The organism is Variovorax sp. P1_H2, from assembly GCF_056405295.1.
Map to the genome: position 1 here is coordinate 1 of NZ_JBFUCJ010000058.1, position 40,486 is coordinate 40,486.

Annotated in this window: 35 protein-coding genes; 17 read left to right on the forward strand and 18 right to left on the reverse strand. The window is 70.0% G+C overall.

All coding sequences use genetic code 11. The features are described from left to right. The first annotated feature begins 140 nt into the window (after positions 1–140). Positions 141–602 carry a tRNA (cytidine(34)-2'-O)-methyltransferase gene (locus AC1D2E_RS19660; RefSeq protein ID WP_478172269.1) on the forward strand — a complete coding sequence of 154 codons (462 nt, stop codon included), beginning with the start codon at positions 141–143 and terminating at the stop codon, positions 600–602. Between the two features lie 123 nt (positions 603–725). Here AC1D2E_RS19660 and AC1D2E_RS19665 read toward each other — a convergent pair whose 3' ends face one another. Further along, entirely contained in the window at positions 726–1,184 is a 459-nt protein-coding gene (locus AC1D2E_RS19665; protein ID WP_478198949.1) for a MaoC family dehydratase, read from the reverse strand. A gap of 163 nt (positions 1,185–1,347) precedes the next feature. Continuing rightward, the gene (locus AC1D2E_RS19670) at positions 1,348–1,968 is read right to left on the reverse strand and encodes a ParA family protein (RefSeq protein WP_478198950.1); all 621 of its coding nucleotides are present in this window, start codon (positions 1,966–1,968) and stop codon (positions 1,348–1,350) included. A 68-nt stretch (positions 1,969–2,036) separates the two neighbouring features. Here AC1D2E_RS19670 and kefF point away from each other — a divergent pair, with 68 nt between their 5' ends. Together kefF and kefC are read left to right on the forward strand one after the other, a co-directional pair. After that, positions 2,037–2,675: a glutathione-regulated potassium-efflux system oxidoreductase KefF gene (gene kefF / locus AC1D2E_RS19675; RefSeq protein ID WP_478198951.1), complete on the forward strand. Its 639-nt coding sequence runs from the start codon at positions 2,037–2,039 to the stop codon at positions 2,673–2,675. Positions 2,676–2,677: 2 nt separating this feature from the next. Further along, a complete protein-coding gene (gene kefC / locus AC1D2E_RS19680; protein ID WP_478198952.1) occupies positions 2,678–4,510 on the forward strand; it encodes a glutathione-regulated potassium-efflux system protein KefC in 1,833 nt (610 codons plus the stop codon). Between the two features lie 302 nt (positions 4,511–4,812). On the opposite strand, the gene AC1D2E_RS19685 is transcribed toward kefC, so the two are convergent. Continuing rightward, positions 4,813–5,679, reverse strand: coding sequence for an amidohydrolase family protein (locus AC1D2E_RS19685; protein WP_478198953.1), 867 nt, complete (start codon positions 5,677–5,679; stop codon positions 4,813–4,815). A gap of 106 nt (positions 5,680–5,785) precedes the next feature. Here AC1D2E_RS19685 and AC1D2E_RS19690 point away from each other — a divergent pair, with 106 nt between their 5' ends. Genes AC1D2E_RS19690 through AC1D2E_RS19735 form a run of 10 tightly spaced genes read left to right on the forward strand, consistent with a single transcriptional unit; the run spans position 5,786 to position 18,078 of the window. Continuing rightward, complete coding sequence (locus tag AC1D2E_RS19690; RefSeq protein ID WP_478198954.1) at positions 5,786–6,559, forward strand: crotonase/enoyl-CoA hydratase family protein; 774 nt, start codon at positions 5,786–5,788, stop codon at positions 6,557–6,559. A 19-nt stretch (positions 6,560–6,578) separates the two neighbouring features. After that, positions 6,579–8,489, forward strand: coding sequence for a feruloyl-CoA synthase (locus tag AC1D2E_RS19695; RefSeq protein WP_478198955.1), 1,911 nt, complete (start codon positions 6,579–6,581; stop codon positions 8,487–8,489). Between the two features lie 27 nt (positions 8,490–8,516). Continuing rightward, the gene (locus AC1D2E_RS19700; RefSeq protein WP_478198956.1) at positions 8,517–9,281 is read left to right on the forward strand and encodes an SDR family NAD(P)-dependent oxidoreductase; all 765 of its coding nucleotides are present in this window, start codon (positions 8,517–8,519) and stop codon (positions 9,279–9,281) included. A 45-nt stretch (positions 9,282–9,326) separates the two neighbouring features. Further along, on the forward strand, positions 9,327–10,466 hold the full coding sequence (locus tag AC1D2E_RS19705; protein WP_478198957.1) for an ABC transporter substrate-binding protein: 1,140 nt from the start codon (positions 9,327–9,329) through the stop codon (positions 10,464–10,466). A gap of 39 nt (positions 10,467–10,505) precedes the next feature. After that, complete coding sequence (locus AC1D2E_RS19710) at positions 10,506–11,546, forward strand: branched-chain amino acid ABC transporter permease (protein ID WP_478198958.1); 1,041 nt, start codon at positions 10,506–10,508, stop codon at positions 11,544–11,546. 1 nt (position 11,547) lies between these two features. Beyond that, positions 11,548–13,359 (forward strand): branched-chain amino acid ABC transporter ATP-binding protein/permease, encoded by a 1,812-nt coding sequence (locus tag AC1D2E_RS19715; RefSeq protein ID WP_478198959.1) that lies wholly within the window; start codon positions 11,548–11,550, stop codon positions 13,357–13,359. Between the two features lies 1 nt (position 13,360). Continuing rightward, positions 13,361–14,089: an ABC transporter ATP-binding protein gene (locus tag AC1D2E_RS19720; protein ID WP_478198960.1), complete on the forward strand. Its 729-nt coding sequence runs from the start codon at positions 13,361–13,363 to the stop codon at positions 14,087–14,089. A gap of 12 nt (positions 14,090–14,101) precedes the next feature. Continuing rightward, positions 14,102–15,829, forward strand: a complete 1,728-nt coding sequence (locus AC1D2E_RS19725) for a tannase/feruloyl esterase family alpha/beta hydrolase (protein ID WP_478198961.1) — start codon at positions 14,102–14,104, stop codon at positions 15,827–15,829. A 10-nt stretch (positions 15,830–15,839) separates the two neighbouring features. Further along, positions 15,840–17,567, forward strand: coding sequence for an acyl-CoA dehydrogenase family protein (locus AC1D2E_RS19730; protein WP_478198962.1), 1,728 nt, complete (start codon positions 15,840–15,842; stop codon positions 17,565–17,567). A 28-nt stretch (positions 17,568–17,595) separates the two neighbouring features. Continuing rightward, positions 17,596–18,078, forward strand: coding sequence for a MarR family winged helix-turn-helix transcriptional regulator (locus AC1D2E_RS19735; protein ID WP_478198963.1), 483 nt, complete (start codon positions 17,596–17,598; stop codon positions 18,076–18,078). Positions 18,079–18,163: 85 nt separating this feature from the next. Here the strand turns inward: AC1D2E_RS19735 and AC1D2E_RS19740 are convergent, their stop codons facing one another. Both AC1D2E_RS19740 and AC1D2E_RS19745 read right to left on the reverse strand, forming a co-directional pair. Beyond that, entirely contained in the window at positions 18,164–18,436 is a 273-nt protein-coding gene (locus tag AC1D2E_RS19740; protein WP_478198964.1) for a hypothetical protein, read from the reverse strand. Between the two features lie 115 nt (positions 18,437–18,551). Continuing rightward, positions 18,552–19,310 carry a sulfite exporter TauE/SafE family protein gene (locus AC1D2E_RS19745; RefSeq protein WP_478198965.1) on the reverse strand — a complete coding sequence of 253 codons (759 nt, stop codon included), beginning with the start codon at positions 19,308–19,310 and terminating at the stop codon, positions 18,552–18,554. Between the two features lie 63 nt (positions 19,311–19,373). Here AC1D2E_RS19745 and lhpI point away from each other — a divergent pair, with 63 nt between their 5' ends. Next, on the forward strand, positions 19,374–20,315 hold the full coding sequence (gene lhpI, locus AC1D2E_RS19750; RefSeq protein WP_478198966.1) for a bifunctional Delta(1)-pyrroline-2-carboxylate/Delta(1)-piperideine-2-carboxylate reductase: 942 nt from the start codon (positions 19,374–19,376) through the stop codon (positions 20,313–20,315). Between the two features lie 3 nt (positions 20,316–20,318). Here lhpI and pcaF read toward each other — a convergent pair whose 3' ends face one another. The 3 genes from pcaF to AC1D2E_RS19765 are packed head-to-tail and all read right to left on the reverse strand — an operon-like array spanning position 20,319 to position 22,890. After that, complete coding sequence (pcaF, locus tag AC1D2E_RS19755) at positions 20,319–21,524, reverse strand: 3-oxoadipyl-CoA thiolase (protein ID WP_478198967.1); 1,206 nt, start codon at positions 21,522–21,524, stop codon at positions 20,319–20,321. 20 nt (positions 21,525–21,544) lie between these two features. Next, entirely contained in the window at positions 21,545–22,186 is a 642-nt protein-coding gene (locus AC1D2E_RS19760; RefSeq protein WP_478198968.1) for a 3-oxoacid CoA-transferase subunit B, read from the reverse strand. Between the two features lie 2 nt (positions 22,187–22,188). Further along, positions 22,189–22,890, reverse strand: coding sequence for a 3-oxoacid CoA-transferase subunit A (locus AC1D2E_RS19765; RefSeq protein WP_478198969.1), 702 nt, complete (start codon positions 22,888–22,890; stop codon positions 22,189–22,191). A gap of 125 nt (positions 22,891–23,015) precedes the next feature. On the opposite strand from AC1D2E_RS19765, the gene AC1D2E_RS19770 reads away from it, so the two are divergent. Continuing rightward, the gene (locus AC1D2E_RS19770; RefSeq protein WP_478198970.1) at positions 23,016–23,801 is read left to right on the forward strand and encodes an IclR family transcriptional regulator; all 786 of its coding nucleotides are present in this window, start codon (positions 23,016–23,018) and stop codon (positions 23,799–23,801) included. A 63-nt stretch (positions 23,802–23,864) separates the two neighbouring features. Here AC1D2E_RS19770 and AC1D2E_RS19775 read toward each other — a convergent pair whose 3' ends face one another. Next, entirely contained in the window at positions 23,865–25,211 is a 1,347-nt protein-coding gene (locus AC1D2E_RS19775; protein ID WP_478198971.1) for a TAXI family TRAP transporter solute-binding subunit, read from the reverse strand. A 197-nt stretch (positions 25,212–25,408) separates the two neighbouring features. Further along, positions 25,409–26,077, reverse strand: coding sequence for a GNAT family N-acetyltransferase (locus AC1D2E_RS19780; protein ID WP_478198972.1), 669 nt, complete (start codon positions 26,075–26,077; stop codon positions 25,409–25,411). Positions 26,078–26,440: 363 nt separating this feature from the next. Here AC1D2E_RS19780 and AC1D2E_RS19785 point away from each other — a divergent pair, with 363 nt between their 5' ends. Together AC1D2E_RS19785 and AC1D2E_RS19790 are read left to right on the forward strand one after the other, a co-directional pair. Further along, positions 26,441–27,925 (forward strand): metallophosphoesterase, encoded by a 1,485-nt coding sequence (locus AC1D2E_RS19785; RefSeq protein ID WP_478198973.1) that lies wholly within the window; start codon positions 26,441–26,443, stop codon positions 27,923–27,925. Continuing rightward, complete coding sequence (locus AC1D2E_RS19790; RefSeq protein ID WP_478198974.1) at positions 27,922–31,602, forward strand: alpha/beta fold hydrolase; 3,681 nt, start codon at positions 27,922–27,924, stop codon at positions 31,600–31,602. Before AC1D2E_RS19785 ends, AC1D2E_RS19790 begins: the two co-directional genes overlap by 4 nt. Here AC1D2E_RS19790 and AC1D2E_RS19795 read toward each other — a convergent pair. The 8 genes from AC1D2E_RS19795 to AC1D2E_RS19830 form a co-directional block, all read right to left on the reverse strand. Then, positions 31,583–34,162: an ATP-binding protein gene (locus AC1D2E_RS19795; RefSeq protein ID WP_478198975.1), complete on the reverse strand. Its 2,580-nt coding sequence runs from the start codon at positions 34,160–34,162 to the stop codon at positions 31,583–31,585. The genes AC1D2E_RS19790 and AC1D2E_RS19795 overlap by 20 nt on opposite strands. 175 nt (positions 34,163–34,337) lie before the next feature. Continuing rightward, a complete protein-coding gene (locus AC1D2E_RS19800) occupies positions 34,338–35,105 on the reverse strand; it encodes a class I SAM-dependent methyltransferase (RefSeq protein ID WP_478198976.1) in 768 nt (255 codons plus the stop codon). Positions 35,106–35,123: 18 nt separating this feature from the next. Further along, on the reverse strand, positions 35,124–35,996 hold the full coding sequence (locus AC1D2E_RS19805; RefSeq protein WP_478172297.1) for an intradiol ring-cleavage dioxygenase: 873 nt from the start codon (positions 35,994–35,996) through the stop codon (positions 35,124–35,126). Next, on the reverse strand, positions 35,980–37,053 hold the full coding sequence (locus AC1D2E_RS19810; RefSeq protein WP_478198977.1) for a branched-chain amino acid ABC transporter permease: 1,074 nt from the start codon (positions 37,051–37,053) through the stop codon (positions 35,980–35,982). Before AC1D2E_RS19810 ends, AC1D2E_RS19805 begins: the two co-directional genes overlap by 17 nt. A gap of 22 nt (positions 37,054–37,075) precedes the next feature. Next, on the reverse strand, positions 37,076–37,936 hold the full coding sequence (locus tag AC1D2E_RS19815; RefSeq protein WP_478198978.1) for a branched-chain amino acid ABC transporter permease: 861 nt from the start codon (positions 37,934–37,936) through the stop codon (positions 37,076–37,078). Beyond that, the gene (locus tag AC1D2E_RS19820; RefSeq protein WP_478198979.1) at positions 37,933–38,658 is read right to left on the reverse strand and encodes an ABC transporter ATP-binding protein; all 726 of its coding nucleotides are present in this window, start codon (positions 38,656–38,658) and stop codon (positions 37,933–37,935) included. The genes AC1D2E_RS19815 and AC1D2E_RS19820 overlap by 4 nt, the downstream gene beginning before the upstream one ends. Beyond that, a complete protein-coding gene (locus AC1D2E_RS19825) occupies positions 38,655–39,374 on the reverse strand; it encodes an ABC transporter ATP-binding protein (protein WP_478198980.1) in 720 nt (239 codons plus the stop codon). The genes AC1D2E_RS19820 and AC1D2E_RS19825 overlap by 4 nt, the downstream gene beginning before the upstream one ends. Before the next feature lie 5 nt (positions 39,375–39,379). Continuing rightward, on the reverse strand, positions 39,380–40,486 hold a 1,107-nt coding region (locus AC1D2E_RS19830; RefSeq protein WP_478198981.1), incomplete at its 5' end, for an ABC transporter substrate-binding protein.

The following is a 40,486-nucleotide window of genomic DNA, read 5'->3' on the forward strand; positions in this document are numbered from 1 at the left end:
GCCTTGGGGCGGCCCGGCGCCGGCCTGGCCCCCACGCTCCCCCACTGCGTGTGGGTCGCTGCCCCCCGAGGGGGCCGCAGGCCGCCTTGGGGCGGCCCGGCGCCGGCCTGAGGGCCGGACGCGCGACCGACAATCGCGGCATGTTCCATATCGTCCTGGTCGAGCCCGAGATCCCGCCCAACACCGGCAACGTGATCCGGCTGGCCGCCAACACGGGTTGCACCCTGCACCTGGTCGAACCGCTGGGATTCTCGATGGATGACCGCCTGCTGCGCCGCGCCGGGCTGGACTACCACGAGTACGCCACGCTCTTGCGCCACGCCAATTGGCAGGCACTGCTCGATAGCCAAAAGCCGCCGGCCGACCGGATGTTCGCCCTGACCACGCGCGGCACCCGGCGGGTGCACGACGTGGCCTTCCGCCCCGGCGACTGGCTGGTGTTCGGTTCGGAGACGCGCGGACTGGCGCCCGAACTGCGCGAGCGCTTCGCCGCGCCGCAGCGGCTGCGGCTGCCGATGCGCGAGGGCCAGCGCAGCCTGAACCTGTCGAACGCGGTGGCGGTGACGGTGTTCGAGGCCTGGCGCCAAAACAGCTTCGGCTAGCGAGACCGGCGCAGCCCGGTCCCCCTTCGTGAAACACCGCGGAACTGGCTTTGCCAGGCCGCTGGTGTTGCCCCCGGTAGGGGGTGGGCGGGCTACACGAAGTGAGCCCAACCTGGGGGCGAGCTACTTATACCGGCGGACGACGGATTCGGCAACGCAGGCGGGCTTGGGGGATCCTTCGAGCTCGATGGTCGTTTCCCAGGTCATCTGCAGCCCGTCGTTGGCGATCGGCTCCGAGCTCAGCAGCTTCATGCGGCCACGGACCCGGCCGCCGACCGGCACCGGCGCCATGAAACGCACGCGGTTCAGGCCGTAGTTGACGCCCATGCGCGATTCGGCGACCTCGAAGGCCGCTTCATACAAGCGCGGCAGCAGCGACAGGGTCAGGAAGCCATGGGCGATCGGGCCGCCGAAGGGCCCGGCCTTGGCGCGCTCGACGTCCACATGGATCCATTGATGATCGCCGGTCGCCTCGGCGAACTGGTCGACCTGCGCCTGGGTGATGGTGATCCAGTCGCTCACAGCGACTTCCTGGCCGACGCACGCGGCAAGATCCTGAAGGGTCTGGAAGGTCTTTTTCATCGCCTCACTTTAGCGGCGCCCCGGCACCGCTCCTGTCCACGCCGGGACATCGCGGCTCGGGGTAAACACGGGCTCAGGCTCAGACCGGCGCCGGGCCGCCCCAAGGCGGTCTGCGCCCCCTCGGGGGGCAGCGAGTACACGAAGTGACGAGCGTGGGGGCCTCTCAGGCTTCCAGCCAATGGATGATCGGCTGCCATTGGTCGAGGTCGCGCTGTACGCGCCCGGGCGCAATGTCGAACAGCGTCAGCCCGCGGGCCGCCAACTGGACGTAGATCTGCGTGTCGCGCAATTCGCCGAGCACCGGCACTTCGAGGCCGGAGACGAACTCGTGCAGTCGGTCCGCGGCCAGCGTGCGGGCGTCCACGCGCATGCCCACCAGCCCGATCCGGGTCTTGCCGGCATGGCGGTTGGCGAGCAGCTTGTCGAGGAAATCGCGGGTCGCGTAGATATCGAAGATGCTCGGCTGCAGGGGCACCAGCACCATGTCGGCCAATGCCAGCGCCTCCTTGAGCCGCGATCCGTGCAGCCCGGCCGGGGTGTCGATGACCGCATGGGTGGTGCCGCGTGGCGGCTTCACCACGCTGCCGTCCTCGGTCGCCTCCCAGCTGAGGATGGTTCGCGCCTGCGGCGGCCGCAGCCCGAGCCAGAGCCGCGACGACTGCTGGCGATCGATGTCGCCCAGCAGCACCGGATAGCCGCGGCTGGCGTAATAACCCGCGATGTGGGTGGCGAGCGTGGATTTTCCGACGCCGCCCTTGGGATTGGCGACCACGACTACCGGCATTCAAGACTCCGACAGGCTGAACAAGAGCGTCATGGTAGCCGCCTGCGGAGTGCGCTAATGTTCGCGCCATGTCGAGCCCACCCAACAACAACAGTTCGTCGCGCATCTACGTGATTGCCGCTCATCCGCATTGGCGCGAATCGCGCGTCAACCTCCGGCTGCTGAAAGCCGCGCAGGCCACGCCGGGCGTCGACGTCAACGACCTCTACGACACCTACCCCGACTACGCGATCGACGTCCGGGCCGAGCAGGCCCGCCTGGCCCGCGCCGACCTGCTGGTGCTGCTGCATCCGATCCAGTGGTATTCGATGCCGGCACTGCAGAAGCTCTGGATCGACGAAGTGCTCGACTACGGCTGGGCCTACGGCACCGGCGGCCGGGCGCTGGAAGGCAAGGACTGCTGGCTGGTGGCGACCACCGGCGGACCCGAGGGCAGCTACCACCCGCAAAGCTACAACCGCTATTTCTTCGACGCCTTCCTGCCGCCCTACGAGCAGACGGCGGCGCTGTGCGGCATGCGCTTCCTGCCGCCACTCCTGTTCCACGGCGCTCGCAGCGCCACGACGGCCGAGCTGAGCGCCCACGTCGAGGTCTTCACGGAGCGGCTCCAGAGCTACCCCGACTGGCCCGAGCTCGAGGAACTGAACGCCTGCATCAGCTGCCCGGTGCCCGAGACCGACCGGCCGACCAGCCACGAGGAAGCCTGAGCATGGAACACGCACCAGTCTGGCTGGTCAATTCGCTGATCTATCTGGGCGCCGCTGTGCTCGTGGTGCCGCTGTCGAAGGCGCTCGGGCTGGGCGCGATCATCGGCTATCTGGTGGCCGGCATCGCCATCGGGCCCTGGGGCCTGGGCCTGGTCACCAACGTCGAGGACATCCTGCATTTCGCCGAGTTCGGCGTCGTGCTGATGCTATTCCTGGTCGGCCTCGAGCTCGAGCCCAAGCGGCTCTGGAGCCTGCGGCGGCCGATCTTCGGCTGGGGCTCGGCCCAGGTGCTGGGCTGCGCCGCGGTGCTATTCGCGGTCGGCTGCGCGGCGGGCGCCGACTGGCGCGTGTCGCTGGTGGCGGCGCTCGGGCTGGCGCTGTCGTCGACCGCGATCGCGCTGCAGGTGTTCGCCGAGCGCAACCTGCTGCTGACGCCGAGCGGCCAGGCCGGCTTCTCGATCCTGCTGTTCCAGGACGTCGCGGCGATTCCGATCCTGGCGCTGCTGCCGCTGCTGGCGGTCGGCCCCGACTCCGGGCCGGACTTGAGCGGATGGGACCGCACGCTCGAGGGCCTGAAGATCGTCGGCGTGGTGGCCGCCATCGTGGTCGGCGGCCGGCTGGCCCTGCGGCCGCTGCTGCGCTGGATCGCGCGCAGCAACACGCCCGAGATCTTCACCGCCACCTCGCTGCTGCTGGTGGTCGCGATCGCCGCGCTGATGCAGTTCATCGGCCTCTCGATGGCGCTCGGTGCCTTCCTCGCCGGCGTGCTGCTGGCGGAGAGCGAATACCGGCGCGAGCTCGAGACCGACATCGAGCCCTTCAAGGGCTTGCTGCTGGGCCTGTTCTTCATCGCGGTCGGCATGAGCATCGATTTCGGCGTGCTGATCGAGCACCCCGCGCTCATGGCGCTGGTGGTGATGTCCTTCCTGGCGGTCAAGTTCGTCGTCATCTACGCGCTGGCCAAGGCCATGCAGGTGCCCTATCAGCAGCGGCCGGTGTTCACGCTGCTGCTGGCGCAGGGCGGCGAATTCGCCTTCGTGGTCTTCCAGGCCGCCGGGCCCGACGTGCTGCCGCACGCCGTGGCCTCCTTCCTGATCGCCGCGGTGGCGCTGTCGATGCTGGTCTCGCCGCTGCTGCTGGTGGCGATCGACAGGTGGGTGCTGCCACGCTACAGCGCCCACAAGCCGACCACGATGGAAGAGATCTCCGAGCAGCAGGACGCCAAGGTGGTGATCTGCGGCTTCGGGCGCTACGGCCAGATCATCGGCCGGATGCTGAGCGCTCAGGGCGTGAAGATCACGGTGCTGGACCACGACCCGGACACCATCGAGGCGCTGCGCGAATTCGGCATCCCGGTCTTCTACGGCGACGCGACGCGGCTGGACCTGCTGCGCACCGCAGGCGCCGGCAGCGCCGAGGTGCTGGTGATCGCGGTCGACGACATGGAGCAATCGCTGCAGATCGTCGACCTGGCGCAGAAGCACTTCACGCAGGCCAAGCTGGTCGTGCGGGCGCGCAACGTCAACCACCTCTACCAGCTGCTCGACCGCAAGGTGGAATTCGTCGAGCGGGAGATGTTCGAATCCTCGCTGCGCAGCGCCCGCTCGGTGCTCGAGGCGATCGGCTGGCCGGCGCACGAGGCGCGCGAGGATGCGATGCGCTTCCGGCGCCGCAACATCGAGCTGATGTACGAGACCTACCCGCACTACAAGGGCGACCGCGCCAAGCTGATCGCGGTGGCGAAGAAAGGCCGCCAGCAGTTCCAGGAGCAGATGGCGCGCGAGCGCGAGGAACGGCGCCAGCGCAACGGCGGCGCCTGGGACCGGGAGGATTGAGCCCCCACGCTCCCCCACTGCGTGTGGGTCGCTGCCCCCCGAGGGGGCCGCAGGCCGCCTTGGGGCGGCCCGGCGCCGGCCTGACTGAGCCCCCACGCTCCCCCACTGCGTGTGGGTCGCTGCCCCCCGAGGGGGCCGCAGGCCGCCTTGGGGCGGCCCGGCGCCGGCCTGACTGAGCCCCCACGCTCCGTCACTTCGTGTACTCGCTGCCCCCCGAGGGGGAGTCAGCAGGCCGCCCGTCAGCGCGAAGCGCTGACTTCGCCGCGCGGGCGGCCCGGCGCCGGCCTGAGTCCGCCCGCGCCTTACTGATCGAGTTTGAGCAGCCGCACCGCATTGCCCTTGAGGATCCCCGGCATCACCTCGGGCTTGAAGCCGGCGTCCTCGAAGTCCTTGAGCCAGCGGTCGGGCGTGATCAGCGGGTAGTCGCTGGCGAACAGCACGCGGTCTTTCAGCAGGGTGTTGGCGTACTGCACCAGTTGCTTCGGGAAATACTTCGGGCTCCAGCCGGAGAGGTCGATCCAGACATTGGGCTTGTGGGTCGCGACGCTGAGCGCCTCGTCCTGCCAGGGGAAGCTCGGGTGCGCCATGACGATCTGCATGTCGGGGAAGTCGATCGCGACGTCGTCCAAATGCATCGGGTTGCTGTACTCGAGCCGCAGGCCGCCGCCGCAGCGCATGCCCGAGCCGATGCCGCTGTGGCCGGTATGGAACACGGCCGGCAGGCCATGCTCGGCGATCACCTCGTAGATCGGCCAGGCCATCTTGTCGTAGGGGTGGTAGCCCTGCACCGTGGGATGGAACTTGAAACCCTTGACGCCGTGTTCTTCGATCAGCCGGCGGGCCTCCCGCGCGCCCATCTTGCCCTTGTGCGGATCGATGCTGGCGAAGGCGATCATGATGTCGGAGTTCTTCTGCGCAGCCTCGGCGATTTCCTCGTTGGGAATCCGGCGCCGGCCCATGTTCGACTCGGCATCGACCATGAACATCACCAGGCCGATCTTGCGCTCGCGGTAGTAGTCGATGCTTTCCTGGATGGTCGGGCGACGGCCCGACTTGAAGTACTTGTCGGCGGCGCGGTCGTACGCCTCGCCGTAGTTGTCGAAGGGGTTCCAGCAGCTCACCTCGGCGTGCGTGTGGGTGTCGATCGCGATGAGGTTCCGATGATCCATGGCCTGTCTCCAAACGGTTAGGGTAAGTCCTAGGGCCGCACACCATCATGCGGCTTGAATTGGTTATCTTTCATAACCATAATCGATCGTACTCCGGAATGCAATCATGACCCACCCCGACCTCCACCTCGAACTCCAGGACGACATCGCCGTCATTCGCCTCACCCGGGGCGCCAAGCGCAATGCGCTGTCCGACGCGCTGATCCTGGCGCTGCGCGACGCCTTCGAAAAACTGCCCTCCTCGGTGCGTGCCGCGGTGATCGACGGCGAGGGCCCGCACTTCTGCGCCGGCCTCGACCTGTCGGAGCTCCAGGAGCGCGACGCCGGACAGGGGCTGCAGCATTCGCGCATGTGGCACGCGGCGCTCGACCTCGTGCAATACGGCCCGGTGCCGGTGATCGCGGCGCTGCACGGCGCGGTGGTCGGCGGCGGGCTCGAGCTGGCCAGCGCCTGCCATATCCGGGTGGCCGACAGCACGACCTTCTATGCGCTGCCCGAGGGCTCGCGCGGCATCTTCGTCGGCGGCGGCGGCTCGGTGCGCATCCCGAAGCTGATCGGCGCCGCCCGCATGACCGACATGATGATGACCGGCCGGGTCTACAACGCCGAGGACGGCGAACGCGCCGGCTTCGCGCAGTACCTGGTGGCCGAGGGCAGCGCCTTCGACAAGGCCCTCGAACTGGCCAGGCGGGTCGCGACCAATGCCCCGCTGACCAACTACGCGCTGATGCACGCGCTGCCGCGCATCGCCGAGCAGCCGGCCGACCATGGCTTCTTCACCGAGGCGCTGATGGCCGGCATCGCGCAGAGCGCGCCCGAGGCCAAGGAACGCGTGCGCGCCTTCCTCGAGGGCAAGGCCGCCAAGGTGCAGAAGAACTGAGACAGAACCCAAGGATCCCATGCAAGCCCATCGCCCCACGGCCCTCACGCCGCGCTACCGTCCCGTGACCTTCGGCGTGCGCCGCGTCGTCGTGCGCGAAGGCGCGGCGGGCGTGCGCTACATCGAAGCCGCCGAGCCCCTCAAGGACTATGCCGAGCGCATCACCGACCGCCTGATGCACTGGGCCGAGGCGGCGCCCGACCGCAGCTTCATGGCGCGGCGCGAGCAACTGGCCGACGGCAGCACCGGCGAATGGAAGCACCTGAGCTATGCCCAGGCGCTGCAGGACGCGCGTCGCATCGGGCAAGCCCTGCTGAATCGCGGCCTCGACGCCGAACGGCCGGTCATGATCCTGAGCGAGAACAGCCTGGAGCACGCGAAGCTGGCACTCGCCTGCATCTACGCCGGTATTCCTTACTGCCCGGCGTCGCCGGCCTACTCGATCGTCAGCCAGGACTACGAGAAGCTGCGCCACATCGTCGAAACGCTCACGCCCGGCCTGGTGTTCGCGAGCGACGCCGCGCGCTTCGGCCGCGCCATCGCCGCGGTCGTGCCGGCCGACGTGGAGGTCGTGCTCCATCGCGGCCACGGCGGCACGGAGGACAAGGGAACACCCTCGCCCGATCTCGCGGGCCGCGCGATCACCGCCTTCGACAGCCTGCTCGCCACGCCCGCCACGCATGCGGTCGACGCCGCCATGCGGGCCACGGGGCCGGACACGATCACCAAGTTCCTGTTCACCTCGGGCTCGACCAAGATGCCCAAGGCGGTCATCAACACGCAGCGGATGTGGTGCGCCAACCAGGTGCAGATCGCGCAGTCGATGCCCTCGCTGGCCGAGGAGCCCCCGGTGCTGGTCGACTGGCTGCCGTGGAACCACACCTTCGGCAGCAACCACAACGTCGGCATCACGATCTACCACGGCGGCACGCTCTACATCGACGACGGCAAGCCGACGCCGGCCGGCATGGCGGAAACCCTGCGCAACCTGCGCGAGATCGCGCCCACCGTCTACTTCAACGTGCCGACCGGCTTCGAGGCGATCGCGCACGCCATGCAGACCGACGCCCAGCTGCGCAAGACCCTGCTGTCGCGGGTGCGCATGTTCTTCTATTCCGGCGCGGCGCTCGCGCAGCCGGTGTGGGACCTGCTGCACCAGATCCAGGAAGCGGAGATCGGCGAGCGCATCGTGATGGCGACCGGCCTCGGCATGACCGAGTCGGGCCCGTCGGCGATGTTCATCAACAGCCCCGACGTGCGCGCCGGCGACGTCGGCGTGCCGACGCCGGGCATGACGCTCAAGCTGATCGAGGTCGACGGCAAGGTCGAAGTGCGCTATCGCGGCCCGAACATCACGCCGGGCTACTGGCGCGCCCCCGAAGCGACGCGCGAGGCCTTCGACGAAGAGGGCTTCCTGTGCACCGGCGACGCCGTCAAATGGATCGACGAGGAGGACATCCACCGCGGCCTGCGCTTCGACGGCCGCATCGCCGAAGACTTCAAGCTCGCCACCGGCACTTTCGTGAGCGTCGGCCCGCTGCGCGCGAAGATCATCACCGCCGGCGCGCCGCACGTGCAGGACGCGGTGCTGACCGGCATCAACCTGAAGGAAGTCGGCGCGCTGATCTTCCCGACCCCGGCAATCCGCACGCTGGCCGGCCTGGCCGCCGATGCGCCGCTGCAGCAGGTGGTCGAAAGCGCCCCGGTGCAGGCCTGGCTCCAGCAGTTGCTCGACACCCTCTCGGCCGCCAGCACCGGCAGCGCCAACCGCATCGCGCGGGCCCACCTGGTGTCCGAGGCGCCGTCGATCGACAAGGGCGAAGTGACCGACAAGGGCTCGATCAACCAGCGCGCCGTGCTCAAGCACCGCGCCGCGCTGGTCGAAGCCCTGCATGCCGGGACGCTGCCCTTCACCCTCAAGCCCCGATAGACCCGACAGACCACAAGGAGACATGCCATGAACATCCAGGGACAAGCCGCACTCGTGACCGGCGGCGCATCCGGCCTCGGCGAAGCCACCGCGCGCGAACTCGCGCGCCTCGGCGCCAAGGTCGCGGTGCTCGACGTCAATTCGCAGCTGGCCGAGAAGGTGGCGGCCGAGATCGGCGGCGTCGCCTGCATCTGCGACATCACCAACACCGACAGCGTCGCCGCCGCGCTCGACAAGGCCGAAGCCGCGCACGGCCCGGCCCGCATCCTGATGAACGTTGCCGGCATCGGCAGCGCCAAGCGGATCGTCGGCAAGGACGGCAGCGCAGCGCCGCTCGAGGACTTCGTGCGCGTGGTCAACGTCAACCTGGTCGGCGCCTACAACATCAGCCGCCTCTATGCCGCGCGCTGCGCCGCACTGGCACCACTGGACGGCGGCGAGCGCGGCGTGATGATGTTCACCGCCTCGGTCGCGGCCTTCGACGGCCAGGTCGGCCAGCAGGCCTACAGCGCCTCGAAGGGCGGCCTGGTGGGCATGACGCTGCCGATGGCGCGCGACCTCGCGCAGCACGGCATCCGCGTCTGCACCATCGCGCCGGGCCTGTTCGCGACGCCGCTGCTGAAGACGCTGCCCGAGCCGATCCAGCAATCGCTGGCGGCCTCGATCCCGTTCCCGCCGCGCCTCGGCGATCCCTCGGAGTTCGCCGCGCTGGCCTGCCACATCGTCACCAACGGCCACCTCAACGGCGAGGTGATCCGCCTCGACGGCGCCTTGCGAATGGCCCCGCGCTGAGCCCACCGCCCCTGTTCCCGTTCGCCCCACCTGGAGACAAATCCCATGAAGACCAAATCAACCCTGCTCGCCGCCGCTCTGGCGCTCGGCCTCTTCGGCACCGCCCATGCCGACCTCACCGTCGGCGTGGTGCTGCCGCTCACCGGGCCGGCTTCCGGCCTCGGCATCCCGGTCAAGAACCAGATCGCGCTGTGGCCGAAGAGCATCGCGGGCGAAAACCTCAAGGTCGTGGTGCTGGACGACGCCACCGACCCGACCACCGGCGTCAAGGACACCCAGCGCCTGGTGACCGAGGACAAGGTCGACGTCATCATCGGCTCGGCGGCGACCCCGGTCGCGATCCCGATGGCCGACGTGGCGGCGGAATCGGGCACGGTGCAGCTCGCCGCCTCGCCGGCCGGCCTGCCGCCCGGCAAGGACAAATGGACCTTCCGGCTGCCGCAATCGAACGACGTCATGGCCTATGCCGTGGTCCAGCACATGAAGGCGCAGAAGGTCAAGACCATCGGCTTCCTGGGCTACACCGACGCCTACGGCGAACTGTGGCTCAAGGCGCTCACCGCCGAGGCCGAGAAGAACGGCATGAAGATCGTCGCCACCGAGCGCTTCGGCCGGGCCGACACCAGCGTCACCGCCCAGGTGCTCAAGCTGACCTCGGCCAACCCCGACGCCCTCCTGATCGTCGCCTCCGGCAGCGGCGCGGGCATGCCGCAGAAGGCCGTGATGGAGCGCGGCTTCAAGGGCAAGGTCTACCAGACGCACGCCGCCGCCACGCAAGACCTGATGCGCACCGCCGGCAAGGACGCCGAAGGCACCTTCGTCGTCTCGGGCCCGGCCACGGTCGCCGAGCAACTTCCCGAGACCCACCCGTCGAAGAAGGCCGCGGTGGCGTTCGTGCAGCAGTACGAGAAGACCTACGGCCCCGGCTCGCGCAACCAGTTCGCCGGCCACGGCGCCGATGCGCTCACCGTGCTCGAGAAGGCGGTGCCGATCGCGCTCAAGAAGGGCAAGCCCGGCACCCCCGAGTTCCGGGCGGCGCTGCGCGACGCGATGGAGACCATGGGCCGCACGGTGCTCGCGCACGGCGTGCTCGAGTGGACGCCGCAGAACCACTGGGGCTACACCAACGAGACCGGCGTGATGCTGAAGGTCGTCAACGGCCAGTTCAAGGTCGAAGAGCAGTAACTCGCCCCGAAAACGGAGAACGCGCGCCGCGAAGCCCTCATGGAACTCTCTATCGCCAGCATCCTGACGCTGGACGGACTCACGAACGGGGCGATCTATGCACTGCTGGGCATGGGCATCGTGCTCGTGTTCACGGTCACCCGCGTCATCTTCATTCCCCAGGGCGAGTTCGTCGCCTATGGGGCCCTCACGCTGGCGATCTTCCAGACCGGCCAGGTCCCCGGCACGGTCTGGCTGCTGCTGATCCTCGCGGGCGTCGCGGCCCTGATGGAGCTGGCGACCACCTGGCGCCATCGCGGCCGCGCGGCACCCGCGCTGATGGCCGCGGCACGCACCTTCGTCGTGCCGGCCGTGGTCTGCGCCATCTCCGCCTGGGCCGCGCCGCGCCACCTGCCGCTGATGGTGCAGGCGCTGCTGACCCTGTGCATCGTCACGGCCTACGGCCCGCTGGTCTATCGCGTGGCCTACCAGTCGCTCGCCGGTGCCAGCTCGCTGGTGCTGCTGATCGTCTCGGTCGGCGTGCACTTCGCGATGACCGGGCTGGGCCTGCTGTTCTTCGGCGCCGAGGGCTTTCGCAACCCGTCGTTCTGGGACGACCGCTTCGCGCTCGGACCGCTCAACATCAACGGCCAGACGCTGATCATCTTCGTCGCCTCGGCGGCGCTGATCGTCGCGTTGTGGCTCTATTTCGAGCGCACGCTGTACGGCAAGGCGCTGCGCGCCACGGCGGTCAACCGCCTCGGCGCGCGGCTGATGGGCATCTCGACCCAGGCGGCCGGGCAGCGCACCTTCGCGATGGCGGCGCTGATCGGCGCGCTGTCGGGCCTGCTGATCGGCCCGACCACCACGATCTTCTACGACTCCGGCTTCCTGATCGGCCTCAAGGGCTTCGTCGCCGGCGTCATCGGCGGCCTGGCGAGCTATCCCGCAGCGCTGTTCGGCGCCCTCGCGGTCGGACTGATCGAGTCCTTCGGTTCGTTCTGGGCCAGCTCGTTCAAGGAGGTGATCGTGTTCACGATCATCCTGCCGGTGCTGCTGTGGCGCTCGCTCGCCAGCGGCCATTCGGACGAGGAGCATTGACATGGACGCCACCTTGAACACTCCGATGGCCGCGCGGCCCGCGAAGAGCCGGCTGCGCAGCTGGAGCCCGCTCGCGCTGGTCGCCGTGCTCGCCGCCCTGCCGCTGCTGCCGCTGCCCGACTTCTGGATCATCCAGCTCAACTACATCGGCATCTACACGCTGCCGGTGCTGGGCCTCGTGCTGCTCACCGGCGTCGGCGGGCTGACCTCCTTCGGCCAGGCCGCGTTCGTCGGCATCGGCGCCTACACCACGGCCTACCTGAGCGTGAACTTCGGCCTTTCGCCCTGGCTCACCCTGTTCATCGGGCTGGCGCTGACCGGCCTCAGCGCCGCCATCATCGGCGGCATCACGCTGCGCATGTCGGGCCACTACCTGCCGCTGGCCACCATCGCCTGGGCACTGTCGCTCTACTACCTGATGGGCAACCTCGAGGCGCTGGGCAAGTACGACGGCATCCTGGGCGTCAAGGGACTGAACCTGTTCGGCCTCGAAGTCGGCCAGCAGCGGGTCTTCTATGCGGTGGTCTGGACCTTCGCGCTGCTCGCCTGCTTCGCGGTGATCCGGCTGCTCGATTCGCGCAGCGGCCGCGCCATCCGTTCGCTCGCGGGCGGTTCGCAGATGGCCGAGGCGATGGGCGTGAACACGCTGCGCTTCAAGGTCGGCATCTTCGTGCTGGCCGCGCTGCTCGCCTCGCTGTCGGGCTGGCTCTTCGCGCACTTCCAGCGCACCGTGAACCCCTCGCCCTTCGGCCTCAAGATGGGCATCGAGTACCTGTTCATGGCGGTGCTCGGCGGCGTGGCCCACGTCTGGGGCGCGATCGCCGGTGCCGGCATCGTCAAGCTCCTCGAGGACCAGCTGCAGGTGCTGCTGCCCAAGCTGATCGGCACCAGCGGCAGCTACGAGCTGATCGTCTTCGGCATCCTGATCGTGCTGGTGCTCAAGTACCTGCCCGACGGCCTGTGGGATTTCATCGACCGGCGGCTGCCGCGGCCGCAACGCGCCGTCGACTGGCGCGATGCGCCGGACCTGCCGGCGCGCGCCAAGCCGGCCGCCGGCGAGGTGGTGCTCGACGTGCAGGCGATCCGCAAGACCTTCGGCGGCCTGGTGGCGGTGAACGACATCAGTTTCCAGACCCGCGCCGGCCAGGTGGTCGGCCTGATCGGCCCCAACGGCGCGGGCAAGTCGACCACCTTCAATCTCGTGACCGGGGTGCTGGGCCTGACCAGCGGCCAGGTGCGCTTCCGCGGCGAGGCGATCGGCGGGCTGTCCTCGCGCGCCATCGCCCAGCGCGGCGTCTCGCGGACCTTCCAGCACGTCAAGATGGTGCCCGACATGACGGTGCTCGAGAACGTCGCCCTGGGCGCCCACCTGCGCGGGCGCAAGGGTGCGCTGGCCGCGATGCTGCACATCGACCGCGTCGAGGAGCGAGAGCTGCTGCGGGAGGCCGAGCGCCAGCTGCAGCGTGTCGGCATGGGCGAGTGGATGCACGAGCTCGCCGGCAACCTGGCGATGGGCCAGCAGCGCCTGCTGGAGATCGCGCGCGCCCTGTGCGCCGACCCGGCCCTGCTGCTGCTCGACGAGCCGGCCGCCGGCCTGCGCCACAAGGAGAAGCAGGCCCTCGCCGACGTGCTGCGCAGCCTGCGCGCCTCGGGCATGAGCATCTTGCTGGTCGAGCACGACATGGGGCTGGTGATGGACATCTGCGACCACATCGTGGTGATGGAATTCGGCACCCACCTGATGGAAGGCACGCCGGCCGAAGTGCAGCAGAGCCCGAAGGTGCGCGCCGCCTATCTGGGAACGGAACATTGACATGAGCACACCGCTTTTGCGTATCCACGACCTGCGTGCCGGCTACGGCCGCGCCGAGGTGCTGCACGGCATCGACCTGCAAGCGGGCGAGGGCAGCGTCGTGACCGTGATCGGCCCGAACGGGGCCGGCAAGTCGACCCTGCTCAACGCGCTGATGGGCGTGCTGCCCGCCAAGGGAACGATCGAATTCCGCGGCCGGCCGATCGGCGACCTGTCGCTCGAGGAGCGCGTGATGCTCGGCATCGCCCTGGTGCCCGAGAAGCGCGAGCTGTTCGCCACCATGCCGGTGGAAGACAACCTGGTGCTCGGCGCGTTCCGGCAGGTGCGGCTGCGCAATCGCGATTGGCGCGACCAGATCGAGCAGGTCTATGCCCTCTTCCCCCGCCTCAAGGAGCGCCGGCTGCAACTGGCCGGCACGCTGTCGGGCGGCGAGCGCCAGATGCTGGCCGTCGGCCGGGCGCTGATGTCGCGGCCGACGCTGCTGATGCTCGACGAGCCGAGCCTGGGGCTCGCACCGCTGGTGGTGCAGGAGATCTTCCGCACCGTGAGCGCGCTGCGCGCCACCGGCGTGACCATCCTGCTGGTCGAGCAGAACGCACGCGCGGCGCTCGAAGTCGCCGACCACGGCTACGTGCTCGAGATGGGCAGCGTCAGCGCCGAGGGCGAGGCAAAGCAGCTTGCGGGCGATTCGCGGGTGATCGATACCTACCTGGGCGCGGCCCGGGCCTGAGCGGAAGACGACATGAAGATGAACGCAAGGGATTTCTCGCTCGGCGCCGTGGCGCTGGCTGCCGCCGCCCTGCTCGCGGCCTGTGCCGGCGCGGGCCGCACGGGTGGGTCGACGCCGCAACTCGCTCCAGCCCGACCCGGCGCGCTGCTGTCGTGCAACGACCTGGCCGCGAAGGCGGCGCAGTCGGGCACGGTGTATGCCAATGTTGTGTCGGTGCCCGCGGGCCCGGTCACGATCGGCAATGCCAGCATGCCGGCACCGGCCCACTGCCTGGTCCAGGGTCGCATGAACGAGCGCGTCAGCCCGGTCGACGGCAAGGCCTATGCGATCGGCTTCGAGATGCGGCTTCCCGTGGAATGGAACGGCCGCTTCTTCTACCAGGCCAATGGCGGCCTCGACGGCGTGGTCGTACCGGCCGTCGGCGGCATCGGCGGCGGTGCACCGGTGACCAGCGCCTTGCAGATGGGCTTCGCTGTCATCAGTTCGGATGCCGGCCATGCCGGCTCGCTCGGTCCCACTTTCGGCATCGATCCGCAGGCCCGTCTCGACTACGGCTACAACGCGGTCGCGCAGCTCACGCCGATGGCCAAGAACCTGATCGCCAAAGCCTACGGCCGCGGCCCCGACAGGTCGTACTTCGGCGGCTGCTCGAACGGCGGCCGGCATGCGATGGTGGCCGCGGCGCGCTCGCCCGGCCAGTACGACGGCATCCTGGCGGGCAACCCCGGCTACAACCTGCCGCGCGCCGCCGTGGCGCAGCTCTACGGCGCACAGCAGTACGCGAAGGTCGCAAGTGCAACCACGCCTGCAGGCCTGCCCGAGCTCCAGAGCGCCTTCACGCCGGCCGAGCTCAAGCGGGTGTCCGATCGCGTGCTCGCTCGCTGCGATGCGCTCGACGGCCTCACCGACGGCATCGTGTCCGACGTCAAAGCCTGCAAGGCCCGCTTCGACCTGCAGCGCGACGTGCCGACGTGCACCGGCGCCCGCGACGGCCAATGCCTGACGGCGCCGCAGAAGACCGCGCTCGCCAACGTCTTCGCCGGCGCACGCAACAGCGCGGGCAAGCCGATCTACAGCAGCTTCCCGTATGACGCCGGGATCGGCGGCAGCAACTGGCGCGAATGGAAGTTCGGCAGCTCGCAGACCCGCGACCCCGGCGCCGTGGGCTTCATCTTCACATCGCCTCCGCTGGCCGGCCGGCCCGGCGGCCTCGCTTTCGCGCTCGGCTTCGACATCGACCGGGACGCGCCGCTGATCGACGCCACCGATGGCGTCTACCGCGATTCGGCGATGGCCTTCATGGCGCCGCCCGACGCGACGAAACTGGCCGCGCTGCGCGATCGCGGCGCCAAGCTGATCGTCTACCACGGCACCAGCGATCCGGTGTTCTCGTCCGACGACACGGCCGCCTGGTACGAGCGCCTGCAAGATGCGAACGGCGGCGACGCCTCGCGCTTCGCGCGCTACTTCCCGGTGCCGGGCATGAACCATTGCGCGGGAGGCCCTGCCACCGACCAATTCGACATGCTGAGCGCGCTGGTGGCTTGGGTCGAGCAGGGCCAGGCGCCGGAGTCCGTGGTCGCCAGCGCGCGCGGCCCGGGCGCAGCGAGCGTCAACGCCGAAGTGCCGGCCAACTGGTCGGCACGGCGCACGCGCCCGCTGTGCCCCTCTCCGAAAGTCGCGGTCTACACCGGTGGCGATACCGAAAGCGCCGCCAGCTTCGCCTGCCGCGCACCTTGAATTTCCTTCGATGAACTACCAGCCCCGCCCCGACGACGTCCGCTTCGTGTTGAACACGGTGCTCGGCGCCACGCCGCGCCTGCGCGCCCTGCCCCCCTTCGCCGAGGTCGACGAGGCACTGCAGTCCCAGGTGCTCGACGAGGCCGGCAAGTTCGTCGCCGAAGTGATCGCTCCGTTGAATCGGGCAGGCGACGAGATCGGCTGCCGCTTCGCCGACGGCGAAGTCGTCACGCCGCCGGGCTTCCGCGAGGCCTACCGGGCCCTCGTCGACGGCGGCTGGCCGTCGCTCTCGGCGGCGCCCGAGGACGGCGGCCAGGGCCTGCCCGCCGTGCTCGAGGCGGTGCTCTTCGAATGGCTCAGCGCCGCCAACCACGGGCTCACGATGGCGCCGGGCCTGCTGCACGGCGCCTACGAGTGCCTCAAGCACCACGGCAGCGAGGATCTCAAACAACGCTACCTGTCGAAGATCGCCACCGGCGAATGGCTGGCCACGATGTGCCTGACCGAAGCCCAGGCCGGCAGCGACCTGGGCCAGGTGCGCACCCGCGCCGTGGCGCAGGCCGACGGCAGCTTCCGCGTCGCCGGCGGCAAGATCTTCATCTCGGGCGGCGAGCACGACCTGAGCGACAACATCGTGCACCTGGTGCTGTGCCGGATGCCCGACGCGCCGGCCGGCCCCAAGGGCCTGTCGCTGGTGCTGGTGCCGAAAGTGCTGCCCGACGGCGCGCGCAACGCGGTGCACTGCGAGCGCATCGAGGAGAAGATGGGCCTGCACGGCAGCTCGACCTGCGTGATGCGCTTCGACGACGCCACCGGCTGGCTGATCGGCGAGCCGAACCGCGGGCTGGCGGCGATGTTCGTGATGATGAACGCGGCCCGCCTGCATGTGGCGCTGCAGGGCATCGGCCTGCTCGATGCCGCCTGGCAGAAGGCCGACGCCTATGCGCACGAGCGCCGCCAGATGCGTGCCCCGGGCCCGGCGCCGGCCAGCCGCGGGGCCGAGGCTGCCGACCTGGTGGCCGAGCATCCGGCGATCCGCCGCATCCTCGACACCCAGCGGGCCTGGATCGACGGCGCGCGGCTGATCGCCTACCGCACGGCGATCCAGCTCGACGTGGCACGCCACGACGACGATGCGAAATCGCGCGAGCGCGCGCAGCGCTGGTGCGCACTGGTCACGCCGGTGCTCAAGGCCGCCTGCACGCAGCAGGCCTTCCACGGCGCCAGCGACTGCCTGCAGGTCTTCGGCGGCCACGGCTACGTGCGCGAGTGGGGCATCGAACAGGTGGTGCGCGATTCGCGCGTCACGATGATCTACGAGGGCACCAACGAGATCCAGGCGATCGATCTGCTGGTGCGCAAGGTGCTGGCCGACGGCGGCACCGGCATGTCGGCACTCCTGATCGAACTGCGCGACGAACTCGACGCAGGGCGCGAGATCGATGCCGACGTGCAGCGCCGGCTGGCGCAGCTGCGCTACCTCACGACCACGCTCGCGATGGCTGCGACGGCCGATCCGGCGCTGCCTTACGAGGTGGCCGACGACTACCTGCGGGTGGTGATGATCGCGCTGCTGGCCTGGGCCTGGGCGCGGATCGGACGCGCAGCCGGGCCGGAGGCACGCTGGAGCGCGCCCGAGGCGGCCTTCCGCCGTTGGGTGCTGCCCGAGTTCGAGCTGCGGCTCGGCATCGTCAAGCGGGCCTGCGAAGCCGTCGGCACGCGTCAACCCATGGCCTGAGCAACGCCGGGCGGTTACGCTTGCGCCCATGGCCCTTCCTCGAAAGAAAACCACCTCGACTGCCAGCGCAGCAGCGGCGCGCAGCGATCATCTCGACACCCGGGTGCTTGAAACCTTCGTCGGCTACAACGCGCGCCGCGCCTGGCTGATCGTCAGCCAGGTGTTCGCCGAGCGGATGGCGGCCTACGGGCTCAAGCAGGTCGATTTCTCGGTGCTGTCGCTGCTGGCGCACAACCCCGGAGCGACCTCGCGCCAGCTTTGCTCCACGCTCGACATCCTGCCGCCGAACCTGGTGAGCCTGATCGCCGCGATGGACGGCCGCGGCCTGATCGAGCGGCGCCCGCATCCCCACGACGGCCGCGCCATCGGCCTCTACCTGACGCCCGCCGGCGAACAGCTGGTGCGAGAGGCCGAGCAAACCGTCATGGAGCTGGAGATGGACTGCAGCGCCCGACTCACGCCGCGCGAGCGCGAGACGCTGATCCGCCTGCTGCAGAAGGTCTACCAGTAGCAGCTGCGCCGGCCCTGGCGGGCACCCCGAGGCGCGCCAGCGAGCGGAAATCGGGAGCCGGTACCGATGCCGCCGAAGCGGCGCATCACCAGAACTTCCACCAGGGCGCCGGCGCGCGCGAAGCGGCGGGCGCCAGGATCTGCAGGCCCGAATCGCGGATGCGGCGGCGCTGCTCGGCCTCGAGTGCCTGCGCCATGCGGTGGGCAAGCTGGTCGCCCCGCATCGCGCGCACGCGCCATTCGGTCGCCAGGCTCTGGAGCTCCTGGTCCTGCAGGGTGGCGGGCGAGGTCGACGGCTCGGTGGTCATGCCGAAATTCTGCCCATCGCGCGCGGCCGCGGCAATCGTAGAGCTTTGCATTACATGCTCTCGGCCGCAGCGACTTCGGCTCTCAGGCCGGCGCCGGGCCGCTCCCAAGGCGGCCTGCGCCCCCTCGGGGGGCAGCGACACACGCAGTGAGGAGCGTGGGGGCCTCTCAGGCCATGAAACCGTCCCAGCTGAGCTTCAGCCCGGTCAGCAGCATGCCGAGGTAGACGAAGCGATAGAACCAGACCGGATCGATGCGGCGCGCGATGCGAATGCCCACCCAGACGCCCACGGGCGCGATCGGCAGCAGCAGCAGAGAGGTCGCCATGTTGCGCCAGTCCAGCAGCCCCAGCCAGGCATAGGGCACCCATTTGCTCAGATTCACGACGAAGAAGAAATAGGCCATCGTCGCCGTGTAGGCCACCGGCGTGAGCCGCAGCGGAATCACGTAGGCATTAACCGGCGGCCCTCCGGCATGCGCGATGAAGCTGGTGAAGCCGCTGAGGGTGGTCAGCACCGCGCCGCCCAGCTTCGATGGCATCGGATCGTCCGGGCGCGGCGGGAACAGCAGTCGCTGGGCCAGGAACAGCAGCGTGAAGACGCCGACGATGCCCGCCACCGTGTGCGCCGGCAGCGCCTTGAAGAGGACGGCCCCGATCAGCGTGCCCAGCAGGCCGCACGGAATCAGGAAGCGCAGGAGCCGAGGGTCGAAGTCGCGGCGGAAGGCCGCCAGGCCCAGCAGGTCCATCAGCAGCAGCACCGGCATCAGGAGGGCGGCCGCCTGCGGCACCGTGACCACCAGCGCCATGAAAGGGACCGCGAGGGAGCCGAAGCTGGCGCCGAAGCCGCTCTTGCTGACCCCGAGCAACAGCACGGCCGGAACGGCGACCGCATAGAAATGCGGATCGGTGACGAGGGGAAGATTCAAGACGAGAGCAGAAATGCGGGTGCGCGAGCGCTACATTGTCCTCGCAACACCGGAACGACCACCATGAAGATCCTCGACGCCGACCAGACCCGCAGCCAGCTCGGCTTCGACACCCTCGTCCCGGCCCTTCGCGAGGCTTTCGCGAGCGCGGCGACGGTGCCGCCGCGCCACGTCCATGCAGTCTCGGCCGGCGCCGACCAGGGCACCGTGCTGATCATGCCGGCCTGGAGCGAGGCCGGCTTCCTCGGCATCAAGACGATCAATATCTTTCCGGGCAACAGCGCGCGCGGGCTGCCCGGACTGCATGCGACCTATGTGCTCTACGACGCCCACACCGGCGTGCCGCTGGCGCTGCTCGACGGCAACGAGATCACGGCCCACCGGACCGCCGCCGCTTCCGCGCTGGGCGCTGCCTTTCTCGCCCGCGAGGACGCCACCAGGCTGCTGGTGCTGGGCACCGGGCGGGTGGCGCGCCTGCTGCCCGCAGCCCATGCGAGCGTGCGGCCGATCGGCGAAGTCAGGGTCTGGAACCATCGGCCCGAGGGCGCCCGCGCGCTGGCCGAGGCATGGCGCCGGGCCGGCTGGAACGCCGAGCCGGTCGAGGCGCTCGACGCCGCGGTGCGCGAGGCCGACATCGTCTGCTGCGCAACGCTCGCGACTGCGCCGCTGGTCCGCGGCGAGTGGCTGGCGCCGGGCTCGCACCTGGACCTGATCGGCAGCTTCACGCCGGCGATGAAAGAGGCCGATGCGGCCTGCTTCGCCGGCGCCCGCGTGTACGTCGATACCGACGAGGCGCCGACCAAGGCCGGCGACCTGATCGACGCCATCGCGTCCGGCGCCGTGTCGCTGGAGACGATCCAGGGCACCTTGGCGCAGCTCTGCAGGCAGGAGCGGCAGGGTCGCCGCTGCGCCGGCGAGCGCACGGTCTTCAAGGCCGTCGGCAGCGCGCTCGAGGACCTCGCAGCCGCCGTGCGCGTGTGGCGTGGCGCGCAAGCACGGACTTGAGCTTCAGACGCGCTCGAGGATCAGCGCGATGCCCTGGCCGACGCCGATGCACATGGTGCACAGCGCATAGCGCCCGCCCTGCTTGTGCAGCTGGTTGATGGCAGTGGTGGCGAGCCGCGCGCCGCTGGCGCCCAGCGGGTGGCCCAGCGCGATCGCGCCGCCGTTGATGTTGACTCTCGCGTCGTCGTCCTTGAGGCCGAGCAGGCGCAGCACGGCCAGGCCCTGCGCGGCGAAGGCCTCGTTGAGCTCGATGACGTCGATCTGGTCTAGCTTCAGGCCGGTGAGCTGCAGCACCTTCTGGGTCGCCGGTGCCGGACCGATGCCCATGATGCGCGGCGCCACGCCGGCGGTCGCCATGCCGACCACGCGGGCGCGCGGCGTCAGGCCGTGCTTCGCCGCGCTGGCCTCGTCGGCCAGCAGCAGCGCCACCGCGCCGTCGTTGACGCCGCTGGCATTGCCGGCGGTCACGCTGCCGTCGGGACGCACCACGCCCTTGAGCTTGGCCAGCGCCTCCAGACTGGTCTCGCGCGGATGCTCGTCCTTGCCGACGATGACCGGGTCGCCCTTCTTCTGGGCCACGCTCACCGGCACGATCTCGGCATCGAAGAAGCCCGACTTCTGCGCCGCCACGGCGCGCTGCTGCGAAGCCAGCGCCATCTTGTCCTGCGCCTCGCGCTCGATCTTGTAGTCGGTGGCGACGTTCTCGGCGGTCTCGGGCATCGAGTCGACGCCGTACTGCGCCTTCATGAGCTTGTTGACGAAGCGCCAGCCGATGGTGGTGTCGTAGACCGCGTTGTTGCGGCTGAAGGCGCTTTCGGCCTTGGGCATCACGAAGGGCGCGCGGCTCATGCTCTCGACGCCGCCGGCGATCATCAGGCCGGCCTCGCCGGCCTTGATCGCGCGTGCCGCGGTGCCGACCGCATCGAGGCCCGAACCGCACAGGCGGTTGATGGTGCCGCCGCCGACCTCGATCGGCAGCCCGGCCAGCAGTGCCGCCATGCGTGCGACGTTGCGGTTGTCCTCGCCGGCCTGGTTGGCGCAGCCATAGAGCACGTCGCCGACCGCCTGCCAGTCGACCTTCTTGTTGCGCGCCATCAGCGCCTTGAGCGGCACCGCGCCGAGGTCGTCGGTGCGCACGCTGGAAAGGGCGCCGCCGTAGCGGCCGAAGGGGGTGCGAATCGCGTCGCAGATGAAGGCTTGTTGACTCATGGTGTGTCTCCCCAGTGGGTTCAGAGGGCGATCGGCAGGCCGACCAGTTCTTCGAGTTCCGCGTGGCCGAGGCCATCGACCTTGTCGACCAGCTTCAGGCCCGCGGGCGTGCATTCGAGCGTAGCAAGGTCGGAGTAGACCCGCTTCACGCAGCCGAGGCCGGTCAGCGGATAGCTGCACTGCGCGACGATCTTGCTCTCGCCCTTCTTGGTCAGCAGGTCCATCATGACCCAGGTCTGGCGGGCGCCGATGGCGAGGTCCATGGCCCCCCCGACCGCCGGAATCGCGCCCTCTTCGCCGGTGCTCCAGTTGGCGAGGTCGCCGGTGGCCGAGACCTGGAAGGCGCCCAGCACGCAGATGTCGAGGTGGCCGCCGCGCATCATCGCGAAGCTGTCGGCATGGTGGAAGAAGGCACCGCCGGGCAGCAGCGTGACCGGCTGCTTGCCGGCGTTGATCAGGTCGAAGTCCTCGTGGCCGGCGGCCGGTGCCGGCCCCATGCCGAGGATGCCGTTCTCGCTGTGCAGGATGACCTCGCGGCCGGCCGGCAGGTGGTTCGCGACCAGTGTCGGCTGGCCGATGCCGAGGTTGACGACGGCGCCGTCGAAGATGTCCTGGGCGACCCGGGCGGCGAGCTGGTCCTTGGTGCGACGTTGGTAGGTCATGGTCATGCGGCCTTTCTGAAGCCGCCGGCCTCGGTGGCGACGCGCTCGATCTTGACGATCTTGTTGACGAAGATGCCCGGCGTGACGATGTGCTCGGGATCCATCGCGCCGAGCTCGACGATCTCGTGCACCGTGGCGATGGTGCGACCCGCGGCCATCGCCATCACCGGGCCGAAGTTGCGCGCCGCCTTGCGGTAGACCAGGTTGCCCCAGCGGTCGCCCTGCTCGGCCTTGATCAGCGCGACGTCGCCGCGGATCGGGTACTCCAGCACGTAGGGCTTGCCGTCGATCTCGCGCGTCTCGCGGCCGCCCGCCAGCTGCGTGCCGTAGCCGGTCGGGCAGAAGAAGGCGCCGATGCCGGCGCCGGCCGCACGGATGCGCTCGGCCAGGTTGCCCTGCGGCACCAGCTCGAGCTCGATCTTGCCGGCGCGATAGAGGCCGTCGAAGACCTGGCTGTCGGCTTGGCGCGGAAAGCTGCAGATGATCTTGCGCACGCGGCCCGCCTTGAGCAGCGCCGCCAGGCCGGTCTCGCCGTTGCCCGCGTTGTTGTTGACCACCGTGAGGTCCTTGGCGCCCTGCGCGATCAGGCCGTCGATCAGCTCATTGGGAATACCGGCGGTGCCGAAGCCGCCGATCAGCACCGTGGCGCCGTCGGGGATGCCGGTCAGGGCGTCGGCGACCGAGCGCGCGATCTTGTCGATCATGGAATCTGTCTCCGGGATGGAAGAGAAGTCGAACAGCCGGCGATCGAATGGGCCCGAGCGCCAGCCAAGTTGTTCGTATATCGAACAACTGTTCGTATAATGAATTCTAAAGAAAACCACCTCCCATGGCAACCCAGCAATCAACAGCCGCCCCGCCGGCACCCGGCGACAGCTACGTGCAATCCTTCGCGCGCGGCCTGCAGGTGATCCGCTCCTTCAGCGCCGGCGCGCCGCGCCAGACGCTCAGCGAGGTGGCGGCCGCCACCGGACTCACGCGGGCCGGCGCGCGCCGCATCCTGCTCACGCTGCAGACGCTGGGCTACGTGGCGAGCGACGGCAAGCTCTTCGCGCTCACGCCGCGAATCCTCGACCTCGGCTTCGCCTACCTGTCGTCGATGCCGATCTGGAACCGCGCCGAGCCGGTGATGGAGGCGCTGGTGCAGCAGGTGCAGGAGTCGTGTTCCGCGGCGGTGCTGGACGCCACCGACATCGTCTACGTGATGCGGGTGCCGACCCACAAGATCATGCGCATCAGCCTGGGGGTCGGCTCGCGGCTGCCGGCCTTCTGCACCTCGATGGGCCGGCTGCTGCTGGCCGACCTCGACGAAGAGGAAGTTCGGGCCCGGCTCGAAGCCTCGGCGCGCGACGCCTTCACCAAGCACACGGTGACCGACATCGACGCCCTGCTGGCCAAAGTGGCGCAGGCGCGGCGACAGGGCTGGTGCCTGGTCAACCAGGAGCTGGAGGAAGGGCTGATCTCGATCGCGGCACCGATCGTGGATCGCGCGGGCCGTACCGTGGCCGCGCTCAACATCAGCGGCCAGGCCAACCGGACCAGCGCCAGGGTGATGCAGGACAGCATGCTGCCGGCCCTGCTGGCGGCGGCGCGGGAGATTTCACGGCTGCTGTGAAGCGGCGGTGATCACCTTGCCACCACCACGACGACTCCCCCATCGCGTCACGACGCGTCCGATTCAGTCCTTCGGGTGCGGCTCCCCCTGTCGCTGCAACTGCGCCCGCACATAGTCGACGTGCTGCCGCAGCGTGTAGACCCGGTCGGTGAAATCGAGCGGGAACTTGGTCTGGATGACCTCCTCCTCGATCCGGTCGAGCTGGGCCCGGGCTTCGCGGCGCTCGTCGTCGTCGAGCTTGCGCGATGCCAGGTCCTGCTCGAGGAACTTCAGCTCGCCGTAGCGGCGGAACAGGCCGCTCTGGCGACGCCAGGCGATGACCTCGGGCAGCACACGGGCCACCGGCACCAGGATGGCCGCCAGCGGCACCAGCAGCAGCAGCAGGCGCTGCACGTAGTTCGCGGCCCAGAAAGGCAGGTAGCTCTGCAGGAACGGCCGGCCGTTCTTGAAATAGCGCTCGGCCTCGCTCGCGAGCGGGAAGTCGGTGCCGGTCGGGCTCGGGAAGTCGCCGGGCCGGTCGATGATGCTGGGCGGCCGGTGGACCTGCCGCGCCGCCTCGAGCAGCAGGTAGGCCAGCGCCGGGTGCAGCTCGTCGCGCACCACCAGGTTGGCGGTGGTGGCGAGAAGCTGGATGTCCTGCGGCGGCAGGTCGCGCTTCGGATCGACCGAGCCGCGCTTGAGGCTCACGGGCTGGAAGAACGGGAACCGCCGTGCCAGGCCTTCCACGTGATCCAGCGATGCCAGCCGCACCCCCTCGTCCGCAAGCAGCTTCTGCACCGCCGGCGCCTGAGGCGCGGCGATGATGAAGACCGCATCGACTTGGCCGCTGGCGAGCAGCTGCGCCGCCGCCATGCCGCCTTCGCTGACGAAGGTGGTGCCTTGCGCGCCGTCCACCACGCCATAGACCGCCAGCAGGTCGCTGGCCACCTTGAGATTGCCGCTGCCGGGGACCCCGACCGCGATGCGCTTGCCGGCCAGCGGCCCCAGGCCCTTCGACAGGTCGAGGCGGGTGCTGAAGATCCAGACCGGCTCGAAGGCAACCGTGGCCAGCGAGCGCAGCGGCGTCGAGTCGGGCGCTGCGTCGGGATCCTGCGCCAGCACGCCGGTCCCGCCCTGCACGAAGCCCACCGACACCGTGCCGTCGTTGAGCCGCTGCAGGTTCTCGACCCCGCCGCTCGAGGCGCGCAGTTCGAGCCGGATGCCGTTGGCTCGCAGGATCTCCTGGTAGCGCTCTCCGAAACGGTGGTAGGCACCGTCGGCCACGCCGGTGCTCATCACCAGCGAGCGCGGCGGCGCCGGACTCACGTAGCGCACGACCGCCCAGACCAGCGCCGTGAGGACCGCGACCCCCACGATCCAGTACAGCAGGCGGCGACCGGTGGGCAGGGAGGGCAGCGGGGGGGACTTCATGCGGGGAAGCTGGGGGCTGATGGGGGCTGATGGGGGCTGATGGGGGAGCCCGATTCTGCCGCCGAACCCATGCAAAACCGCACGGAATCGCGATCGGCAAGGCCGCGGACCCCGGACAAACACGGACCTGCGGCAGCCGCCCGGCCCTCACGATGCGCCCGGCCGCCCCCCACAGACCACAGGACTCCGGTCGGTCGTCATGGCGTCTTCAACGGCGACTGGACCCCCAGTGCGAACTGGCCGATCAACCAGCGGCGCAAGGCGCCGGGCAGGCCCCGGGCGCCCTGTGGCCGGCGCGGCGACACGCCGCGCTCGAGGCGAAGCAGGTCGCCGCTGGAGCCCTGCGGGCAGGTCTGGAAGCCCATGCGGTGCAGGAAGCCGATCATTCGGGTGTTGGTCGCCAGCACCTCGCCGTAGAGCCGGCGCAGGCCGGCATCGTGGGCCGCTTCGAGCAGGCAGTCGATCAGCTGGTCGGCCAGGCCCTGGCCCTGCCAGGCATCGACGACGGCGATCGCCACTTCGGCGCAGCCCGGTTCGTCGCCGACGCGGTAGCGCACCTCGCCGATGAGCTCCTCGCCATCGGCCAGCGCGACCGCGGCGACGAAGACGACATGGCGCACGCCGTCGACGCAGACCAGCTGCTGCAGCGTGAACGGCGTGCAGTCGCCGACTTCGCCATGGAAGCGGTCATCGCGCGAGGCCCCCGAGAGCTTGCCGACGAAGTCGCCGAAGCGGCGCGCATCGTCCAGGCGCAGCGGACGGATCCGGGCCCGCACGCCGTTGCGCAGGATCGCGCTGCGCGGCTGGCCGACGGCACGCAGCGACGCGGCGATGGCAGCGGCGGGGGAAGTGTGCGGTCGGCGCATGGCATTTGGGCGGCTGGTGGAGGAAGCCCAAGGTTCTCTCCGCCCGGCCTTGCAGTCCTTAAGGCGTGCTGAAGCGTGCTGAATGCGCGCACCGGATTCAGCACGCTTCAGGACGGATTCAGGACGCCCCGGGGCGGCAACGGTCACACTCCATGCCGGGCACCGATTGCCCTGAATCGAATGGAAGCGAACATGAACGGGATTACCGTCCTCCTGATCCCCGGAGCCTTTGCCGCATGAGCGCCGCGCCGGGCCGCCCCAAGCAAGCTCGCACCGCAGTGCGAAGCACGAAGGTTTCCCAATGAGCGCCGCCCGGCCGCCCGAAGGCGCTCGCACCGCAGTGCGCAGCACGGAGCTTGCCTTATGAGCGCCGGAGTCGGACCCCGCTATGTCTGCCTGTCCGACCTGCACCTCGGTGCCGGCTACAGCACCCTCACATCGACCGACGCCAAGGGACAGCCCGACCCGAGCCGGCCCAGCGACACGCTGGCGGCACTGGGCCAGGCCCTGCGCCAGCTGCTCGGCACGCTCGGCGATGGCCCGCCGCCGACGCTGATCCTGCTCGGCGACGTGCTCGACATGGGCCTGTCGCCGATGGGCAGCGTCGCCGCCGCCTTCCGCTGCTTTGTCGAGGCCGTGATGCTCGACGGCGACCGGCCGCTGTTCGCGCCGCGCGTGCTCTGCGTGCCGGGGAACCACGACCACCACCTGTGGCGCATCGCCCAGGACCAGCACTTCCAGAACGGCCTGCGCGAAGGCCGCATCGACAGCAACCTGATCGCGCACACGCCGCTGTTCCAGGCGCCCGATGCGAGCGGCATCCAGTCGCCGATGCTGACCGGCCTGATCAACCGCCATCCGGCCCTGAAAGAGACCCGGGTCGAGATCGCCTACCCCAACCTCGGCCTGCTCGACGCCGACCGCCAGCGCTGCGTGGTGCTGCACCACGGCCACTACGTGGACCCGATGTACCGCGTGGTCTCGGCCCTCGATGCGCAGACGCCGGGCCCCCACGGCCGCGGCCCGGCCTCGATGGCGCAGCTCGAGACCCAGAACGGCGCCTGGGTCGACTTCCTGTGGTCGGACCTCGGCAGCGCCGGCGCCACCGGCACCGAGGCGACCACGCTGTACGAGGTGATGCGCGACGCCGGCGCCTCGCAGCGCTTCGCCCAGCGCCTGTCGGCCCTGCTCGTGGCCCGGCTCGGCCAGCGCTTCGGCGTCAGCGGCAAGATGCCGACGGTGCAGGGGATCACGCTCGACCAGCTGCTGCTGGGCGCGCTCGATGTCACGCTCGGCCGGGGCGCGGAGTCGCAGCGCGACAGCACCCTCGAGCTGATGACCGCCAGCGACGTCGCCGACCTGCGCTGGTTCCTGTCGGGCCCGGTCAAGCTGCAGCTCGAGCACGCCGGCCTGCGGCCGTCCGGGCTCGACCTCGCCTTCGTCTTCGGCCACACCCACAAGCCGTTCCAGGACGAACTGCCGGTGGCCGGCTTCGACCGGCCCGTGCGGGTCTTCAACACCGGCGGCTGGGTGATGGACCAGCCGACCATGGCCTCGACCCAGGGCGCTGCGGCGGTGTTCATCGACGAAGCGCTCAACCTCGCGTCGCTGCGGCTCTTCAACGACCCGGTCAACGGCCGCATGGCACCGGTGCAGGCGCAGGGCGTCGGCGGCTTCCGCGACCGCGACAACCCGATGCTGGCCGCCCTGGCCGCCGGGCTCGAACGCACGGCGCCCGCCTGGCAGGCCTTCTCGCGCGCGGCCCGGCAGGCCACCGAAGACCGCGCCGCCCAATTGCTCGACAAGTTCTTCCACGCCTCGGCCCGGGCCGAGGATTCCGCCCCATGATGAAACGCATCGCACGGCCGCTCGAGCAGCTGGCCTCCCACTACACCGTGGTCGTGGTCGGCTCCGGCTACGGCGCCGGCGTCGCCGCCTCGCGGCTGGCGCGCGCCGGCCAGTCGGTCTGCGTGCTCGAGCGCGGCCGCGAGATCCTGCCCGGCGACTACCCGGACGACATGGCCGGCGCGGGGGCCGACATGCAGGTCGACGGCGCGCGCGGCAAGCTCGGCGCCGCCGACGGGCTCTACAACCTGCACCTCAACGACGACATGCTCGCGATGGTCGGCTGCGGCCTTGGCGGCACCTCGCTGATCAATGCCAACGTGGCCCTCGAGATCGATCCGCGGCTGTTCGGCGCCACGCCCTGGCCCGAGCCCTTCCGCCGCGACCCGGCGCTGCTCGACCCCTACATCGCGCGCGCCCGGCAGATGCTGGATCCCTCGCCCTACCCCGACGACTACCCGCCGCTCAACAAGCTGCAGGCGCTCGAGAAATCGGCCAAGGCGATGAAGCGGCCGTTCAGGCGGCCGCCGATCGCGGTCAACTTCGTCGACCAGCTGAACCCCTTCGGCGTCCCGCAGCCGCGCTGCAACCTGTGCGGCGACTGCACCAGCGGCTGCAACGTGGGCGCCAAGAACACCACGCTGATGAACTACCTGCCGGACGCGGCGAACCATGGCGCCGAGATCTTCACCGGCGCGCGCGTGAGCCATGTCGAGCGCGACGGCGATCGCTGGCGCGTGGTCTTCGACCCGGTGGCGCTGCGCGGCGAGGCCGCGCCGGCGTCGACCGCGCCACGCAGCGTGACCGCCGACGTGGTGATGCTCGGCGCCGGGGCGTTGGGCTCGACCGAGATCCTGCTGCGCTCGCGCGCGCATGGCCTGCCCTTGTCGGACCGGCTTGGTACGCGCTTCTCCGGCAACGGCGACGTGCTGGCGCTGGGCTTCGACACCCACTGGCGGACCGCCCCCGACGCCGAGGGGAACGCAGTCCGCAGCAGCATCCACGGCGTCGGCGCCGGCCGCAGCAAGCTGACGCCGGAGCAGCTGCCCGGCCCCTGCATCACCGGCGTGATCGACCTGCGCAACGCGCCCGAGGTGGGCGACGGCCTGGTGATCGAGGAAGGCGTGATCCCCGGCGCGCTGGCGTCGATGCTGACGCCAGCCCTGTTCTTCGCCGATGCGATGAAGGGGGGCGAATTCGCCTACGGCGTGGCCGAGGCCAAGTCGCGCCTGCTCGACGCACAGGCCATGAGCGAGGCGGTGCAGAACCCCGGCGGCCTGGCCATGGCGGCCTACACCGGCGCGGTGGCACGCACCCAGACCTACCTGGTGATGAGCGTGGACGATGCCGGCGGCACGCTGCGCCTGCGGGACGACCGGCTGCGCATCGATTGGCCCGAGGCCGGCGCCAGCCCGGTGATCGCCAAGGACAACCAGTGGCTGCAGGCGGCCAACGAGGCGGTGCAGGGCCAGTTCATCCCGAACCCGCTGTGGAGCGAAGCGCTGGGCCGCAAACTGATCACGGTGCATCCGCTGGGCGGATGCGGCATGGGTGACAGCGCCGCCGACGGCGTGGTCAACCACCGCAGCCAGGTGTTCGCGGGCCGCGACGGCCAGGAGGTGCATGAAGGCTTCTACGTCTGCGACGGCGCGGTACTGCCGGGCGCGGCCGGCGTCAACCCGCTGCTGACCATCACTGCGCTGGCCGAGCGCGCCTGCCAGCTGCTGTGCGACCAGCGCGGCTGGGCGCTGGACCTCGGCCTGGCGCCGCGCGCGCCACTGCCGGCCTCGGCCACCGCCGCACCACCGCCGCCGGGACTGCTGCGGCGCATCGTCGACGGTGTCGAGGCCACCGCCATCGCTCTCGCCAAGGACGCGATCAGCGAGGTCATCCGGAAGGACCCGGCGCTGCTGAGCCCGAGCTTCCAGTTCACCGAGACCATGCACGGCTGGATCAGCACCGAGGCGGTGCTGCCGCGCAGCGGCGCGCAGCAGCGGATGGCGAGCGACTACGAGCTCGCCTGCACCTGGGGCAAGGCGCGGGGCCAGTCCATGCGCTTCGAGCTCACGATCCACACCGGCGACCTGCACCAGATGGTTTCGGACCCGACGCATCCGGCCCGCATCACCGGCAGCGTGACCTGCCCGGCGCTGTGGAGCGAGCCGATGCCGGTGGCCAGCGGCGTGTTCCACCTGCTGCCGGCCGACGCCCAGCGGGTCGAGACCTGGACCATGACCTACGAAATGGTGCTTCGGCGCGGCGACTCGCGGCTGCGCTTCAAGGGCCACAAGGTGCTGCACCAGCGGCCCGGCTCCTCGCCGTGGACCGACACCACGACCCTGTTCGTGCGGGTCTACGACGGCGACGGCATGACCGGCTCGCTGGTGGCGCAGGGCATCCTGACGCTGGACCTCGAGGACCTGCTGTGGCAAGGCTCGAGCCTCGAGATGAAGCCACCGCCGAGCCTGCCCGGCGTGATCGAAGCCCACGTACCGGCGGCGCAGAGGGCCATCGCCAGCGCCTACCTCGCCAAGTTCGGCGCCTTCTTCGGCATGACGCTGTTCCGCGCCTATGGCGGGCTGCTCGCCGACCTCCACAACTTCCCGGCGCTCGACCTGGCGCAAATCCCGCGCCGCGCCCTGCGCGCACCGGCGCCGGTGGTGCACCACATCGATGTCGGCGACGGCTTTCGGATCAGGCTCACGCGCTACACCGGCGGCACGCTCGGGCCGGTGGTGCTGGCGCCGGGCTTCTCGGTGCGGGCCTCCTCGTTCGCGACCGACACCGTCGACCAGAACCTGGTCGAGGCGCTCTGCGAGCGCGGCTACGACGTCTGGCTGTTCGACTACCGGGCCAGCCCCGACTCCGGCAGCCCGATCGCGCCCTTCACGATCGACGACATCGCGCGCACCGACTGGCCGGCCGCGGTGCGCTTCATCCTGCAGGCCACGGGCGCGAAGGACCTGCAGGCGATCGCCCATTGCGTCGGCTCGATGAGCCTGCTGATGGCGCTCCTGGCCGGCATGACCGGCGTGCGCTCGCTGGTGTCTTCGCAGCTCACGCTGCACCCGGTCACGGGCTGGCTGAACGACGCCAAGGCCGACATCGGCCTGGCCCGGGTGCTCGAGAACTATGCGCCGCTCAACGGACGCTTCGACAGCGTGCCCGGCAGCACCGACCTCGACCGCGAGATCGACACGCTGGCCTGGAAGGTGCCGGTGCCGGCCGGCGAGGAATGCAAGAACCCGCTGTGCCACCGCGTGTTCTCGATCTTCGGCGCCTCGTATGCGCACGCGCAGCTCAACCACGCCACGCACACCGCGCTGGCGCAGATGTTCGGCAGCGTGTCGCTGCATCCCTTCGAGCACCTGAGCCTGATCATGCAGCGCGCCAAGGCGGTCGACAGCGAAGGCCGCGACGTCTACGCGACGCCGGCCAACGCGCCGCGGCTGGCGCTGCCGATCAGCTTCGTGGCCGGCGCCGGCAACCAGCTGTTCTTTCCCGAGACCTCCATGCGCACGCAGGCCTGGCTATCGAGGCACAACGACCCGGCGCTCTACACCCGCCACGTGTTCGAGGGCTATGCGCACATGGACCTGTTCGTCGGCCGCAACGCCGCGCGCGACATCTTCCCGACGCTGATCGCGCAACTCGAAGGTGTCAGGCCGGCACCGCTCTGAGGCCGGCCGAGGCCAGCGCGATGGCGGCATCCTCGTCGAGGCCGGCGCCCTCGAGGCGCCAGGCCGCCACCTCGGCCGGTGCATGGACGGCACCGACCAGGGCCAGCGTGGCATTGAGCATGCGGGTGTCGGTCTGGCTGCGCACCTCGCCGCGCCGCGCGCGTGCCGCATCGTCGCAGCCGACCATCCGCGCGGCGTCGCGCAAACGGCCCTGCCGCGCCGCCAGCAGGGCCAGCATGCCCGCGAAATGGCGCAGGCCCAGCGAGCGACGGCAATGCGGCAGGCTCTGCATGACCTGGGCCTGGGCCTCCGACAGCGTGCCCTGCACCGTCAGGGCATGCGCGTACCAGTTGAGCGCAAAGGCCATCATCTGGGCATCGGTCATCGGCGAACGACGCAGATGCTCGATCATGGCGCGGAACTGGTCCACCGCCTCGTCGACATGGCCGATCTCCTGGTGCAGCGCGGCCAGGTTGTTGAGCACGTAGAACAGGACGCGCGCATCGCCGCCGGCGCGCACCAGCGGCAGGGCCTGGGCAAAGGCGGCCAGCGCCTCCTCGGTCCGTCCCTGGTAGCGCCGGACCATGCCGCAGTTGTAGAGCCAGAGGCCGCGGAAGCCATGCAGGTGCGGCTGCTCGATCAACTCGAGGCCCCGGGCGAGATGGCGCTCGGCGCCTTCGAAGTCGGCCGTCACCGCCCCAACGTAGGCGCTCATGCACAGGGCGATCACCAGGCGGCCCTGGGCCTCCTCCTGCGCCAGTTCCTGCTCGAAGATGGCGCGCGTCCGCGCCAGCAGCGTCATGCGCTCCTGGGCGCTGACGCCGCCGTGCAGGCCGACCATCGCCAGGCCCATGTGGAAATCGGCCGCCACGAATGGCGGGGTGTCGTCGCCGACCAGGGCTTCGGCCATCCGCATCCAGCGCACGCCCTCGCCATAGCGCCCGGCCTGGTACATGAGCACCGCCGCGATGTTCACCAACTCGAGGGCCAGCGCCGCGTCGCCGCCCTCGCCGCAGGCCCATTCGATGGCGCTGCGCAGGTTGTCGATCTCCGGGATGCAGGCCATCACCCACGGGTCCATCGATTCGAAACCCGTGCGTCCGGCCCGCGCCGGGCGGTCGATCGCCGCGCGCATGCAGCGCGCGTGCCATTCGCGCAGGCGCTCCCATTCGCCGGCCGCTTCGAGCCCCTCGCGCGCATAGGCGCGGGCGCTCTCGAGCAGCCGGTAGCGCGGCGTGGCGCCGGCTTCGAGCACCACCATCGACTTGTCGATCAGGTTGCCGAGCAGGTCGAGCACGGTCCAGGCATCGAGGCTGTCGTCCGCCGCCACCTGCTGCGCCAGCTCGAGGCCGAAGCCGCCGACGAAGACGCCGAGCCGGCGAAACACCCGCTGCTCCAGCGGGCTCAGCAGCGCGTGGCTCCAGTCGAGCGTCGCGCGCAGCGTGCGGTGGCGCGACGGTGCATCCCGGGCGCCGTTGTTGAGGATGCGCAGGCGCTGCCCCAGGTGCTGCCGCACCCCGTGCACGCCGAGCAGCGGCACCCGGGCGGCGGCGAGCTCCAGTGCCAGCGGCATGCCGTCGAGCGCGCGGCAGATGTCCACCACGGCCTCGAGATTGGAATCGTCGAGCCGGAAGCCCGGCTGCAGCGCGCCGACGCGCGCGGCGAACAGGACCAGCGCCCCATGGGCCGCAGCGTCGGCCGAGTCGGCGTCGACCGGCACGGCCAGCGTGCCCAGCCGCATCGACTGCTCGGCGGCCAGCCGCAGCGGCTCCTGGCTGGTGACAAGGATGTGCAGTTCGGGCACGGCCGCCAGCAGATGGCCGACCAGCGCCGCGGCGGCATCGATCAGGTGCTCGCAGTTGTCCAGCAGCAGCAGTTCGCGGCCGCGCAGGCGTTCGGCCAGCTCGACCGCCGGATCGGCATGGCCGGGCAATCCGATGCGCAGTGCCCGGGCCACCGCGCCCGGCACGGCAGCAGGCTCCGTGACGTGGGCCAGCTCGACCATCCAGGCGCCATCGCGAAAGCCATGCGCCAGCTCCCGGGCCAGGGCCCGGGCCAGGCTGGTCTTGCCGATGCCGCCCGCCCCGAGCAGGCTGACCAGCCGGTGTTCGCGCACCAGATCGCGCAACCGGGCCAGATCCTGGGCGCGGCCCAGCAAGGGAGGGAGCGCCGCATTCAGGTTTCCCAGCTCGGATTGCAACGCCGGGGAGGCCGGCGCGGCCACCGCGGGCGCGCGGACATCGGCCGGGGACGAGTCGTCCAGCACGGCGGCAAAGCGATAGCCGCGTCCGGGCACCGTCACGATGGCCTTGGCGCCGAGCAGCTTGCGCAGCGCGCTCACCTGGACCTGGAGATTGTTCTCCTCGACCACGAGCTTGGGCCAGACGAGGTCGAGCAGCTCGTTCTTCGTCAGCATGCGCTCGCGGTGCGTGATCAGCGCCAGCAGCACATCGAAGGCACGGGCGCCGAGGGCGGCCGGCTCGCCGTCCACCCGCAATTCGCGGCTGGCAGGATTCAACTCGACGCGGTCGAAGCGATAGATCGACTCAGTGACCTGCACGCGCCCCCCCTGTCGCTTCGCCCTCGATGCCGCGCACCCCGCCCCCCTGTCCCACTGCCATGGTTCCGCTCCTGGTTGAAGGCGTGCGTGCCCCGCGCGCCCGGGTGGGTTTGTAACTGATTGCGCGCTTCGGCGCATCCCTCATCGGTTGACGACCGGCGCTGATCGTGCCCGCTCAACCCGGCTTGATCGCGCTGTACTCGGAGAAGACGCCGAGTTCGACATGCCGCTGGACGTCCTCGAAGCCGGCGGCGCGCAATGCGGCCAGCACCGATTCCGGCGCGATGCAGGCCTCGATCGTGTCCCAGTAGTAGCGCCACAGCTCGGCCGTGTCGTGCCCGCGCGCCACCACCCGGGCGATCAGCGGCACCACGCCGCGCATGTAGCCCTTGAGCACCGCCGTGCCGACGCGACCCGAAGGCTTGGTGATCTCCAGCACCAGCAGCCGGCCGCCCGGCCGCAGCACGCGGAAGAATTCGGCAAAGGCCGCGTTCACGTCGGCGATGTGGCGCAGTGCGTAGCCCATGCTGACGAAGTCGCTGCTGGCATCGGGCCGCGGCAGTGCCTCGGCCCGGCCGCGCACCAGCTCGACGCCCGGCAGTGCCACCTGGCCCATCATCCCCGGGCTCGGGTCGACGCCGACCAGCTGCCCGCGCGGGCCGATCAGCGTCAGCGCTTCGCGGGCGACCAGCCCGGTGCCGATGCCGACGTCGAGCACCTGCGCGCCGGCCGCGAGCCCGGCGCGCTGCAGCGCCGAGCGCCTATACCAGGGCCCCGAGCCGAGCGCCAGCACCCGTTCGATGCGGTCGTAGTCGGGCGCGGTGTCGTCGAAGATGCGGCGCAGGAACTGCTGGTGCTCGGCCTCGTCGCCGTAGTAGGCCGGCAGCGGCGTGTGCGGCGCGAGCGCCGCTGGCGGAGGGGTCGACGGGCGGGGGCGGTGCATCGGGGCATTATGGCCACGTTAGCCAGGCGCAACGGCAGGCTCCAGCACGAAATCGAAGGCCAGCGTGTGGAAGGACCCGGCCTGCACGCTGCCGTCGGGCCCGGTGCCGGCGGGATGCGAGACGAAATCGCCGATCAGCGAGCTGCGCACGCCGAACACCGCGTCGCTGTCGAGGTAGTCGTCGCCCTCGCGGAACACGTGCGTGATGAGCGTCTCGTAGCCCGGCGCCCGGATCATGAAGTGGACGTGCGCGGGACGCCACGGATGGCGCCGGGTCGCCCGCAGCATCGCACCCACCGGCCCGTCGGTGGGGATCGGATAGGCCACCGGCATCACGCCGCGGAACCACAGCCGGCCCTCGGCGTCGGTGCGAAAGACGGCCCGGCCCTGCGGGCGATCCAGTCCCGGGCGCTGCACGTCGTAGAAGCCTTCGGCGTCGGCCTCCCAGACATCGACCTCGGCATCGGCGACCGGCTCGCCATCGCGGCCGTGCACGGTGGCCTGCACGAACAGCGGCTCGCCCGCGGCACCGCCCGAGATGTCGGCGCCGAGCGGCAGCCGGGGCGCGCCCTGAACGTGGAAGGGGCCGAACACGGTCGCCTCGGTGGCCTGGGCGCTCTTCGCGTGGTTCATTGCCACGGTCAGCATCGACAGGCCCAGCGTGTCCGACAGCAGGATGAACTCCTGCCGCTTGGCATCGCACTTCTGGCCTGTCGCGGTCAGGAACTCGATGCCGGCGGCCCACTCGGCCTCGGTCAGCTTCACTTCGCGCGCGAAGTCGTGCAGATGGCGCACCAGCGCCGACATCACTTCCTTCAGCCGCGGGTTCTCGCAGCCCGCCATGCGATCGAGCACGGCGGCGGTGATGGTGTTTTCATTGATGTTTCGCATGGGGATGAAGCTCCAGTTCAGGGGGACGCGCGGCAGGCATCGAACGCTTCGAGGCCGCCGCATCCTGCACGGCCAGCCGTCGCTGCGTCGGGAACAGCGACCAGCCCCAGCGCTGCTGCGCGTAGCCCCAGAGGCCTTGCTTGAAGAAGATGGTGACGACGATCGCCAGCAGCCCGAGCCCGAGCAGGTACCAGGTGCCGTAGTCGCTCAGGAACTTGTTCAGCGCCCAGAAGATGAGCGCCCCGACCAGCGGCCCCTCGATGCGGCCGATGCCGCCGATCACGACCATGAAGATCGCGAAGGCGGTCCAGTTGACGCTGAAGGCCGCATCGGGGCTGATGCGCAGGTTGCCGACGAAATAGAGCGCCCCTGCCAGGCCGGCGCCGAAGGCCGCCACCACGTAGACCGCGAGCTTCATGCGCGCGACCGGGATGCCTTGCGATTCGGCGGCGACCTCGTTGTCGCGGATCGCCAGCAGCGCCAGCCCGCGCTTGCTGCGCAGGAACAAGTAGACCAGCGCGACCGCCGCCACCACGCAGCCCAGCGCCGTCCAGTAGGTGACGCTCTCGCGGGTCGCGCGCTCGATGCCGCGCAGGGCGGTCAGCGTCGTGCCCGAGCCGCCGCCTACCGCCGACACGTTGGCGAAGCTGAGACGGAACACCTCGGCGATCACCCAGGTGCCGATGGCAAAGTAGCCGCCCGAGAGCCGGAAGGCGACGAAGGACACCGGCACCGCGATGAGCCCGGCCGCCAGCGCGCCGAGCGGGATCGCGACGAAGGGATTGACGCCGGCGAAGTTGCCGAGCATCAGCATCACATAGCCGCCGAAGCCGAAGAAGGCCTGCTGCCCGATGCTCACCATGCCGCCGTAGCCCGCCAGCAGGTTCCACATCATCGCGAAGATGAAGTAGCAGGCGATCTCGACGAACTCGCGCATCCAGCTCGATTCGCCCCAGAACGGCAGCGTGGCGGCGCCGACCACCCCTGCGGCGGCGGCCCACAGCAGGGCGCGGCTCGCGGCCGTGCCACGCACCACGTCGAATGTCGGAGACTTCATGACCGGTTCCATTTCTTCGGCCTCAGCCGCGCGTCTTCGGAAAAAGTCCCTGCGGCCGCAGCACCAGCACCGCGAGGAACACCAGATGGCCGAACCAGATGCCCCAGCCCGGATCGAGCCGGAAGCCGATCTGCTGCGCAAGGCCGAGGATCATGGCGCCGGCCAGCGTGCCCCAGAACGAGCCCATGCCGCCGATGATCACGGCCTCGAAGGCGAACAGCAGCAGCAGCGGGCCGTCCGACGGCGACACCGTGGTGCGCATGCCCTGCAGCGCGCCGGCGATCGCGATCAGCACGAAGGCGATGCCGGTGGCCAGCGCATAGACCCGGTTCGCGTTGAGGCCCATCAACTCGGCGATTTCGCGATCGTCGGAGACCGCGCGGAAGGTCCGGCCCAGCGGCGTGCGCGCGAACATCCACTGCATCGCCGCCGTGGCCGCCAGCGCCACCGCCAGGATGACCAGCGGCAGCACGCCGAGCGCCAGCGATTCGCCGAGCCGCAGCGACGCGGTGGCCAGCGGGCCGATCTCGATCGAGCGCGGATCGGCCGAGAACAGCTCCAGCAACAGGTTCTGGATCACGATCGAGAGGCCGAAGGTCACGACCAGCGAAGGCAGCGGATCCTTGCCCAGCGTGCGGTTGAGCACGTGGCGCTGCAGCAGGTAGCCGACGCAGAAGGCAATCGGCAGCACCGCCAGCAGCACCCACAGCGGCGCGCTGCCGGTCAGCGAGACGCCGGCGATGGCGGCGAACGCGGCCAGGATGATGAAGTCGCCCTGCGCGACGTTGGTCAGGCGCATGACGCCGAACATCAGCGACAGGCCGAGCGCGAACAGCGTGTAGAGGCCGCCGAGCAGCAGGCCCTGGATGACGGTCTCGATCATGGCGCCGCCTCCGCATGCGCCTCGAGCCCGAAGTAGGCCTGCGAGATCTGCTCGCGCGTGAGCTCGCTCGAGCGCCCGGTGAGCGACACGCGCCCTTCCTGCAGGCAGTAGACGCGCTGCGACACCTGCTGCGCCATCCCGACGTCCTGCTCGACGATCACCACCGTCATGCCTTCGGCCGTGATGCGCGGCATGGCGGCGTAGATCTCGCGGATCACGATCGGCGCCAGGCCGAGCGACAGCTCGTCGCACAGCAGCAGCTCGGGGTTGCTCATCAGCGCCCGGCCCAGCGCCACCATCTGCTGCTGGCCGCCCGACAGCGAAGTGCCGGGCTCGCCGCGCTTCTGCGCCAGGATCGGGAACATCTCGTACAGCCGCTTCAGGTCCCAGGGACCGCGGCGGCCGCTCGCCGCACCCATCCGCAGGTTCTCCTCGACGCTGAGACTCGGGAACAGGCGCCGGCCCTCGGGCACCATCGCCAGCCCGCGCCGCACGATCTCGCCGGGCGGCAAGCCGCCGATCGGCAGGCCCTTGAAGCGGATCGCCTCGCGTGGCGCCCGCACCAGCCCGGCCAGGCATTTCAGGAAGGTCGTCTTGCCTGCCCCGTTGGCACCGATGATCGCCAGCAGCTCGCCGGCGTGCAGCTCGAAGTCGATGCCGAACAGCGCCTGGGCATCACCATAGAAAGCCTGGAGGCCTTCGGTCGCAAGCAAGGCTGTCATCCTTCGATCCCCATGTACACCCGCCGCACTTCCGGGTCGTTCATCACCGCGCGCGGCTCGCCTTCCGCCAGCTTCTGCCCGAAGTTGATGACGAACAGCCGGTCGGCCAGCGACAGCAGCGCATGCACCACGTGCTCGATCCAGATCATGGTCACGCCGCGCGCCTTGATCTGCTGCAGCTCCTCGACCAGCTGCCGCGCCTCGGGCTCGGTCAGGCCGCCGGCGATCTCGTCGAGCAACAGCAGCTTCGGCCGGGTCGCCAGCGCACGCGCCAGTTCGAGCCGCTTGCGGTCGAGCAGCGTGAGCCCACCGGCCGGCTGGTTGGCGCGCGCCATCAGCCCGGTCTGCGCCAGCACCTCGTGCGCCGTCTGCCAGGCCTCCTGCTCGCGCTGTTGCGCACCGAAACACGCGGCGGTCACGAGGTTCTCGAACACGCTCATGTTGCCGAAGGGCTGCGGCACCTGATAGCTGCGCCCGATGCCCGCATGGCAGCGCTGGTGCGGCTTGAGTCCGGTCACGTCGCGCCCTTCGTACTCGACCCGGCCCGCATCCACGCGCACGTCGCCCGAGATCAGGTTGAACAGCGTGGTCTTGCCCGCGCCGTTGGGCCCGAGGATGCCGAGCGTCTCGCCCTCGGCCACCGCGAGCGTGATGTCGTCGGTGACCTTGAGCGCCCCGTAGGACTTGCTGACGGCCTGCAGCGAGAGCAGCGTCATGCTGTTCAGCCCGGCATCGGCCGCAGCGTGCCGCCGACAGGGATGTCCGGCGCCGCCTCGTTGTTGACGATCGTCAGCTCGTACTTGTACTTCTTGCCCTTGCCCCACTGGCCCAGCACCAGCGGCGTCTTGCTGACGTTCCGGAACGGGCCCTGCCCGCCCCACTTGACCGGCCCGACCACGGTGGCCAGCGAGGTCGCCGCCACGGCGTCGCGCACGTCCGAGGCCTTCTGCGACTTGGCGCGGGAGAGCGCATCGGCCGCCACCTCGAACAGGGCGTGCGCAAAGCCGATCGGCTGCGTCCACTGCTTCTTGGCGCCGGTCTCGTAGGCCTCGGCCAGCGCCTTGGCGCTCTGCTTCGTCAGGCTCGAAGTGAACGGATGCGACGGGCTCCACCACACTTCGGTCGACAAGCCATCGCCGAGATCGCCGAGCGCATCGATCGCGCCCGGGAACAGCAGCGCCTTGCCGAGCGTGATGATCTTCGGCCGGAAGCCCTGCTGGCGCGCCTGCGTCAGGAAGGTCTTGGCATCGGGCGGAATCACGACGCCGGTGACGATCTCCACGCCGTCCTTCTTGAAGGCCGCGATCTGGGCACTGAAGTCCTGCGTGCCGTTCTGGAAGCGGCCCGGGTCGACCAGCGTGAAGCCCATCTGGGACAGCGGCTTCGGGAAGCCGAGTTCCTTGTCGCCCCAGGCGTTGCCGTCGCCGTCGTTGGGGAACAGGCCGCCGACCTTCTTGTTGGTCGGAATAGTCTTCCAGCCGCTCGTGAAATTGGCGATCACGTCCTCCAGCCCCCAGAACAGGTGATAGGTCCAGGCGAAGCCCTTGGCCGGATCGCCCTTGCGGCCGAAGAACCAGGGCTGCCACGGCACCACGCTCGAGATGCAGGGCAGCTCGTTGAGCTCGCAGGCATCGCTGACCGGGTTGGCGGTCTCGGGCGTGCCGGCGGTCAGCACCAGCGCGACCTTCTCCTTCAGGATCAGGTCGTTGGCGACCTCGCCGGCGCGGTTCGGATTCGACTGGCTGTCCTTCAGCACGATCTGCACCGCGACCTTCTTGCCGCCGACGCTGATGCCGTCCTTGAAGACGGTCTTCATCTGGTCGATGAC

Excerpts from the sequence above, each read along its gene's own strand:
- AC1D2E_RS19660 (WP_478172269.1), top strand. The coding sequence starts at position 141 with ATGTTCCATATCGTCCTGGTCGAGCCCGAGATCCCGCCCAACACCGGC.
- AC1D2E_RS19665 (WP_478198949.1), bottom strand. The coding sequence starts at position 1,184 with ATGAAAAAGACCTTCCAGACCCTTCAGGATCTTGCCGCGTGCGTCGGC.
- AC1D2E_RS19670 (WP_478198950.1), bottom strand. The coding sequence starts at position 1,968 with ATGCCGGTAGTCGTGGTCGCCAATCCCAAGGGCGGCGTCGGAAAATCC.
- kefF (WP_478198951.1), top strand. The coding sequence starts at position 2,037 with ATGTCGAGCCCACCCAACAACAACAGTTCGTCGCGCATCTACGTGATT.
- kefC (WP_478198952.1), top strand. The coding sequence starts at position 2,678 with ATGGAACACGCACCAGTCTGGCTGGTCAATTCGCTGATCTATCTGGGC.
- AC1D2E_RS19685 (WP_478198953.1), bottom strand. The coding sequence starts at position 5,679 with ATGGATCATCGGAACCTCATCGCGATCGACACCCACACGCACGCCGAG.
- AC1D2E_RS19690 (WP_478198954.1), top strand. The coding sequence starts at position 5,786 with ATGACCCACCCCGACCTCCACCTCGAACTCCAGGACGACATCGCCGTC.
- AC1D2E_RS19695 (WP_478198955.1), top strand. The coding sequence starts at position 6,579 with ATGCAAGCCCATCGCCCCACGGCCCTCACGCCGCGCTACCGTCCCGTG.
- AC1D2E_RS19700 (WP_478198956.1), top strand. The coding sequence starts at position 8,517 with ATGAACATCCAGGGACAAGCCGCACTCGTGACCGGCGGCGCATCCGGC.
- AC1D2E_RS19705 (WP_478198957.1), top strand. The coding sequence starts at position 9,327 with ATGAAGACCAAATCAACCCTGCTCGCCGCCGCTCTGGCGCTCGGCCTC.
- AC1D2E_RS19710 (WP_478198958.1), top strand. The coding sequence starts at position 10,506 with ATGGAACTCTCTATCGCCAGCATCCTGACGCTGGACGGACTCACGAAC.
- AC1D2E_RS19715 (WP_478198959.1), top strand. The coding sequence starts at position 11,548 with ATGGACGCCACCTTGAACACTCCGATGGCCGCGCGGCCCGCGAAGAGC.
- AC1D2E_RS19720 (WP_478198960.1), top strand. The coding sequence starts at position 13,361 with ATGAGCACACCGCTTTTGCGTATCCACGACCTGCGTGCCGGCTACGGC.
- AC1D2E_RS19725 (WP_478198961.1), top strand. The coding sequence starts at position 14,102 with ATGAAGATGAACGCAAGGGATTTCTCGCTCGGCGCCGTGGCGCTGGCT.
- AC1D2E_RS19730 (WP_478198962.1), top strand. The coding sequence starts at position 15,840 with ATGAACTACCAGCCCCGCCCCGACGACGTCCGCTTCGTGTTGAACACG.
- AC1D2E_RS19735 (WP_478198963.1), top strand. The coding sequence starts at position 17,596 with ATGGCCCTTCCTCGAAAGAAAACCACCTCGACTGCCAGCGCAGCAGCG.
- AC1D2E_RS19740 (WP_478198964.1), bottom strand. The coding sequence starts at position 18,436 with ATGCAAAGCTCTACGATTGCCGCGGCCGCGCGCGATGGGCAGAATTTC.
- lhpI (WP_478198966.1), top strand. The coding sequence starts at position 19,374 with ATGAAGATCCTCGACGCCGACCAGACCCGCAGCCAGCTCGGCTTCGAC.
- pcaF (WP_478198967.1), bottom strand. The coding sequence starts at position 21,524 with ATGAGTCAACAAGCCTTCATCTGCGACGCGATTCGCACCCCCTTCGGC.
- AC1D2E_RS19760 (WP_478198968.1), bottom strand. The coding sequence starts at position 22,186 with ATGACCTACCAACGTCGCACCAAGGACCAGCTCGCCGCCCGGGTCGCC.
- AC1D2E_RS19765 (WP_478198969.1), bottom strand. The coding sequence starts at position 22,890 with ATGATCGACAAGATCGCGCGCTCGGTCGCCGACGCCCTGACCGGCATC.
- AC1D2E_RS19770 (WP_478198970.1), top strand. The coding sequence starts at position 23,016 with ATGGCAACCCAGCAATCAACAGCCGCCCCGCCGGCACCCGGCGACAGC.
- AC1D2E_RS19775 (WP_478198971.1), bottom strand. The coding sequence starts at position 25,211 with ATGAAGTCCCCCCCGCTGCCCTCCCTGCCCACCGGTCGCCGCCTGCTG.
- AC1D2E_RS19780 (WP_478198972.1), bottom strand. The coding sequence starts at position 26,077 with ATGCGCCGACCGCACACTTCCCCCGCCGCTGCCATCGCCGCGTCGCTG.
- AC1D2E_RS19785 (WP_478198973.1), top strand. The coding sequence starts at position 26,441 with ATGAGCGCCGGAGTCGGACCCCGCTATGTCTGCCTGTCCGACCTGCAC.
- AC1D2E_RS19790 (WP_478198974.1), top strand. The coding sequence starts at position 27,922 with ATGATGAAACGCATCGCACGGCCGCTCGAGCAGCTGGCCTCCCACTAC.
- AC1D2E_RS19800 (WP_478198976.1), bottom strand. The coding sequence starts at position 35,105 with ATGCACCGCCCCCGCCCGTCGACCCCTCCGCCAGCGGCGCTCGCGCCG.
- AC1D2E_RS19805 (WP_478172297.1), bottom strand. The coding sequence starts at position 35,996 with ATGCGAAACATCAATGAAAACACCATCACCGCCGCCGTGCTCGATCGC.
- AC1D2E_RS19810 (WP_478198977.1), bottom strand. The coding sequence starts at position 37,053 with ATGAAGTCTCCGACATTCGACGTGGTGCGTGGCACGGCCGCGAGCCGC.
- AC1D2E_RS19815 (WP_478198978.1), bottom strand. The coding sequence starts at position 37,936 with ATGATCGAGACCGTCATCCAGGGCCTGCTGCTCGGCGGCCTCTACACG.
- AC1D2E_RS19820 (WP_478198979.1), bottom strand. The coding sequence starts at position 38,658 with ATGACAGCCTTGCTTGCGACCGAAGGCCTCCAGGCTTTCTATGGTGAT.
- AC1D2E_RS19825 (WP_478198980.1), bottom strand. The coding sequence starts at position 39,374 with ATGACGCTGCTCTCGCTGCAGGCCGTCAGCAAGTCCTACGGGGCGCTC.